General features: G+C 67.4%; 51 protein-coding genes and 2 pseudogenes (1 of these 53 only partly in view). 33 read left to right on the top strand and 20 right to left on the bottom strand.

What is annotated here, in order from left to right; genetic code table 11:
* The 5 genes in view from hisS to F572_RS0109685 are tightly spaced (at most 49 nt apart) and all read left to right on the top strand, a layout consistent with a single transcriptional unit that may run on beyond the window.
* Nucleotides 1-976, top strand: partial view of a histidine--tRNA ligase gene (gene hisS / locus F572_RS0109705; protein WP_017942420.1) — the 3' portion only. It extends 305 nt beyond the left edge of the window; the window shows 976 of its 1,281 coding nt (coding positions 306-1,281); the start codon falls outside the window, past its left edge; it ends in the stop codon at nt 974-976.
* A gap of 37 nt (nt 977-1,013) precedes the next feature.
* Nucleotides 1,014-1,628, top strand: a complete 615-nt coding sequence (locus F572_RS0109700) for a tetratricopeptide repeat protein (protein WP_017942421.1) — start codon at nt 1,014-1,016, stop codon at nt 1,626-1,628.
* 45 nt (nt 1,629-1,673) lie between these two features.
* Nucleotides 1,674-2,834, top strand: a complete 1,161-nt coding sequence (bamB, locus tag F572_RS0109695) for an outer membrane protein assembly factor BamB (RefSeq protein WP_017942422.1) — start codon at nt 1,674-1,676, stop codon at nt 2,832-2,834.
* 49 nt (nt 2,835-2,883) lie between these two features.
* Nucleotides 2,884-4,344, top strand: coding sequence for a ribosome biogenesis GTPase Der (gene der, locus F572_RS0109690; protein ID WP_017942423.1), 1,461 nt, complete (start codon nt 2,884-2,886; stop codon nt 4,342-4,344).
* A 4-nt stretch (nt 4,345-4,348) separates the two neighbouring features.
* On the top strand, nt 4,349-5,524 hold the full coding sequence (locus tag F572_RS0109685) for an aminotransferase class I/II-fold pyridoxal phosphate-dependent enzyme (RefSeq protein WP_017942424.1): 1,176 nt from the start codon (nt 4,349-4,351) through the stop codon (nt 5,522-5,524).
* A 4-nt stretch (nt 5,525-5,528) separates the two neighbouring features.
* Here F572_RS0109685 and F572_RS0109680 read toward each other — a convergent pair whose 3' ends face one another.
* A complete protein-coding gene (locus F572_RS0109680) occupies nt 5,529-6,902 on the bottom strand; it encodes a sodium-dependent transporter (RefSeq protein WP_017942425.1) in 1,374 nt (457 codons plus the stop codon).
* Nucleotides 6,903-6,912: 10 nt separating this feature from the next.
* The gene (locus F572_RS0109675) at nt 6,913-8,550 is read right to left on the bottom strand and encodes an alpha-D-glucose phosphate-specific phosphoglucomutase (RefSeq protein WP_018158450.1); all 1,638 of its coding nucleotides are present in this window, start codon (nt 8,548-8,550) and stop codon (nt 6,913-6,915) included.
* Between the two features lie 128 nt (nt 8,551-8,678).
* Here F572_RS0109675 and F572_RS0109670 point away from each other — a divergent pair, with 128 nt between their 5' ends.
* The gene (locus F572_RS0109670) at nt 8,679-9,161 is read left to right on the top strand and encodes a DUF1249 domain-containing protein (protein ID WP_026143083.1); all 483 of its coding nucleotides are present in this window, start codon (nt 8,679-8,681) and stop codon (nt 9,159-9,161) included.
* A 305-nt stretch (nt 9,162-9,466) separates the two neighbouring features.
* Here the strand turns inward: F572_RS0109670 and F572_RS0109665 are convergent, their stop codons facing one another.
* A complete protein-coding gene (locus tag F572_RS0109665; protein ID WP_017941226.1) occupies nt 9,467-11,608 on the bottom strand; it encodes an EAL domain-containing protein in 2,142 nt (713 codons plus the stop codon).
* A gap of 63 nt (nt 11,609-11,671) precedes the next feature.
* Entirely contained in the window at nt 11,672-13,756 is a 2,085-nt protein-coding gene (locus tag F572_RS0109660; protein ID WP_017941227.1) for an HDOD domain-containing protein, read from the bottom strand.
* A 213-nt stretch (nt 13,757-13,969) separates the two neighbouring features.
* Between F572_RS0109660 and F572_RS0109655 the strand changes: the two genes are divergently transcribed.
* Nucleotides 13,970-15,454, top strand: a complete 1,485-nt coding sequence (locus F572_RS0109655; RefSeq protein ID WP_017941228.1) for a MinD/ParA family protein — start codon at nt 13,970-13,972, stop codon at nt 15,452-15,454.
* 8 nt (nt 15,455-15,462) lie between these two features.
* Here F572_RS0109655 and F572_RS15340 read toward each other — a convergent pair.
* Nucleotides 15,463-15,582 (bottom strand): annotated as a pseudogene (locus tag F572_RS15340) (PLDc N-terminal domain-containing protein); the annotation flags it as partial.
* 498 nt (nt 15,583-16,080) lie between these two features.
* On the opposite strand from F572_RS15340, the gene F572_RS0109640 reads away from it, so the two are divergent.
* Nucleotides 16,081-16,530: a YaiI/YqxD family protein gene (locus F572_RS0109640; protein WP_017941231.1), complete on the top strand. Its 450-nt coding sequence runs from the start codon at nt 16,081-16,083 to the stop codon at nt 16,528-16,530.
* A gap of 93 nt (nt 16,531-16,623) precedes the next feature.
* Here F572_RS0109640 and F572_RS15690 read toward each other — a convergent pair whose 3' ends face one another.
* From F572_RS15690 to F572_RS0109620, 4 genes are all read right to left on the bottom strand, one after another.
* Nucleotides 16,624-16,827, bottom strand: coding sequence for a hypothetical protein (locus F572_RS15690; protein WP_155983865.1), 204 nt, complete (start codon nt 16,825-16,827; stop codon nt 16,624-16,626).
* 197 nt (nt 16,828-17,024) lie between these two features.
* The gene (locus tag F572_RS16030) at nt 17,025-17,423 is read right to left on the bottom strand and encodes a prepilin-type N-terminal cleavage/methylation domain-containing protein (protein ID WP_017941233.1); all 399 of its coding nucleotides are present in this window, start codon (nt 17,421-17,423) and stop codon (nt 17,025-17,027) included.
* A 132-nt stretch (nt 17,424-17,555) separates the two neighbouring features.
* A complete protein-coding gene (locus F572_RS0109625; protein ID WP_017941234.1) occupies nt 17,556-18,791 on the bottom strand; it encodes a type II secretion system F family protein in 1,236 nt (411 codons plus the stop codon).
* Nucleotides 18,792-18,800: 9 nt separating this feature from the next.
* Entirely contained in the window at nt 18,801-20,972 is a 2,172-nt protein-coding gene (locus tag F572_RS0109620; protein WP_017941235.1) for a GspE/PulE family protein, read from the bottom strand.
* 252 nt (nt 20,973-21,224) lie between these two features.
* On the opposite strand from F572_RS0109620, the gene F572_RS0109615 reads away from it, so the two are divergent.
* The 4 genes from F572_RS0109615 to F572_RS0109600 are packed head-to-tail and all read left to right on the top strand — an operon-like array spanning nt 21,225 to nt 23,357.
* The gene (locus F572_RS0109615) at nt 21,225-21,686 is read left to right on the top strand and encodes a prepilin-type N-terminal cleavage/methylation domain-containing protein (protein ID WP_017941236.1); all 462 of its coding nucleotides are present in this window, start codon (nt 21,225-21,227) and stop codon (nt 21,684-21,686) included.
* Nucleotides 21,687-22,151: a prepilin-type N-terminal cleavage/methylation domain-containing protein gene (locus F572_RS0109610; RefSeq protein ID WP_017941237.1), complete on the top strand. Its 465-nt coding sequence runs from the start codon at nt 21,687-21,689 to the stop codon at nt 22,149-22,151.
* Entirely contained in the window at nt 22,148-22,570 is a 423-nt protein-coding gene (locus tag F572_RS0109605) for a prepilin-type N-terminal cleavage/methylation domain-containing protein (RefSeq protein ID WP_017941238.1), read from the top strand. Before F572_RS0109610 ends, F572_RS0109605 begins: the two co-directional genes overlap by 4 nt.
* Entirely contained in the window at nt 22,530-23,357 is an 828-nt protein-coding gene (locus tag F572_RS0109600; RefSeq protein ID WP_231291098.1) for a hypothetical protein, read from the top strand. The genes F572_RS0109605 and F572_RS0109600 overlap by 41 nt, the downstream gene beginning before the upstream one ends.
* Before the next feature lie 209 nt (nt 23,358-23,566).
* Here F572_RS0109600 and F572_RS15685 read toward each other — a convergent pair whose 3' ends face one another.
* From F572_RS15685 to pilM, 7 genes are read right to left on the bottom strand one after another with little or no spacing between them, the layout of a single operon-like run.
* A complete protein-coding gene (locus tag F572_RS15685) occupies nt 23,567-24,742 on the bottom strand; it encodes a lipopolysaccharide assembly protein LapB (RefSeq protein WP_231291099.1) in 1,176 nt (391 codons plus the stop codon).
* Nucleotides 24,739-25,653: an ExeA family protein gene (locus tag F572_RS0109585; protein WP_017941242.1), complete on the bottom strand. Its 915-nt coding sequence runs from the start codon at nt 25,651-25,653 to the stop codon at nt 24,739-24,741. The genes F572_RS15685 and F572_RS0109585 overlap by 4 nt, the downstream gene beginning before the upstream one ends.
* A gap of 15 nt (nt 25,654-25,668) precedes the next feature.
* The gene (locus tag F572_RS0109580) at nt 25,669-27,381 is read right to left on the bottom strand and encodes a secretin N-terminal domain-containing protein (protein ID WP_017941243.1); all 1,713 of its coding nucleotides are present in this window, start codon (nt 27,379-27,381) and stop codon (nt 25,669-25,671) included.
* On the bottom strand, nt 27,381-27,722 hold the full coding sequence (locus F572_RS0109575) for a hypothetical protein (RefSeq protein WP_017941244.1): 342 nt from the start codon (nt 27,720-27,722) through the stop codon (nt 27,381-27,383). Before F572_RS0109575 ends, F572_RS0109580 begins: the two co-directional genes overlap by 1 nt.
* Nucleotides 27,719-28,363: a type II secretion system protein GspM gene (gene gspM, locus F572_RS0109570; protein ID WP_017941245.1), complete on the bottom strand. Its 645-nt coding sequence runs from the start codon at nt 28,361-28,363 to the stop codon at nt 27,719-27,721. The genes F572_RS0109575 and gspM overlap by 4 nt, the downstream gene beginning before the upstream one ends.
* A complete protein-coding gene (locus F572_RS0109565; protein ID WP_017941246.1) occupies nt 28,360-28,959 on the bottom strand; it encodes a hypothetical protein in 600 nt (199 codons plus the stop codon). Before F572_RS0109565 ends, gspM begins: the two co-directional genes overlap by 4 nt.
* Entirely contained in the window at nt 28,960-29,829 is an 870-nt protein-coding gene (gene pilM / locus F572_RS0109560; protein WP_017941247.1) for a type IV pilus biogenesis protein PilM, read from the bottom strand.
* 323 nt (nt 29,830-30,152) lie between these two features.
* On the opposite strand from pilM, the gene F572_RS0109555 reads away from it, so the two are divergent.
* From F572_RS0109555 to F572_RS0109545, 3 genes are all read left to right on the top strand, one after another.
* Nucleotides 30,153-30,512: a hypothetical protein gene (locus F572_RS0109555; protein ID WP_017941248.1), complete on the top strand. Its 360-nt coding sequence runs from the start codon at nt 30,153-30,155 to the stop codon at nt 30,510-30,512.
* 42 nt (nt 30,513-30,554) lie between these two features.
* Nucleotides 30,555-30,881, top strand: a complete 327-nt coding sequence (locus tag F572_RS0109550; RefSeq protein WP_017941249.1) for a non-heme iron oxygenase ferredoxin subunit — start codon at nt 30,555-30,557, stop codon at nt 30,879-30,881.
* Nucleotides 30,882-31,078: 197 nt separating this feature from the next.
* Complete coding sequence (locus F572_RS0109545; protein WP_026142939.1) at nt 31,079-33,085, top strand: DUF1631 family protein; 2,007 nt, start codon at nt 31,079-31,081, stop codon at nt 33,083-33,085.
* A 390-nt stretch (nt 33,086-33,475) separates the two neighbouring features.
* On the opposite strand, the gene cysZ is transcribed toward F572_RS0109545, so the two are convergent.
* The 4 genes from cysZ to queF form a co-directional block, all read right to left on the bottom strand.
* Complete coding sequence (gene cysZ, locus F572_RS0109540) at nt 33,476-34,237, bottom strand: sulfate transporter CysZ (protein ID WP_017941251.1); 762 nt, start codon at nt 34,235-34,237, stop codon at nt 33,476-33,478.
* An 8-nt stretch (nt 34,238-34,245) separates the two neighbouring features.
* On the bottom strand, nt 34,246-34,455 hold the full coding sequence (locus F572_RS0109535; RefSeq protein ID WP_017941252.1) for a DUF3185 family protein: 210 nt from the start codon (nt 34,453-34,455) through the stop codon (nt 34,246-34,248).
* Nucleotides 34,456-34,706: 251 nt separating this feature from the next.
* A complete protein-coding gene (locus F572_RS0109530; protein WP_017941253.1) occupies nt 34,707-36,002 on the bottom strand; it encodes an FGGY-family carbohydrate kinase in 1,296 nt (431 codons plus the stop codon).
* 15 nt (nt 36,003-36,017) lie between these two features.
* Nucleotides 36,018-36,440, bottom strand: a complete 423-nt coding sequence (gene queF, locus F572_RS0109525) for a preQ(1) synthase (protein ID WP_017941254.1) — start codon at nt 36,438-36,440, stop codon at nt 36,018-36,020.
* Nucleotides 36,441-36,672: 232 nt separating this feature from the next.
* Here queF and smc point away from each other — a divergent pair, with 232 nt between their 5' ends.
* The 18 genes and pseudogenes from smc (at nt 36,673) to F572_RS0109435 (ending at nt 56,676) form a co-directional block, all read left to right on the top strand.
* A complete protein-coding gene (gene smc / locus F572_RS0109520; protein ID WP_017941255.1) occupies nt 36,673-40,167 on the top strand; it encodes a chromosome segregation protein SMC in 3,495 nt (1,164 codons plus the stop codon).
* Between the two features lie 437 nt (nt 40,168-40,604).
* Nucleotides 40,605-41,822, top strand: a complete 1,218-nt coding sequence (gene zipA, locus F572_RS0109515; RefSeq protein ID WP_018158449.1) for a cell division protein ZipA — start codon at nt 40,605-40,607, stop codon at nt 41,820-41,822.
* A complete protein-coding gene (gene ligA / locus F572_RS0109510; protein ID WP_017941257.1) occupies nt 41,819-43,909 on the top strand; it encodes an NAD-dependent DNA ligase LigA in 2,091 nt (696 codons plus the stop codon). The genes zipA and ligA overlap by 4 nt, the downstream gene beginning before the upstream one ends.
* Before the next feature lie 323 nt (nt 43,910-44,232).
* On the top strand, nt 44,233-44,688 hold the full coding sequence (locus F572_RS0109505; protein WP_026142940.1) for a transposase: 456 nt from the start codon (nt 44,233-44,235) through the stop codon (nt 44,686-44,688).
* A gap of 230 nt (nt 44,689-44,918) precedes the next feature.
* Nucleotides 44,919-45,305 carry a nucleotidyltransferase domain-containing protein gene (locus F572_RS0109500; protein ID WP_017941259.1) on the top strand — a complete coding sequence of 129 codons (387 nt, stop codon included), beginning with the start codon at nt 44,919-44,921 and terminating at the stop codon, nt 45,303-45,305.
* Entirely contained in the window at nt 45,295-45,705 is a 411-nt protein-coding gene (locus F572_RS0109495) for a DUF86 domain-containing protein (protein WP_017941260.1), read from the top strand. Before F572_RS0109500 ends, F572_RS0109495 begins: the two co-directional genes overlap by 11 nt.
* 240 nt (nt 45,706-45,945) lie before the next feature.
* The gene (locus F572_RS0109490; protein WP_026142941.1) at nt 45,946-47,847 is read left to right on the top strand and encodes a nucleoside-diphosphate sugar epimerase/dehydratase; all 1,902 of its coding nucleotides are present in this window, start codon (nt 45,946-45,948) and stop codon (nt 47,845-47,847) included.
* 241 nt (nt 47,848-48,088) lie between these two features.
* Entirely contained in the window at nt 48,089-49,255 is a 1,167-nt protein-coding gene (locus F572_RS0109485) for a nucleotide sugar dehydrogenase (protein ID WP_017941263.1), read from the top strand.
* Nucleotides 49,256-49,717: 462 nt separating this feature from the next.
* Nucleotides 49,718-50,596 carry a Wzz/FepE/Etk N-terminal domain-containing protein gene (locus tag F572_RS0109480; protein ID WP_017941264.1) on the top strand — a complete coding sequence of 293 codons (879 nt, stop codon included), beginning with the start codon at nt 49,718-49,720 and terminating at the stop codon, nt 50,594-50,596.
* A gap of 324 nt (nt 50,597-50,920) precedes the next feature.
* A pseudogene (locus F572_RS15795) lies at nt 50,921-51,073 on the top strand (MarR family EPS-associated transcriptional regulator); the annotation flags it as partial.
* Nucleotides 51,074-51,626: 553 nt separating this feature from the next.
* Nucleotides 51,627-52,076, top strand: a complete 450-nt coding sequence (locus F572_RS0109470) for a transposase (RefSeq protein WP_017941266.1) — start codon at nt 51,627-51,629, stop codon at nt 52,074-52,076.
* 186 nt (nt 52,077-52,262) lie between these two features.
* Nucleotides 52,263-52,517, top strand: coding sequence for a DUF4258 domain-containing protein (locus F572_RS0109465; protein WP_081602001.1), 255 nt, complete (start codon nt 52,263-52,265; stop codon nt 52,515-52,517).
* 2 nt (nt 52,518-52,519) lie between these two features.
* Nucleotides 52,520-52,711 (top strand): DUF2283 domain-containing protein, encoded by a 192-nt coding sequence (locus F572_RS0109460; protein WP_017941268.1) that lies wholly within the window; start codon nt 52,520-52,522, stop codon nt 52,709-52,711.
* 365 nt (nt 52,712-53,076) lie between these two features.
* Nucleotides 53,077-54,792 carry a bifunctional sulfate adenylyltransferase/adenylylsulfate kinase gene (locus F572_RS0109455; RefSeq protein WP_017941269.1) on the top strand — a complete coding sequence of 572 codons (1,716 nt, stop codon included), beginning with the start codon at nt 53,077-53,079 and terminating at the stop codon, nt 54,790-54,792.
* Nucleotides 54,793-55,020: 228 nt separating this feature from the next.
* Nucleotides 55,021-55,245: a DUF6290 family protein gene (locus tag F572_RS0109450; protein WP_017941270.1), complete on the top strand. Its 225-nt coding sequence runs from the start codon at nt 55,021-55,023 to the stop codon at nt 55,243-55,245.
* Entirely contained in the window at nt 55,229-55,507 is a 279-nt protein-coding gene (locus F572_RS0109445) for a type II toxin-antitoxin system RelE/ParE family toxin (RefSeq protein WP_017941271.1), read from the top strand. Before F572_RS0109450 ends, F572_RS0109445 begins: the two co-directional genes overlap by 17 nt.
* Nucleotides 55,508-55,847: 340 nt before the next feature.
* A complete protein-coding gene (locus tag F572_RS0109440; protein WP_017941272.1) occupies nt 55,848-56,090 on the top strand; it encodes a type II toxin-antitoxin system ParD family antitoxin in 243 nt (80 codons plus the stop codon).
* Nucleotides 56,091-56,385: 295 nt separating this feature from the next.
* A complete protein-coding gene (locus F572_RS0109435) occupies nt 56,386-56,676 on the top strand; it encodes a type II toxin-antitoxin system RelE/ParE family toxin (protein ID WP_017941273.1) in 291 nt (96 codons plus the stop codon).
* Nucleotides 56,677-56,859: the final 183 nt, after the last annotated feature.

Here is a 56,859-nt window from a genome sequence, read left to right as displayed (position 1 = left end):
GCGTCTGTGGTACCTGGGGCCGATGTTCCGCCATGAGCGCCCGCAGAAGGGTCGCTACCGGCAGTTTCATCAGGTCGGAGTGGAAGTGTTCGGGCTTCCGGGCCCGGACGTGGATGCCGAGATGCTCGCGATGACGGCCCGCCTGTGGCGCATGCTAGGGCTTGCGAACGTGCGCCTGGAACTGAATACGCTGGGCACCCCCGAAAGCCGTCAGCGCTATCGCGACCACCTGATTGCCTATTTCGAGCAGCACCGCGACGCCCTGGACGAGGAGGCGCAGCGCCGACTGTACGACAACCCGATGCGCATCCTCGACAGCAAGCATCCGGAGACCCGAGAGGTCGTTGCGAACGCGCCCAGCCTGATGGATGACCTGGACGACGCCTCGCGCGCCCACTTCGATGGCCTGTGCGCGCATCTCGACGCGCTGGGCATCCCCTACGAGCACAACCCGCGACTGGTGCGCGGGCTCGATTACTATACGCATACCGTGTTCGAGTGGATCACCGACGACCTGGGTGCCCAGGGCACGGTCTGTGCCGGCGGCCGTTACGACGGCCTGGTGGAACAGCTCGGTGGCCGCGGGACCCCGGCGATCGGCATGGCCATGGGGCTGGAGCGCCTGGTGGCATTGCTGGAGGCGCGCGAGGAGGCCCCGGCGGCCCCGGGGCCCGACGCCTACCTGATCATCGGCGGCGACGAGCTGGTGGGGCCGGCACTCCAGCTGGCCGAAGAACTGCGCGGCGCGCTGCCCGGGCTGCGCCTGGTTCAGCACTGTGGCGGGGGCAGCTTCAAGTCGCAGATGAAGCGCGCCGATCGGCTCGGGGCCCACTACGCCCTGGTCCTCGGAAGCGACGAACATGCCGCGGGCACGGTGACGGTGAAGCCGTTAAGATCGCAGGGCGGCGAACAGGTGGCTGTGGCGCGTGGCTCCCTGGCCGATCATCTCCGTACAGCGCTGGCGCAGCGTTCGTAACCGCGCCGGCGCGGATCAAGCAAGGACAAGGAACAGCATGAGTGATCTCACCGACGAAGAAAAAGCCGAACGCATCAAACAGTGGTGGGCGGACAACGGCATGGCGATCGTGGCGGGCCTGGTCCTCGGGGTCGCCGGCCTGTTCGGCTGGAACTGGTGGAGCGATCGGGAGGAAACCCGCGCCCAGGCGGCCTCCGAGATGTACCAGGCCCTGCAGGTGGCGGGCCAGACCGGCCAGACCGAGCGGGCGCTGGAACTGGCTGATGCGGTGATCGAACAGGGCCGGGGCACACCGTATCGCGCCCTCGCCTGGGTCTATCGCGCGGACGTGGCCATTTCCCAGGGTGACGCCGAGTCGGCAATCAGTGCCCTGGAGGCGGCGCGCGATGCCGCCCCCGATCGTGGTTACCGCGAGGTCGTGACCCTGCGTCTCGCGCGCCAGATGATCCTGGCCGAGCGGTTCGACGATGCCGAGGTGACGCTCGCGGATATCCGCAGTGACGCCTTTACCGGCCTGAAGCGCGAGCTGGAGGGGGATCTGGCTCGTGCCCGGGGCGATCGCGAGGGGGCGCTCGAACACTACGAGGCCGCACTGGATGCCGGGCACAGCCCCGAATACCTGCGCCTGAAATACGAAGAACTTTCCGTCTAGAGGATGCGTCGCCCGATGTCTGTGCCTTCCCTTGCGAGTCCGGCCGTGCGCCTGCTGATCGCCAGCGCGCTCATCCTGTCCCTGAGCGCCTGCGGTCTGTGGCAGCGCGATACCACCGAGCCCCCCGCTGAGCTTCCGGACTTCGAGGCGGAGGGTCAGCCCGAGCGCCTGTGGTCGCGCTCCGTGGGCAGCGGCGGCGAGCGTTTCCTGTGGCAGGTCTATCCCGGGATCACCGACGACCTGGTGGTGATGACCGACGCCTCGGGCCGTGTCTCCGGGCTCAGCCCCGACGGCGGCAGCCAGCGCTGGCAGGTGCGTCTCGATGATGCCCGTGTCTCCGCGGGCGTCGGTGTCGGCGAAGACCTCGCGGTGGTCGGTACGCTGGATGGCTATGCCATCGGCGTGGATCTGGAAGGGGGCGGCGAACGCTGGCGCGCCGCGCTCTCCAGCGAGGTGCTGGCGGTCTCGGATGTTGCCGGCGGACTGGTGGTCGTGCGGACCAACGACGGGCGCATCCACGCGCTGGACGCCGCCTCCGGCGCGACCCAGTGGACCGCGCTGCGTACGACCCCCTCGCTGAGTCTGCGCGGCGCCCAGCGCCCGCAGATCACTGCCGGGCGGGTGCTCGCCGGGTTCGACAACGGTCGCCTGCTCATGCTGGGGCTCAACCGCGGGAACGTGCTGTGGGAGACCACCCTTGGGGTGCCCAGTGGCCGTACCGAGGTCGAGCGCATGGTGGATGTGGACGGCCACATCCCGCTGTATCGCGGGGCGGCGATCGCCGCGACCTATCAGGGGCGTCTGGCCGCACTCGACCTGAATTCCGGGGAGATCTTCTGGGCGCGCGATTTCTCGTCCTACCAGGGCGCGGACGTGGATACCGATTCCGACGTGCTGGTCGTCACCGATGCCGAGAGTCACGTCTGGGGCCTGCAGCCGCGCAGCGGCGGCGACCTGTGGCAGATGGACGGCCTGCGCCTGCGTGGCGTGACCGCGCCAGTGGTGGTCGGGCCGCACGCGATCGTCGGCGACTACGAGGGCTACCTCCACTGGATCGACCTCGAGGACGGACGCATCGTGGCGCGCCTGCGCGCCAGCTCCGGATCCGTGGTGACACGTCCGACCCTGGTCAACGGGACGCTCTATGTCGTGACCGACAACGGCCAGCTGAGCGCGGTTAACCCCTCGATCCGGGGCGACGAGTGAACCACGTGATGCCGGTCCGCCGGGCGCAAGGCAAAGGGCTGGGCCACCGATGATCCCGGTTATCGCCCTGGTCGGGCGGCCGAACGTCGGCAAGTCCACCCTGTTCAATCAGCTCACGCGCTCGCGCGATGCCCTGGTGGCCGACGTCGCCGGGCTGACGCGTGATCGCCAGTACGGGATCGGCAAGGTCGGCGACTTTCCCTACCTGGTGGTGGACACCGGCGGGCTCTCCGGCGAGGGCGCGGAGATGGATCGCGCGATGGCCGAACAGACCCGGCGCGCGGTGGCCGAGGCCGATCACGTGCTGTTCATGGTGGATGCCCGGGACGGCCTGACGCCGCAGGATCAGGCGATTGCCGATCAGCTGCGCGAGGCCGGCGTGAAGGCTCGCGTGGTGGTGAATAAGACCGACGGCCTGGATGCCGACTCCGTCAGTGCCGAGTTCTACGCCCTGGGCCTCGGGACGATCACGTCCATCGCGGCTGCCCACGGCCGCGGCGTCCAGGGGCTGATGCAGAGCGTACGCCGGGACGTGGCGGCGGCCCGCCGGGCGGCGACGGCTGCCGCAGACGAGGAGCACGGTGAAGAGGCGTCCAGCGACGGCCTCGACGAGGCCTCGCAACAGGCCGCCCTGGATGACTGGCCGGGGATTCGCGTGGCCATCGTCGGGCGGCCCAACGTGGGCAAGTCGACCCTGGTCAACCGCATCCTGGGCGACGAGCGCGTGGTGGCCACCGACATCGCCGGCACCACCCGCGACAGCATCTTCGTGCCCTTCGAGCGCGACGGTCAGGACTACACCCTGATCGATACCGCCGGTGTGCGCCGCCGCGCGCGGGTGCACGAGGTCATCGAGAAATTCAGTGTCATCAAGACCCTGCAGGCTATCGAGGCCGCCCACGTGGTGATCCTGGTGGTCGATGCCCAGTCCGGGCTGTCGGATCAGGATTCGCACCTGCTGGGCATGGTGATCGAGGCCGGCCGGGCGCTGGTGCTGGCCGTGAACAAGTGGGACGGCATGGAGGACCACGCGCGCGAACGCATCCGCGACGAACTGGACCGGCGCCTGGGCTTTGTCGACTTCGCCCGCATGCGCCTGATCTCGGCGCTGCACGGCACCAACGTCGGGCACCTGCTGGATGACGTGCGCGAGGCCTACGCGAGTGCCTTGCGCAAGGTGTCCACGCCGGAGCTCACCCGACTGCTGGAGGCCGCGGTGGCCGAGCACGCCCCGCCGATGGTCAGCGGCCGCCGCATCAAGCTGCGCTACGCCCACCAGGGCGGTCAGAACCCGCCGGTCATCGTGGTCCACGGCAACCAGACCGATTCCCTGCCGGGAAGCTACAAGCGCTACCTGGAGAACTTCTTCCGCAAGCATCTGGAGCTGGTCGGCACGCCGTTGCGGCTGGAATTCCGCTCCGGACGCAACCCCTTCGCCGGGCGCCGCAACAAGCTGACCCCGCGCCAGCAGCAAAAGCGCAAGCGCCTGATGCGGCACGTACGCCGCTGATCGGATGACCCCGGGGGATCCTCTCAACCCGGACCTGTCGGCGTTCGCGCAGGTGGTCGAGCCGTTCCGTGTGATGGACATCCTGGCGCGAGCCCTGGCGGCGGAGCGCGACGGCCGTGACATCATCCACCTCGAGGTCGGGGAGCCCGATTTCCCGACGCCGCCTCCGGTGATCGCGGCCGGCCGCGCGGCCCTGGCCGCCGGGGATACCCGCTACACCCCCGCGCACGGGACCCGCGCCCTGCGCGAGGCACTGGCTGCCGACTACCGCTGGCGTCATGACGCCGAAATCGATCCGGAGCGCATCGTGATTACTGCCGGCGCCTCGGCCGCGATCCTGCTGGCGCTCGCGGCCGGTGTGAACCCGGGCGAGGAGGTCCTGCTGCCGGACCCGGGCTATGCCTGCAACCGGCAGTTCGTCGCCGCCCGTGGCGCCATCCCGGTGGGCCTGCCGGTGCAGGCGGAACACGGCTTTCAGCCGACCGCCGAGTCCGTCGCCGCGGTCTGGGGTGCCAACACCCGCGCGGTGCTGCTGGGTTCCCCGGCGAACCCGACCGGTACCTGCCTGTCGCGCGAACGCCTGGCCGCGATCGTCGAGGTGGTGCGCGAGCGCGGCGGACTGGTCATCATGGACGAGATCTACGCCCAGATCGTGTTTGACGGCTCCGAGCCCAGTGCCGCCGCCGGGTTCCCGGATGTGGTGGTCATCAACTCGTTCTCCAAGTACTTCGCGATGACCGGCTGGCGCCTGGGCTGGATGGTCGTGCCCGAGTCCTGGGTGGATCCGGTGCGGCGCCTTGCACAGAACCTGTTCGTGGCCCCGGCCACGATGGCCCAGACGGCGGCCCTGGAGGCGTTCACACCCGAGACCGAGGCCTTGCTGCAGACGCAGGTGCGCGAACTGCAGCGGCGCCGGGACGTGCTCCTGGAGGCGCTGCCGGGGCTCGGGCTCAAGGTCCAGGCGCGTCCCGAGGGGGCGTTCTACATCTATGCCGACTGTACGGCCCACGGCCCGGATTCCGAGGCGCTTTGCGCACGGATTCTCGACCAGGCCGGCGTGGCCCTGACGCCGGGTACTGATTTCAGTCCCAGCCGGGGACGGGAGTACCTGCGCATCGCCTATACCCAGTCCGAGGCCCGGCTGTGCGAGGCGGTAGAGCGCCTGCGGGCGGCCCTGTAAACGCCTACAACACCCCGGCTAGGTTCAGCAGCAGCAGGCCCAGGCCGATCGGCGCGACATAGCGCAACACGAAGCGCCAGATCGCGAAGGCAACGGGCGGCAGGCCGATCTCCTCGCGACTCACGCGATCCTTTACCACCCAGCCGGCAAACACCGCGATCAGCAGCCCGCCCACCGGCAACAGCAGATTGATCGCGATGTGTTCGATGGCGTGGTACAGCGTCGGTAGATCGCGGCCGAGCACGGTGATGTCCAGGCGCGCCCAGGCCGCACCGCTGAACGAGAACACGCTGGCCAGGCTGAGAAGCCAGACTGCGCCACCACAGGCCAGGGCGGCGCGGATGCGCGAGGCGTGCAGGCGTTCGTGAAACAGGTGCACGAAGGCGCGGGCGTTGGTGATCATGGTGCTGAATGCGGCCAGGCTCAGGGTCGCGAAGAACAGCGTGGTCAGCACGACCCCTGCCGGCACCGCGGCCAGCGCCAGCGGCACGGTCTGGAACATCAGGCCGGGGCCCTCGGCCGGGTCCAGCCCGAAGCCGAACACAATTGGAAAGATCGCCATCCCTGCAATCAGCGCGACGGCGGTATCCGCCAGCGCCACCCCGATGGCGGTACGGGCGATGGAGGTCTCCCGGGGCAGGTAGGCACCAAACATCATCAGTACGCCGGCGGCCAGGGTCATGGTGAAAAACGCGTGCCCGACCGCGATCAGCATGCCGTGCGCGGTCAGGGCGGAGAAGTCCGGGCGCAGCAGGAAGTCCAGTGCCTGGCGCGGTTCCCCGATCCACCAGGCGCTCGCCAGGACAGTCAGCAGCAGGCCCAGCAGCACCGGCATCAGCACGTGCAGGCCGCGTTCCAGGCCCTGGCGCAGCCCCAGGGCGACGATGGCGAAGGCCAGGGTGACCGCGAGGGTGCTCCAGGCGAGCATCTCGGCAGGGGAGGCGGTCATTGCAGCGAAGACCCCTGCGACCTGGCCACCGTCCGCGCCGGCAAAGGCCCCGGTGGCCGCTTTGTGGACGTAGGAGAAGGCCCAGCCGGTGATCACCACGTAGAAGCTCATGATCATGAAGGCGGCCAACAGGCCCAGCCAGCCGACCAGCTGCCAGATGTCGTGGGCGCCGCTTTCGCGGGCCACCTCCCGGGCAGCGTAGCCAGGGGAACGGCGGCCGCGGCGCCCGATCATGACCTCGGCCATCATGATCGGGATACCGATCAGGATGATGCAGCCGAGATAGACCAGCAGAAACGCACCGCCGCCGTTCTGGCCGAGGATGTAGGGGAACTTCCAGACGTTGCCCAGGCCCACCGCCGAGGCCGTCGCCGCCAGGAAGAACGCATAGCCGTGGCTCCAGCGCTGCGCGGTGGCGGTGATGTCCATCCGGCCCGCCTCAGGTGATGACGTCGGGCTTCTCGCGGCGGGTCAGGCCGGGGATGTCGCCCAGGCGGGTGGCGGCATCGATCAGCGGTCGCAGCAATTCCTGCGGGTCGGCATCCAGGTGTTCGGGATGGGTTTCGTGCTGCTCGATATACAGGCGTAACGTGGCGCCCTCGGTGCCGGTGCCGGACAGGCGGAAGACGATGCGGGCACCGCTCTCGAACAGCACGCGCAGGCCCTGGTGCTCGGTCAGGCTGTTGTCCACCGGGTCGCGGTAGGCGAAGTCGTCCGCGCGGGCCACGCGCATGCCGGCCAGGGATTGTCCCGGCAGCACCGAGAGCTGTTCGCGGATGCGCGCCATCACCTGCTCGGCGCGGTCGCTTTCCACGGCCTCGTAGTCGTGCCGGGTGTAGTAGTGGCGTCCGTACTGGCGCCAGTGGTCGCGCACGATCTCCTCCACCGACTGACGCCGCGCGGCCAGCAGGTTCAGCCAGAAGAGCACGGCCCACAGCCCGTCCTTCTCACGCACGTGGTCGGAGCTGGTGCCGAAGCTCTCCTCGCCGCACAGGCGGATGCGCCCGTCGTCCAGGAGGTTGCCGAAGAATTTCCAGCCGGTCGGGGTCTCGAAGCAGGGGAGGCCCAGCTTTTCGGCGACCACGTCGACCGCCTGGCTGGTGGGCATGCTGCGGGCCACGCCCTTCAGGCCGTCGGCGAACGCCGGGATGTGATGCGCGTTGGCCGCCATGATCGCGAGGCTGTCCGAGGGCGTGACGAAGAACTGCCGGCCGAGGATCATGTTGCGGTCGCCGTCACCGTCCGAGGCGGCGCCGAAGTCCGGGGCGTCGCGGCCGAACAGGGCCTCGCTCAGCTCGCGGGCGTGCGACAGGTTCGGGTCCGGATGCCGGCCGCCGAAGTCGGCCAGGGGCTCCGCGCGCAGGATGGTCTCGGCCGGGGCCCCCAGGCGATGGACCAGGATCTCCTCGGCGTACGGACCGGTGACCGCGTGCATCGCATCGAAGCGCATGCGGAAGTGATCGGAGCGCAGCAGTTCGCCGATGCGTTCGAAGTCGAACAGCGTGGCCATGTAGTCGGCATAGGTCCCGACGGGGTCGACGACCTCGATCGCCATCTCCCCGAGCTGGCCCGTGTGCAGGTGGTCGATGTCCACATGCTCCGCGCCGTTGGCGATGCGGTAGTGGCTGATGCGCGTGCTCTGCTCGAAGATCGCGTCGGTCACGCCGGGCGGCGCGGGGCCCCCATTCGCGGTGTTGAGTTTGACCCCGAAGTCGCCCTCCGGTCCCCCCGGATTGTGCGAGGCCGACAGGATCAGGGCGCCCCTGGCGCCACGCGAGCGAATCAGGTACGAGGCGGCCGGGGTCGACAGCAGGCCCCCGTGACCCACGGCCACCTTCTTTACGCCATTGGCGAGCGCCATGCGCAGGATGACCTGGATCGCCTCGCGGTTGTGGAAGCGCCCGTCGCCCCCTACCAGCAACTCGCCGTCCTTCAGCTCGGGACAGGCATCGAAGATGCTCTGGATATAGTTCTCCAGGTAGTGCGGCTGGCGGAATTGCCGGACGCGCTTGCGCAGGCCGGAGGTGCCGGGTTCCTGGTCGGAAAAGGGCCGGGTCGTGACGACGCTGATATCCATGAGGTCGCGCATCCTTGTTGGTCCATTCGAAGGTACCAAAAAGCCCGGAGGGTGTCCCGCACCGGATGAAACGGGGCTGAATGTGCAGCTTCGCGGAAATGCCCATGGCTCCTGTTAGACTGCCCGGCATGTTGCTGGAGCGTCAGACCCCGTCCCATCTGGAACCTAGGCCCGAGAGCTTCGCGGCGCTGATGGAGATGTACGAGGAGAACTACCTCGCGTTGCGCCGTTTGTGCCCCGATCTGGAGCGGCAGCCGCCGCGATCCGTCTCGCGGGTCGACGGTGCCCTGGACCTGCACCTGGAGGTGCTGGAGCGCACCCGCTACACCACGACGCTGCATCTGACCTACCGCTTCGATCACCACGGCGAGCACCGTGAACAGCCGGACATGCGCGTGCGCCTGTTCCACGACGCGCGTCAGGCCGAGGTGCTGGAGCTGCACTGCCGCACCATTGGCGTCAGCGCCGAGCCGGAGATCCTGATCGGGCATCCGGGCCTGGTCTGTCGTTGGCGCCACAATCGCTTCCTGTACAAGTGGCTGCGCTACTGCCTGCGCCAGGGGCACCGCTTCCTGGCGGATGCGGAGTCGCAGGTGGTCGCACTCGACTAAGGAAACACTGATCAATGTACACACTCGCGTTGGTACCCCAGGTTTTCCGAGACAAGGCGCGGCCCCTTGCCGGTAGTGGTTCTACCGGCAAGGGGTGCAACGCAGGATCGGGGAACCAGGGGTACCAACCCCACGAGCTATTGAAAGCAGGGGCTCGTCCGCTTTTGCGCGCGCACGGCGTTGCGGCTCCCTTGTGCAGAATGACTGCACGGCGGTCACCGCGCCTTGTTCGCACGCAAAAGCGACTCGAGCGCGAGAGCGTACATTGATCAGTGTTTCCCGGCTTCCCCGGGCTTCGGCGCGGCTTACTGGCAGGCGGCCGAATGGGGTGCGAGCGCCTCGTTTTCCAGCAGGCGGTGCAGCGGAGCAGGCTGACCGAACAGGAAGCCCTGCATCGTCGGGCACTCCAGCTTGCGCAGGTAATTGCGGTGGGCGTCGGTCTCCACGCCCTCGGCGACAATGTTCATGTTCAGGCCACGGGCCATGGAGATGATCGCGTTGACGATGCACGCCTCGTCCTCGCGGCAGATCGTCTGGGTAAAGCTGCGATCGATCTTGAGGGTATGGATGGGCAGCTTTTGCAGATAGCTGAGTGAAGAGTAGCCGGTACCGAAGTCATCCACCGCGATCTGGACACCGGCGGCCCCCAGCCGATTCAGTTTGTGCACCGTGTCCGGGGTGTCACTCATCAGCAGGTTCTCGGTGATCTCCACCTCCAGCAGATCGGGCGGAAAACCCGCCTCGCCGAGAATGCCGAGGAAGTCCTCGACGAAGTCGTCGCGCTCCACCAGTACGGGGGAGAGGTTGACCGCCAGGCGCAGTTCCGGATAGCCCTCGTGCATGTGGTGCTGGACTTCGCGGATGGCGGTGCGCAGGGTCAGACGGTCGAGATCCACGATCAGGCGGGTGTCCTCCGCGACCGGGATGAACTCGGCCGGCCCCAGTAGCCCCAGTTGCGGGTGGTCCCAGCGGATCAGCGCCTCGACGCCCACCATGTGGCCGGTTTCGGTATCCACCTGGGGCTGGTAGAGGACGTGGAACTCGTCGCGCTCCAGGGCGCGGCGCATGTCCTGTTCCAGTTGCAGCCGCCGCGGGGGGTGACCCCCCATATCCGGGCTGTAGACCCGCACCCCGGTCTTGCCGGTGCTCTTTTCCCGGTACATGGCGATGTCGGCGTTCTTGATCAGGGCCTCGAGGTTGTCGCCGGCATCCGGATAGATCGCGATGCCGATGCTGGCCCCGACGAACAGCTCGTGGTCGCCGATCTCGAACGGGGCCTCCAGGCTTTCGAGGATCTTGTCGGCGACCTGGATGGCGGCATCGCTGGTGGCCAGTCCCGGGATCAGCAGGGTGAACTCGTCACCGCCGAAGCGGGACAGCGTATCTCCCTTGCGGATACAGGACTGCAGGCGTTGTGCGACACCCTGAAGGAGGCGGTCGCCGACCGTGTGTCCGAGGGAGTCGTTGATCACCTTGAAGCGGTTGAGGTCGATGAACAGCACCGCAAGCTGGCTGTCGGCGCGGTGGGCGTGGGAGATCGCGACATCCACGCGATCGCGGAACAGGGCACGGTTGGGCAGGCGGGTGAGCAGGTCGTGATAGGCCTGGAAGTTGATAAAGGCCTCGGACTCCTTGCGCTCCGTGATGTCGCGGGCGGTCCCGTAGGTCAGCGGTTCATGACCACCATCGGCATTCTCGTCGTCGGCTCCGGTGGGCCAGACCGCGACCTCGAAGAAATGCCGGGTGTGTGACAGGCGGGCCGGCTTCAGCGCGAGCTCCACGGAGCGGATATGGGGCTGACGGCTGGTTGCCTGCTCGAAAAAGTACTCGGCCTTGTCGCGGTCCTCGGGCTCGACCAGATCGAGGATGGATGTTTCCAGCAGGTCCTGGCGCGAATAGCCGAGCAGTTCGTGCACGCGGGAGTTCACGAAGCGGAAGCGATGCGCGGCATCCAGCACGAACACGATGTCCGGCGAATTGTTCACGATTACGCGGTGCAGGCGTTCGGATTTCTCCAGGCGGGCGCGCATCGCCCGGTTGGCATCCTCCAGGGCCTTGTGCTGCAGTGCGTTGCGCACGGTTGCCAGCAACTCGGCCGGTTCATAGGGTTTTTTCAGGTAGTCGTGTGCGCCCTCGCGCAGGGCGCCGGCGACGTCCTCCACCGTGCTGTTGCCGCTGACGACCACGGTCAGGGTCTCGAGCCCTGCGGCCTGCATGAAACGCAGGACGTCGAGGCCATCGAGCTCCGGCATGGCGAGATCGAGCAGCAGCAGGTCGTAGCGCTTTTCACGCAGGGCCTCGATGGCGGCCCCGCCGCCCGCCGCGGTCCGTACCGGATAGCCTTCCAGGCTCAGCAGGCCGCGCAGGCTCTCGAGCAGGCCGGGATCGTCATCGGCGACGAGGATGCGGACGGACTGCGGGTCAATCGGCGCGTCGCGTTCGGTCATCAGAGCCTCGGGGTTAGGGATGGGTCATGGCCGCGTCGTCCCTGATGCGTTCGCCGAGCCCGGTTAAACCAGGGGCAGGGCGATCTCGAAGCGCGTCCCGGCGCTCCCGCTGGTGAAGGTGAGTGTCGCACCGATCTCTTCGGTGAGACGCTTGACGATACTGAGCCCGAGACCGGAATGACCCGGGCCCTTGGTGGATTCCACCGGGCTAAAGGCGGCGGCCTGGACCGCCGGGGGCAGGCCGGGGCCCTTGTCGGCGACCGACAAAGGGACCACGCGGCGGCCATTGACCGTGGTCGGCGCCCGGGTGGCGATGGTGATCTCGCCGCCTTCGGCCTGGGCCTCCGCGGCGTTCTTCAGCAGATTGGTCAGGATCTGGCGCACGTGATCCGCCGGCACGGAGAGCGGCGGGTCGGACGGGCTTAGATCCAGGTGTAGCTGGATCCCCCGGGTGCGGCACAGAGAGCCGTCGACGATGTCCGCGACCTGACGCACCAGGGCGTTCAGGGAAGTCGGGCCGGCATCGTCGACCGGGGCGGCGTCCGGGTCGCGCAGGCGGAGCAGGATGCGGCCCACCCGGTCGATCTCGTCCTTGATCAGGCCCAGCTCGTGGCGCGCCTCGTGTTCCTCGCCCAGTTTGTGATGGAGCACGCCCAGGTAGTTCTGGATGATGCTGAGCGGATTGCCCGCCTCGTGCACGGTCTCGCGGATCCGTTGTGCAGTCTCCGCATCGCCGGGGGAGGCGGTGGGGGTGGGCTGGCTCAGGGCGCGGGCGATCTCGCGGGTCAGGGAGCGGATAAAGTCACTGCGGGCCTCCAGCTCCTCAGCCTGGCGATGCGTCAGCCCCAGGATCAGCACGCCGGTGGGCTGGTGGCCATCGGTCAGCATGGGAAAGCTCCACAGTCGTTCGGCCTCGCACAGGCGGAACAATTGCTGGTCGATGACCGGGAGGCCGGTGGCGTTTTCCTCCTCGTGACGCAGGATCTCGCGGTCCAGCAGGGTGTCGGTCACCAGGCTGCGGCCGGGCAGCAACGGCAGGGTGAAATCGGGGGTCTCGTCGTCCTCCACCCAGGCCGAGACCGATTCCTGGTCCTCGTCCACCAGGAACAGCAGGCTCTGGCTGATCCCCAGCGTCAGAAACAGGGTCCGGCGGGCGGCCATGCAGCGTTCCTGCAGGCTGGCCGCGCGGGCCAGTTCGCCGTTGACCCGCTCCAGTTCGGTGAGATCGCGGACCCGCGCCCCAAGGGCGCGTTCGGCGGTGCGGTCGGAGGATTCCGGCTCGGGCTCCGTCGCGGAAGGCTCCAGGTCGATCTCCAGAGAACCGGCAATCCGCTGGACGTCCTCGGCCACCCGGCCACGAAGTTCGCGTGCCAGCCCTTCGTTCAGCCCGAACAGGGTGTCGGCGGCCGCCAGTGCGGCCTCGTTGCACCGGGCTTCGGCGGTGGCGGAGAGGGTGGGTGGCAGGCAGCCCAGGGCATGGGCGAGGTTCACCAGCTTTACGAGGTGGTGGGCATCGCGCACGCGTTCGGCGGGTTCCATGTGGTAGCGCACGGCATCGGCGACAAACCGGCCGAGGCCCCAGGTCTCGAGGCACTCCCCGCCCAGTTCGCCATAGTGCTGGCCGTACGTATCGCGCTCCGCGATGACCAGGTGCGCGTCGTCTTCCGCCGACTGCAGGATGGGCCAGTAGTGTCCCTCGTCCTCCACCAGGCGCATCAGGCGGCCGATGTCGATCAGCAGCCCGGCCAGGTAGGCCTCCTCCGGGCGCGGGTAGCGGGTCAGGGTCGAGAGTGCCTGAGCGAGGTTGGCCGTAGTCAGGGCGCGGCGCCAGACCACCCGCAGATAGCCGCGGTGTCGCGGGCCGAACTCGCCGAACAGCTGCTGGATCGCAGCGGTCAGGGCCAGGCTGCGCACCGTGTCCAGCCCCAGGCTGAACAGGGCGCGGTCGATGGTGCGGCAGGGGGAACCGCGATAGTAGAACGGGGAGTTGGCGGCCTGCAGCAGGCGGCCGGACATCCCGGCATCCTGCAGGATGGCGCGGGCCAGGGATTGAAAATCGGCCTCGTCGGTCTGGGTCGCGTCGAGTACGGGAATCAGCGCCTGGGGCAGGCTGGGTAGTGCCTCCGTTGCCGTGTTGACGCTTGCCATGCTGCTCCCCGGTGACGCTGCAGGAGACCTGCCGCCCCTGTTGCCCGATGCGCGTACCTGACGCAGGGGCCGTGTGCTCCCCTGTTCGCAGGCCGCTACTAATGCCCGACTATACTGTGCAGTCTTTCCCCGTGCCACCGAATGGGGTAGACGCGCCGTAAGTTCGCCGTCATTCTTTTGCTGATGCCGATGAGCGCGATGCAGGAAGCCACAATGCCCGATCGGAATGGCCCGGCGGATCCCCGGTCCGCGGCTGTTGCACGGCCGCGGGTTCTGGCGGTGGCCAGCGGCAAGGGCGGAGTGGGCAAATCCAGTATCGCCGTGAACCTCGGCATCACCCTTGCGCGGCGGGGCCGTCGCGTCTTGATCCTCGACGGCGATACCGGTCTGGCCAACGTCAACATCCTGCTGGGGCTGCGTCCGGAGCGGGGCCTGCCCGAGGTGCTGGCGGGTGAGTGCGACATCGAGGATATCCTCCTGGAAGGGCCGCACGGGGTGCAGATCATCCCGGGTGCCAGTGGGATTCGCGAGTATGCCGAGCTCGGCGATGCGCACCAGAGGCGCCTGGTCACGGAGCTGGGGCGTATCGAGCAGGACTTCGACGACCTGCTGCTGGATACGGCCGCCGGGATCGGCGACACGACGCTCGATTTTCTTGCCGCCAGTCATCAGGTCCTGCTGGTATTGACCCCCGAGCCGACCTCCCTGACCGATGCCTTCTCGTTGCTGAAACTGGCGCTGCGCCAGCAGCCACTGGATGTGCGGGTCGTCGTCAACATGGTCACGGATGTGGCCGAGGCGCGCAGCGTGTTCCAGCGGTTCGGTAACGCGGTGGAGAAATACCTGCACACGCGCGTCGATTTCCTCGGCTTTGTCCAGCGCGACGAGAGTCTGCGCACCGCGGTCACGCTGCAGCACCCGGTCGCCCTGTTCGCCGAGGGCGACCCCTCCGCGCGGCCCTTTCAGCGCCTGGCCAACGCCTTGGACGACGACCCGCCCCGAGGGTCCGATTCGGCGTTCAGCCGCTTCTGGCGGGGCCGATTCGCGATGTCGTCCGGTCCAGAAGCCGCTGTCGAGATGGAACCCGGCGCTGGCTCCGCGCCCGACATGCACGCAAACGCCGAACGGGATACCGCCGCTGAGCCGGGGGATGAGCCGGAGGATGGCGCGGCCGGTGATTCCGCGCCGGTCGAGGCTCCGCCGACGACGGACGATCCCGTGCTGGCCCTGAATCAGTTGCGCATGGCCTTCGAGACCGCTCTGGAAGTCGCGGATCCGGAAGGGCTGGCCAGTGTCCTGAGCGCCCTGCACGAGCAGTACCGCGTGCGGACCGGGCAATCGGCCATCGAGGCCATCGAGGGGCACGAGCCGCCGGCCGACGCACCGTCAGACCCGCAGGCGGTACCCGAGGCCCCGGATGATGTCGCACTGCGTGAAGTATTGGACGCCGACGCTCCGACGCACCCGCCGTCGCGCGTGGGGCGGGGTGCCGATCTGGTTGCGCCGAAATCCACCCAGCCTCCGGACTTCGGCTGGCGTAGCGCCGGCGCGGGACCGGGTGCGGGGGGCGCGCCAAGGGCACGTCGCGCCCCCGGCTTTGATCACAAACGCTTCGGGTCGCAGGATGCGCTGCTCGCGCGGCTGCGCGAACTGGATGGCCAGGACGTCGATCTGGCGGAATTCCTGCGCCGGCTCTGAAGCGGGACCTATTTGGGTCCCAGCAACAGCCAGGCGATCAGTCCCAGCAGCGGCAGGAACAGCAGGATCAGGATCCACAGCACCTTAACGAGGGGGCTTGCGGGGCTTTGCGCGGTGCGCACGATGGCTTAGGGAAACACTGATCAATGCACACACTCGCGTTGGCACCCCAGGTTTTCCGAGGCAAGGCGCGGCGTGCAGCGGGTAGTGGTTCTACCCGCAAGCGGCGCAACGTAGGATCGGGGAACGTGGGGTGCCAACCCCGAAGGGGCTCGGCCGCTTTTGCGCGCGGCGTTGCGGTTCCCTTGTGCAGAATGACTGCACGGCAGTCACCACGCCTTGTTCGCACGCAAAAGCGACTCGAGCGCGAGTGTGTGCATTGATCAGTGTTTCCCTAAATCACGATCAGCAGCCAGATCAGACCCAGAATGCCGGTGACTTCGATTCCCATGCGCAACTCCTTGCGGGGCTTGTCCCTGACGGGGTGCAAGCATATTGGTGGATGTCTTCCCAGCCGATAGCATGTGTTCCCCCTTGGCGCCAATCCGGAGCGCCCCGGAATGTGCCCGGCGCCGCAAACGACTACCCTGCACCCGGCTACTGGATACCTCTCGGGAAGGAGACACATGAAGATCTGGGTCGACGCGGACGCGTGTCCCGCAGTCATCAAGGAGATCCTGTTTCGCGCCGCGAAACGGACGGGTACGCCCATGACCCTGGTGGCGAATCAGCCGATGCGTACCCCGCCGTCGAAGCTCATCGACTCGATCCAGGTGGGCGCCGGCTTCGACGTGGCCGACAACGAGATCGTCCGGCGTCTCGCCGCCGGGGATCTGGTGATCACCGCCGACATCCCGCTGGCCGCGGAGGTGATCGAGAAGGGTGGTCAGGCGCTGAACCCGCGCGGGGAGCTCTACACCCGCGACAACATCCGCGAACGCCTCAGCATGCGTGATTTCATGGACACCCTGCGCTCCAGCGGGGTCGAGACCGGCGGCCCCGCGGCGCTGGGTCCGCGCGACCGGCAGGCCTTCGGTAATGCCCTGGACCGATGGCTCGCGCAGAACGCGAAGTAGCCTGCGCCCGGCGGACTGCCACGTACATCGAGGCACGTCGACCCGGAGGATGATTGGCGATCCGCTGCGGGTGCCCGGATCAGGGCGGATGGCTCAAATCCGCAGCTGGCGGATCAGTTGCAGGGTTTCGGTGGTCAGTCGCAGGAGTTCCGCGTCGGCCAGGCTGCACGTCCTGGAGCGGTCGATCCGGTACTCCGAGCGGCGGGAGACGTCACTGGACTTGGAGGAGGCCCCGGCATGCGGCAGGGAAACCTGCAACAGGTCCGCAGCCTCAGGGAAGTGGCGGTTCGTTCGCACAGGCAATCCACCATCGCGTCGGGGTGATTGGATGACTCATCCCGGTTAACGGCAAAGGTCGGGAAACCTTGAAATGTGGGGATGCCCGGCAGGCAAACGGCAAGGTGCCCCCTTGATGACCTCAACGCGAAGAAGCCGGCTTTAGCCGGCTTCTTCAGGGGCATATAGCCCGATAGCGAACAGATGTGCGTAGAACGCTAGTTGCTGGTGCCAGTCAGCTGGAACGTCGTGGTTTCGCCAGTATTGTCGGCGGTCAGGGTGCAAGCCTCGGTTTCCCCATCAGCAATCGTGGTAGCGGTGATGGAGTACCGAGTAGTGTCAAAGTTGTCGACAAGATTGGGCGCATCGCTGCAGTCACCCACTGCAATGCATTCAGTCTTGTTCAGGCGGCAGGCCGCGACGTTAATGGTGTTGGCTGAGGTAAGGTTAGACGCTTGGCTTTCCAGCGCGGCTTCTTCGGCATCGCTGGAGAAATCGATGAAGCGCGGGGCGGCGACGGCGGCGAGGACGCCGATGATGATCAGGACGATGACCAGTTCGATCAGCGTAAAGCCGCGGCTGCGGCGGGCCTGCAGGAAGTCGGTCTTGGGCTGCATGTTGGATTCTCCCCTTGGTGGTCAGGAACTGCTTGTTGTATGTGACTCAATTCACTGTTTGCGCGAGTCTAGCATGAGCCAAGCTGCGCGCGTCCAGCCGAGGCCTGCAGGTGTCGCCTGGCGTTTTGCGGCTCACAGGGCCGCAGCGCCGAGATCCCACATGGGGAGGAACACGCCCAGGGCGAGGATCAGCACCATGGCCCCGATGATGCCGATCAGGATCGGCTCGATGGAGCTGGATAGCGTCTTCAGTTCGTAGTCCACCTCCTGCTCGTAGAAGCGGGCGACTTCTTCCATCATGTCGTCGACCTGTCCGGTCTCTTCGCCCACCGCGATCATCTGCAGCACCAGCGGTGTGAACATGCCGGTCCCGGCGGCGGCGCCGATCAGGGATTCGCCGCGTTCCAGATTGGCGCGCATCTCGTCCACGCGGTTTTCCACCCAGGCGTTGTCCACCGCGCGGCCAATGGCCTCCAGCCCGTCGAGCACCGGGATGCCGGAGCGCGAGGCCATGGTCATGGCGCGGGAGAACCGGGCGAGCAGGGCGCGTTCGATGATGGAGCCGACAATCGGGAGCCGGAGTTTGGCTTGATCCCACCACAGGCGCCCGGGCCGCGTGCGGATCCAGCGCAGGAATCCGAGCGCGATCGCGACCGTGATCCCGAGCATCCACGGCCAGTACGCAACGGTAAAATCAGAGGTGCCCATCAGGATGCGCGTGGGCAGGGGCAGCTCGGCGCCAAAGCGCTCGAACATGCCGGCAAAGGCGGGGATGACGACCACGTTGATGATGACGAAGGCCGCCGCGATCGCAACCAGCACGAAGATCGGGTAGCGCACGGCCTGCTTGATCTGCTGGCGTGTCTCGCGCTCGCGTTCGAGGTAGAACGCCAGTTGCTGAAAGGTTTCTTCCAGGCGCCCCGTGCTCTCGCCCATGCGCACCATGTTGACCAGCAGGGGCGGGAAGATCTTCGGTTCCTCGCGCATCGCGGCCCACAACTCGCGCCCCGCCTCCAGGGCATCGGCCATGCGGCCGACGGCGTCCGAGAGCCGGGCGTTGTGCGTGGTCTCGGCGACACCGCGCAGGCCCCGCACAATGGGGACACCGGCGCGGGTCAGGCTGTGCATCTGGCGGACGAACAGCTCCAGGTCGTCCAGGCGTGGACGGCCCGTGGCCTTGCGTTTGCGGGCGCGCGTGCCTCCCGCGCCGGAGGAGGTGGTCGATGAATCACTGGCCGGGCGGATCTCCAGCGGGGTGGCACCGTCGCCCATCAGGCGGCGGGCGACCCCGGCCGGCGAGTCCGCCTCCAGTTGCCCCTGCTGGATGCTGCCGGCGGAGGAACGCGCGCGATAGTGGAACAGGGCCATGGTGGGCGCCTACCGCCCCCCGTCCGGGGGCAGGAGCTCGAGGTCACCGTCCTCTGGCGGGGTTGAGTCTTGCGCGGAGGGCGGGGTGGAGGGGGACGAGGGTTCCGGATCCGCACTGCCGTCGAGGGCGTCGTCCGGGAAAGCCGGAAGGTCGGAGAAGTCCGGTTCCAGCGGGGCGGCCGGCGGGTCTTCCTCGTCCTCCAGACGCGCGGACTCGCCGGCGATCCGGAGGACCTCCTCCAGGGGGATCAGGCCCTGACGGGCATAATCGAGGGCCACCTGACCGAGAGTGCGAAAGCCGGGGGACCGATGGGCGGCCTCGCTGAACCCCTGATGGTCATTGATCCGCAGCGCGGCGGCCATGTCGCCATCCAGCTCCAGCAGTTCGTAGATGCCGATGCGACCGGAGACGCCGGTGTTGTTGCAGCGGTTGCAGCCGGTTCCGTGGCGCCAGTTGGCCGTGGAGTCGGGGTCGTCGTCGATGGCGGCGAGCGCGGCCAGCTCGCGAGGGTCGGGGGTGGCCGGCTCGGCGCAGTCGGGGCAGACGCGGCGGGCCAGGCGCTGCGCCAGCACGCCCACGATCGAGGGCGCCAGCAGGTAGCCTTCCACGCCCATGTCGAGCAGCCGGATGGGCGTGGAGACGGCGTCGTTCGTGTGCAGGGTCGACAAGACCAGGTGGCCGGTCAGCGCGGCGCGTACGCCGATCTCGGCGGTCTCGCGGTCGCGCATCTCGCCGACCAGGACGACGTCCGGGTCCTGGCGCAGGGCGGTGCGCAGTACCCGCGGGAAATCCAGACCGATGCGGCTGTTCACCTGCACCTGGCAGACCCGCTGAATGCGGTATTCCACCGGGTCTTCCACGGTGATGATCTTCTTGCCGGAATCGTTGATGGCGCGCAGGGCGGAATAGAGCGTGGTCGTCTTGCCCGAGCCGGTCGGCCCGGTGACGAGGATGACCCCGTGCGGATGCCGCAGCAGGCGGTCGAACGGCTCGCGCACATGCGGTGGCATGCCCAGCTTGTCCAGATCGAGGATGCCGGTGCTCTGGTCGAGCAGGCGCATGACGACCGATTCGCCGGACTGCAGCGGCAGGGTGGACACGCGGACGTCGATCGAACGGTCGCGCACCCGGATATTAAAGCGCCCGTCCTGCGGGAGACGCCGCTCGGAGATGTTCAGGCCCGCCATGATCTTCAGCCGCGACACCAGCGCGTTGGCGATCTGGCGTTCCTTGAACTCCTGTTCGTGCAGGACGCCATCGATGCGCTGGCGCACGCGCAGCACGTTCTCGTCGGGCTCGATGTGGATATCCGAGGCACCGGTCTGGATGGCGTCCTCGAACAGGGTCTGCAGCAGGCGCACCACCGGCGCATCGACCTTCATCTCGGCCTCGACCAGCTGGTCGAGGTCGTAGTCGCTGCGCGAGATCTCCTCCGACAGCTCCTCGGCCACCCGCGAGATCGCCTCGGTGTGGCGGTACACGCGATCCAGGGTGGCCAGCAGGTCTTCTTCGGCGACGACCGCGATCTGCGGGCGCTGGCCGAGACTGCGGGCAATCTCGTCCTGCGCGAAGATGTCGGTGGGATCGGCCATCGCGACGAGGATGCCGTCGCGCCCCTCGGACAGGGGCAGGGCCCGGAAACGCCGTGCCAGCGTCTCGGGTAGCTGCTTGGCCACGTTGGGATCGAACTGGTAGCGGCGCAGATCCACCTGCGGGATCTGCAGTTGGTCGGCCAGCACGTCGAGAATCTGTGCCTGACTCACCAGCCCCATGTCGATCAGGACCTGTCCCAGCTTGCGCGAGCTGCCCTTCTGGCGCTTGAGGGCCTCTTCAAGTTCGGTCTCGGTGATGTGGCCGTAGTCAATCAGCAGGTCGCCGATACGGATGCGCCGGACCTGTTCCTGCAAGGCCGTGGCGATGTCTTCCTGGGTGCAAAGCCCCAGATCGGTCAGCACGCGGCCCAGCTTGCGCCCCGAGCTTTCCTGCTCCGCCAGCGCCTGTTGCAGCTGGTCGTCCGTGATGATGCCGGTCTCGACCAGGGTTTCCCCCAACGAACGGCTTCGGCGTGCCGCCGTGGGCGCACGGTTGCCTGCGTTCTTCTCCTCGGCCGGGGCGGGTGTCTGTTCACCAGCGGGACGGTCCTGATCCTGATCGGTTTCCGGCTTGCGGAAAAAGCGCATGCGACTTCCTCGTATAGCCGGTCGTCCTGGCATGACGGCGGCGAATCCGTGACAGGTTGCCCAAACCCGCTCGCAGGGACAACCCAGTCCCGCGGGCTGGAACGGTCGTTGGCGGGCTCCACGCGTGGAGGCTGGGCATCGGGGCCAATCGCTCACGGTTGGATTCCCGGGATTCGGCCTGCCGTGCGCCAGAAGCGTCGGCGTGGTGCGGGACTGTTATATTCGGGGTGTTTCGTTTGTATGGGAGTTTCTATGCCGCTCCGTCAGCCGCCCACCCCGGTCGCCGGATTCACGCTGTTCGAGCTGGTGCTCGTGCTGCTGATCCTGGGCGTGCTGGCGGTAGTCGCCGTTCCGCGGCTTCCGGCGGGCCTGCTGGGCTCCGCGCCGGATCTGCAGGCAGCGCAGGACCAGCTGGCGGGCGATCTGCGGCAGGGGCGCACAGGGGCCATGGTTTGCGGCCACAACAAGTCCGTGGAGGTCGAGATTACAAATGGATGGACCGTCGACGGTGCCCGCAACTGCCTTTCCACCCCTCTCGAGGGACCGCGGAACCTCAGTGGGGTGACGGTTTCCGGTGAGGGCTTTTTCTTTCGCTATCCGTTCGGCCACCTGGAGCCTGAAAATGACGTGCGCCTGACCCTCGCCGGCGGCGGAGAATCCCGGGAGGTGTGCGTTCGGGGGCTCACCGGCGCGGTGGAACGAGGGGGCTGCTGAATGGATGTCCACCGTCTGCGCAACCCCGGGCTTTCTGCCGATCGCGTCCGTGGTCTGACCCTGATCGAGCTTGTCGTCGCCCTGGTGATTATCGCCGTGGCCATGGTCGGGCTCGCCGGGACCTTCGCCCTGTTGACCGGCCTGGTGGCTACCGAGGACGCGGAGACCTTCGCGCGCGAGGGGCGTGGCTGTGGCGAGGCCCTGCTGGCCGTGCATGAGGGTCCCGGGTTGGAGCTCGAGACGCAATGCGGAGTCGGCGATGACCCGCGCGACTGGGTCGAGGATGGTAATGCCGCCGACGTGCTCGCCGGGGCCTGTAGCGATGGCGTTGACCTGGAGGTTTCCTGCCGGTTAATGCCGGCGGCCGCGGTCGCGGAGGACAATCCTATAAGCCAGGTCGAGATCCGCCGTTCCGGTGGCGGGATGCCGGTGTTCATCCTGCAGTTCCCGCGCGAGGCCGAATGATGCGGCGCCGGGGATTCACACTGCTCGAACTGGTGCTGGTGCTGATCATCCTCGGGGTGATCGGCGTGGCCGCTGCGCGTTTCCTTGGCGGGGCGGTGGAGACGATCTTCGTTACGCGCGAGCTGACCGATACGCAGATGGAGGCCGGAGCGGCCATTGACCGCATGGCGCGCGACATTCGCGTTGCGCAGAACGTGGATAGCTGCGCGGCCGGGTCGCTGTCACTCAATGATGGCGACCTCGACTACGCGGTTACCGGGGGGCGGCTGCAACTGAACGGTGTGCTGCTGGCGGGAACCCGCGAGGACGCGGTGACCTCGTTCGAATGTAAAGAGACCGATGTCGCCCGTCTCTACGCGCTGGAACTGGAGACCGAGAGTGGATACGGGGTATCAACTTATGCTTACCACCGACGCTGAAACCACACGGATGGTACCTCGCGGTCAGCGCGGCAGCCTGTTGCTGGTGGCCCTGTTGCTTGTGGTGCTGGTGGCCGCGATCGCCGTTGGAGCGGCGTCGCTGGTGGGTTCGGGTGCGGCCACCAGCACCGACCGTGTGCTGGGGGAAAAGGCCCTGTTCGCGGCCCAGAGCGGTATCCTGCGCATGGGGCGGAACGGGACACTTGCATGCAACGGCGACAGCCATGCGGTGGGTGACGGCGCCGGGTTTCATTGCACCCCCCCACCCGTCGCGGCATGCGGCAACCACGATGCCTTCTCGCTGGTGCGTGGTTGGAGTGGTGCCGATAGTGAGGATGATGCGCCTGCGGTTCATCACATCTGCGCCAACCTGGATGCCATCGGGGGAGCGGGACCGCCGCCCGAATGTGACGAGCCCGATTCGGACTGGACCTGCGCCTTTGATGACGATGATATCGCACCCGGCGGCGGGCCGGGCTCCGACTTCGACAACCTCTACGTGGCGGAAGACGTGACCATTCAGGGAGGGGGCAACCGAACCGTGGAAGGGGATGCTTGCTTTGCGGACGGGGCTGAAGTCAACGGCGCGCTGACCTTCCAGGGCAACGTGTACTGGGAGACCGAGGAGAACACCAGCGGGGCCTCCAGCGACTATGAAGCCTGCGTGTATGTTGCGGCCGAACTCGATGCAGATCTGAGTGGGGATACCACAGGTTGTGATCAAACCATCGATGCCTGGTGCCCACATGGTGGCGACGGCAGCTCTGGTTGGGGCTACTCCGAGTGAGTTTCCCCGGCCGGGTGTGGAGAGCCAAATGGCCGGTGTGCGGTGACCGGGGCCGCCCCAACCTGTAGGGGGTAGGGCTGTTCCTTTCTGGCTACGTCGATCACCACCTGGCGCCGCCTGCACTCGCGCAGGATCACATCGCTCTGCCGCTGGCATGCGGTGTGACGGATGCGGCCGCGGTGTCCAATGACGACACATTCCAGACGCGACTAGCGGCGGTGGCCCGCGAGCGTTTCCCAGCGGGCTTCGGCGTGGCGGCGGGAGGCAGGGCCCAGATCGCCGGCGTCCAGGGACCGGCGGTAGGCGTTCCGGGCCTGGGCGGGCTCGCCAACATGCTCGAGGGAGTGGGCCAGGCCCAGCCAGTGGCGGCCTTCGCCCGACTGGGTGGCCAGAGCTCGATAGTGGCGCGCGGCCTCGCCGTGGTCCCCGATGCGCTGCTGGGCCTGGGCCAGTAAGGCTCGCGCGCGGGCGTCCAGTTGGTCCGGCGCCAGCCGGGAGAGAGTGTCGCGCGCGGCCTGCGGGTCACCACTTTCCAGGTGGGCCAGCGCCAGGGTGATGGCATAGGGCAGATCTTCTTGATGGGTCGCAGGACCCTCGCCAAGGACGTGAGCGGCGGCCGCCGGGCGGTCCAGCCGGCGCAGCGCCCGGGCAATTCCGAGACGGGCCTCTGCATGGCCCGGTTCCGCCTGCAGGTGTTCCTCGAACGCACCGATGGAGGCTCGCCATTGTCCGGACGCCTGCAGGCGGTGGCCGCGCTCGATCGGCGTCTCGCTCCGGGCTTCTGGGCTCGCAACTTCAACTCCCGGTTCGGGCGCGACGGGCTCCTCATCCGGGGCTGGATCATCCGGTTGTTTGGGCGCCTCTGGCGGGGCCCCGGACTCGCGCGTGTCCTCCGTCACGGCGCCGGCTGTCTGCGCTGGTTCTTCGCGGGGCGACTCCGGTTCCCTTTCGGCATTCGCCTGGGGGGGCTCCGTAGCCTTCTCGGGGATATCGGGTGCGCTTTCGGTCCGTTCGGCGAGGGCATCCCCTTCAGCCTGCGATCCAGAGGGAGCGCTCTCGGCGGAGGATGCCGCGACCCCGGTTTCCGCGGGAAGAGGCATGATCGCCGGCGGTGCCTTTGATGCGGCCTCTTCCGCGACAAGGGGCTGTGGCGTTGCGTGCGCTGTGGCCGCCTCCGGGGGTGGGGCGGAGGCGGGCCCCAGCCAATGCTGGAAGGCGAACGCCACGAGCACGGCGACCGCGACGCCCGCGCCAGCGGGAGCGAGGAAAAGGATCCAGCGGGGCCGGGACCGGGCAGGCGTGCCCGCGGTCACGGTGTTCGCGGGATCGGGTCGCCGGCCGGTGCGTTCTTCGAGACGGCGCAGGGTGTCGTTCAGCAGGCTCATGCGAGCAGCCCCGAGTACCACAGCCCCGCGCCAGCGGCCGAACCGGCGATGGCGGCGGCCAGCCAGGGCAGGGCACGGGCGTCCCTGCGTGCCTCTTCGGTATCGCGCGCGGCACGGGCGACGTGGGCCCGGCGCGCCTGGCCGTCACCGCGGCCGAAGGCGTCGAGAAGGGCCTTGTGGGCGAGGATGTTGAGCAGACGAGGCACGCCGCCGCTGTGCCGAGCCAGCCGCCGTGCGGCGGTTTCAGTAAACAGGTCGCCGGCATGGCGCCCGGCCACGATCTGGCGAAACCGCAGGTAGTCGACCACCTCGTGGACAGCCAGCGGACGCAGGGTGCAGGCGTGCGTGATCCGCGAGCGGATCTGGCGCAGGTGGTGGGCGGCCAGGCGCTCATCGAGTTCCGGCTGCCCCAGCAGGACCAGTTGCAGCAGGCGTTCGGAGGCACTTTCCAGATTAGTCAGCAGGCGCACGGTTTCGACGGTCTCGTCCGGCATGGTCTGGGCTTCGTCGAGCAGGAGCACGACACGTGCCCCGGCCGCGGCGCGCTCCAGCAGCCGGTCCTGGATCCTGGACATCAGGTGGTCGGCGCCGGGTGAGCCCTCGGGGGTCTCGATGGCCAGCTCGCGGGCGATGGCGCTCAGGAGTTCGTTGGGCGGCAGCCGCGGGTTGGGGATGTAGGCCGTTTCAAAGGGCGCTTCGAGGCGGTTGAGGAGTTCGCGGCAGACGAGGGTCTTGCCCAGCCCGACCTGACCGGTGATCTTCAGAAAGGCGTCGCCCGAGTCCAGCCCCAGGCAGGCCGTGTTGAGTGCCTCGCGCATGCTTTCGCCCAGGTAGAGAAACCGGGTCGCCGGCGTCAGCCTGAACGGCGGTTCCTCGAGCCCGAAGTGCTCCAGATAGAGGTGGGCCGACATCGCTCGCGGTTCCGGCTACATCTCCAGGGTGCGGCGTTCGGGTTCCGGGTCGTCCTGCTGCCAGCCGCGCAGGCGCTGGCGGGTGCGGTCGATCTCGGCTTCCCAGGCCCGGCCATCGCTGTCGACCACCAGCGGGCGCAGCAGGATGACCAGCTCGCTCTTGCGCTGCTGGATGCTGCTGGATTGAAACAGGCGACCGAGTAACGGCACATCCCCGAGCAGGGGCGTGCTGGATGCGAGTTCTTCGGTCGTATCCTGCATCAACCCCCCGATCACGACGACCTGACCACTACGGGCCCGCACGACGCTGTCGGACTCGCGGATGGCCGAGGCGGCCAGCGGGAACGAGTATTCGTTCCCGTCGAACCGGAAGCTGGTGACGCGCTCGTTGATTTCGCTCACGCTCGGGCGTACGTGCAGGATCACCTCGCCGCCCTCGCTGATCTGCGGGGTCACATCCAGGGCCACGCCGTCGAAGATCGGTGTGAACGTCGGATCGGGCAGCAGCCGGTCGCGCGCCTGGTCGCCAATGCCCGACTCGGTGCGCAGCTGGAAATCGGTGATGTACGTGCGGTCGTTGCCGACCTTGATGACCGCCTTCTGGTTGTTCACGGTCGAGACGCGCGGACTGGAGAGCACCGTCAGGTCGCCCTGGGTCTCCAGCAGTTCCAGGAACGTGGCAAAGCTGTTGCGGGCGTAGGTGGCGGTGAAAACTCCACCCAGCGCCTCGAACTGGCTGCCGTCCACGATCCCGGGGGGCTGCTGACGCAGGCTCCCGCTGTCTCCCGCGGACGGGGTCCGCTGCGAATCCCGCTCCAGGCGACCGGGACTGGACTGACCGATAATCAGGTCGCTGCCGGCGATCTGGGCCAGGTAGGACCAGTTGATCCCGGCCTCGAATCCGCTGCCGAGGGTAACCTCCAGGACCTTGGCCTCGAGGATGACCTGACGCTGCGCGGAATCCTGCACGGCCTGCAGGAACCCCGCGGCGTCATGCAGTTCATCCGGCATGGCGCGCACCGCGACCACGCCGGTGTTCGGATTCACGATGACGCGCCGCCCGTTATTGGCCTCGTCCTCGCCGCCGAGGACCAGCATCTCCAGCGACTGGCGCAAATCACCCCAGAAGGCGGATTCCGAACGCGTGCTGATGCGTGTGCCCGAGGTTTCCTGGCCGTCGTTGTCGTTGCCTCCACCGGCGAGTTGTCCGCCGCTGACCTGAAGGCCTGTGCGACCCTCGCGTTCCACGTTGAGGTAGTCGACAAAGAAGGTCCGGGTCTGCAGACCGGCCGGTCCCACCCGGAAGGTGTCAGCGCGGCGGTTGATCTGGTAGCCGTGGGTGTCCTCGACGATCTCGAGGATTTCGGGGATCGTCACGTTGGACAGGTTGAGGCTGACGGAGCCTTCGACATCCGGGTGCACGACGACACTGTAGGGCGAGTCCTCGACCAGGGTGTTGAAGAATTGCCGTGCCTGGGCGGCGTCCACGCGCAGGTCGAAAACCGGCTCGTCCCGCATGGGCCTCTCGGGTTCCGCCATCATCTCGCGCGCGACCTCGTCGGGCAGCTCGGGCGGCCGTGGCTCGGTTTCGGTCGGGAGGGGATCTTCCAGGGCCTCCAGGGCGCGGTCGCGCGCCTGGGAGCTTGGCTCGCCGGGTGTCGTGGCGCAGCCACCCAGCGCAAGCAGTGCGGCCAGAAGGGGAGGAAGGGGCGAGAGCCGAAGCTGCATTACGGGTGTCTCCTGATCTGCATGTCCGGACGCGAGCCGAGCGGCAGGGTCCAGGTTCGATCGTCCTGTTCGAGAGTGACGCCCCCGGCATCGATGTCCTGCACGTGCGCCCCGTTCAGGCGGTCGCCGACGCGTACCGTCTGGTCGCCGACGACGGCAAGGGCGGCGGACCCGTGCAAGCGTATCACCGAGACGCGGGCGGCTTCGCCCGGGGCTTCACCGGCGGCGGCCCCGGTCGCGGTCGCACGGGGCGGTTTTGTGGGGTCCTGCAGGGGCTCGGCGGCCGCGGCCGGTGCCGCCAGCACGCCAAGAAATGCCACGAGGCAAAGCGCTCGGATCATTCGTGCACCTCCAGGCCGCCCAGGTCCAGGGCATCGAGGGTCAGCTGAACGCGAGCGACCGGGTGTTCTTCTACCGCGAGCTCGAGTGTGCCCCATAGCCAGGTGACGGGGATCGCCTCCAGATGCTGGAGGTAGGCCAGTGTGTCGAGGAACGGGCCGGTCCATTCCAGTTCGATGCGGTGGCTCTCCAGTCGTGCCGGGCTGTCCGGTCCGGAGGCGAGGATTTCCGGGCTGCGGCGCACGAGGCGCTGTAACTGCAGGCCGTCGCGATTGGCCAGCAGCTGTCGCAACAGGGAGGCGGTTTCCTGCGGCGACAGCAGCTCGCGGGAGGTCAGGCGCAGCTCGGATTCGTGCCGGGCGACTTGTTCGCGGGCATCGGCCAGCCGCGCTTCCAGGGACGTGAGCGGATCCGTGGCCGTGGCAAACTGATGAATCTGGTCCTGCAACGCTTGGGTCTGTTCGCGTTGTTGCTGGATCTCGTCCTGCAGGCGTTCCTGTTCCTGCTCGACGGGTGTCACGGCGAATTGCAGGACCAGCAGAAAGGGCGTAATCAGCGCCACGGCGTACAGGAGTCGGCGTTCGCGCAGGGAGATCTGGCGCAGCCGAGCCTCCAGCGTTTGCATTTGGCCGCGCAGGGTCATGGCTGTTCCTCCGCGTTGCCGAACCGGTACTGGAAGACGATATGGCCATTGTCCGTCTGCGCTTCGAGCGCCGGCGCTTCACCCGCCATCCCGAAGCCGTCCCGCTGTAGCGAGCCGATATAATTCGGGAGTGCATCGGGCGTGAGCGAGCGCCCGGTGAGTTCCAGGACGGGTGTGCGCCCGTCGACCTGCATGGCCGTGATCCAGACGGACTCATGATGGGTGCGGGCCAGTGCCAGCAGGGGTTCCGTCATCGAGACCTGGCGCGCCCGGCTCAACCGGGTGTCGAGCAGCTCCCGTGCGGCCTCCAGTGTTGCGGCGCGGGCTTCGGCCTGTTCCACGCGGCGTTCCGCCCGTGCCACTTCCGGGGCGTCCCAGAGGCCCTGGAGCTGCTGGAGTTGCGAGGCCGTGCGGCTATGCTGGGTCTCGGCCGCGGTCAGGGCCTGCCGCGACTGCTCGCGATCGTGCGCGGCAGCCAGCCAGAACGCGAACCCGGCCAGGAACGAAGCCCCGACCGCCAGGGCCAGACGACCCCAGATGGGCACTTCCCGCCGAATATCCAGTTCCGGGCGGTAGAGATCGATGTGCTGCGCCATTCAGCTCCCCTCCAGGGTCGCGCCCAGCGCGAAGGCACAGCCGCGGCCACCCGGGCCGGCTTCCGACTGGAAGGTGGAGAGGGAAACCCACTGTGCCTCCATGCGCAGATTACTGCCCAGGTGCTGGACGGCGGCCGACTCGACCGGCTCGTCCCCCATCACCGCCAGCTGGCGGATGGGCGGGTGGGCGAAATGTCCGTCGAAGTAGTCCAGGGCACGCTGGATCTCCAGCAGGACACTGTCGAACGCGGTGCCGCTCTCGTCATTGAGCTGAACCTCGACGTGGCGGGTCACGAACAGGCGTTCGCCTCGCACCAGGACCACGGTCGCGCCGTCGGCCTGGGCGTAAAGCAGGGCCACCCCGCCTTTGGCCTGCGGCAGTCGGGCCGCGAGATTGCGCAGGCATAACTCCGGTATGCCCACTTGGTCGACCCGCAGCCCGGCCCGGCGTGCCATATGGATGGCATCGCGTACGGCGGCTTGCGGGGCGACGACGGCATAAACTAGACGCTTGCCGTCATGGCGATGGGTATCGCCCATCGGGCAGTAGTCGACCACGGCATCGCTGACATCGAAGTCCACCAGCTCCGCGACCTGCCAGCGGATGGCCTCGCACAGCTCCGCTTCCGGGACGTCGGGGGCCTCGGTGGGGAGCAGTCGGAAATCCCGGCGGTCGAGCACCAGGCGGGCAGGGCTGCGCCGAAGTCGGTGTTGCCGCACCAGGGGGGCGAGCTGTTCGGGATCGACATCGCATTCGCAGCCCGTCCAGCCTTGTCCCTGACCGCGCGCCAGGGACAGAACGCCGTCGTACCGGGCGATTCCGATCATCCCGGTAGTGCGCGTGCGCGAGCGTCCGAACGGCATCTGCATATTTGCTGAACTCCGGGGCAAGGCGCAGAAGCCGCAGCGCGGCTGCCGATCCTGATGCACCGGATGTTGTCTCCCTGGTCGGTCGCGGGCGCACTTTGCGCCGCGAGTGTGATCCCCGTCACCGGGCGCAGTGTAGTGAATCCGGGGGCACGAGGGATAGTGGGCGCGGCGGCTGCCTGTGATCGGTGGCCAGGCCTGTATTCGGCCGTGGGGGGGGCAGGATTCGCGCAGGCCGGCGGAACCAGCCTCGGTGCAGGGTGAAATGGAAGGGCAAGCGAAGGCTGTGGGTACAATTGCGGGTTTATCGGGAAATGAATCGGAGAATGGATGTGCGTGATGGCTTGAAAGCCCTTTTCTTGATCCCGTTGCTGGGCGTGCTGTCGGCCTGTGGGGGCGAGCGGGTTTCGCCGGTGACGCTGGAGCAGCTGGCGGTGTCGGCGCCCGCGTTCAATGGCGAGCTGGTGGAAACCGAGGGGGTCGTGAACCGTTTCGACGATCCCGAGCACTACTGGCTGGAGGATGACGCCATCAACCGCGTGGCGGTTACGCCGGGCTCGGCGGTGCGCGATCATCTGGGCGAGAACCTGCGCGTGGTGGGGCGCTTCTCCTATCACCCGGAAGAAGGGCGGCGGATCGAGATCGACCCTGCCGCGACAGCGGCTTTGGGCGCGTCCGTCCGCTGAGCGCAAGCCTTTTTTGAACCCTGATATGCCTTGGGAAGTGCAATGACGGAATGGATTGACGTGGCCCCGGTGGGGTCCATCGAGGATGGTGATCACCGTCTGGTGGAGACGGCCGATACCGAGGTGGCCATCTTTAACCTGGGAGGCGAGTACTTCGCGGTCGAAAACCTCTGTACCCACGAGGATGTGCCGATCGCCGACGGCGAGATCGATGCCGATGACTGCATTACCTGTCCGATGCACGACGCCCAGTTCTGCCTGCGCACGGGCGAGGTGATGGAGCCACCGGCGGAAGAACCCCTCACGCGCTTTCCGGTGCGCGTCGAGGGCGAGAGGGTCCAGGTCGGCGCGCAGCCGCTGGAGGACTGAGGCGGCGCGGTCTGTCCAGAAGCTGTCCCGGATGCTCCGCTTTTGCCACGGTTGTACACTGGGGCCTGACTCACGTTGGGCTCACGTGGGCGATTGCGCGGCAAGACGAGGGCGGCTCGGCGATGGCAGACAGGGAGCATACAGACAGGGAAGGCGTGGGTGCAGACCCGGCCGCCGTCTGGTCGGGGCTGTCCGGCTTGTCGGAGGCGCAGCGCCAGCAGTTGGCCCGCGGCATCGTGCCGCGGGTGGCGGATCATCTCGACCAGTGCCTGGAATCCATCGCCCGGGACTGGACCGCGGGCGGCAAGGATGCCGACAGCACGGAGTGGGCGAATCAGCTCCAGGGCTATCAGTTCGTCCTGCGTCGCCAGTTCGAGGAGGCCCTGGAGCGGGATTTTCTCGCCACGACCTATCCCCCGAAATACGATTTTTCCGGTTCGAGCTATGCGGGTGACAACTCCGGTCTGCAGATCCTGGACGATTACCAGTCCACCCGCCGCTCCCTGCGCCACAAGCTCGAAGGACTGATCCGCGAGCACAACCGCTATTCCTGGTACGTCTTCCTGCAGGCCGCGCGCGAGGATGCCCGTTTCGAGCACCCTGGCTGGGCGCCCTGGTCCCCGCTGAACTGGTACGAGCGGCTGATCGAGTCCGCCGAGACCCAGTTCGGTCGCACGGACATGACACTGGACCTGATGCGCGCCTATGTCCGCTGCCTCGGCCAGACGGGCGCGCCCACCCTGGCCTTCGTGATCGAGACCGTGGAGTCCTGCGGGCTGGTTCGCGAGCCGGTATCCGAGGCCCCGGATGGTGATCTCGCGCGTGCGGCGCCGCGCGCCAGTTGGGGGGCGGCCAGGGCTGAAGACCAGGACGATTCGGTCAAGGATCCGCCTTTGGAGGCCGACGGGGTGTCCGCGACCGTCGCCAGCGGGGAGGGTATGGGGGATCGGGCACCGATGCCCGGCGCGGACGCCGATCCGGAGGCCTGGCGGCAATGGGCGGCCACCTCGGGCTGGCTGCCCCCGAGTGGTGGTACGGGTGGCGGAACGGGTGGCGGTGCCGGCGGGGGTGCCACTCCGGGTCCGGGAGCCGGCGATGGTGCCGCCGGTACGACAGAACCGGCGCTGGAAGCCGTCATCGAGGGGGTGCTGGCCGGCGTATTCGCCGAGGTTTCGCGCCAGCTCGAGTGTAATGCCGAGTTCCGGGCAATCATGCTGAGGCTGCAACCGCTGCTCGCGCGCGTGGTTAGCCGCGACCTGGAATTCTTCCACGATCCGGAGCACCCGTTGCGCGAGTGGGTGGGCAGCCTGGTCAACACCGGCGTGCGCATCAGTCCCGAGAACGGTGCCGAGGATTCCGCGGTGGTGACCCGTTACCTCGACGCGATCCGCCAGAGCGTCGAGCGCCTTGAGAACGAGGTCGATGAGCTCGATCGCCTGGGGGCGCAGGCGCTGCGCGAGGACTGGGGTGCGGCCGTTGCGGCGGAACATGAACACTGGCAGGCGCAGGCGGACGAGCTCGCGGCGCCGATGTGCGAGAAGGAACGCGCGGCCCGAGCCCGGCGCACCCTGACCGTCTGCGTGCTGGAGACCGGTGCCGAGTTGCCGGAGCGCGCGGCCGAGCAGATTGCCGAGGCCTGGGAGGACCTCCTCGCCGTGGACGAGGCGGCCGTGCAGGTCCTGGATGCCGAGGTGCAGGAAGTGGTCCGGGCGATCTGCAATCGCGCCACGCCGCAGGAGGTCAATCCGCTGGTGCAGAAGATCGTTGCGACGGCTCGCGAGCATGGCGCCGACGATGCGCGGATCAAGGCAGTGGTCCAGCACCTCGGGCAGGCACACCTGCTCCGCATCCGCGCCTCTGCCAACGAGCCGCGTTTCGATCCGCAGGCCCGCATTCAGGCGCGGCGCGCGGTACGTCTGGAAGATGATGACCCCGATCTACTGACCGACCTCGATGATCCCTGGGTGTTCGATGCCAGCCGCATCCGCACGGGCGAATGGTTCGAGATGGTCGACAAGGCCAGCGGGCAGCTTCACCGCATGGGTCTCGTCTGGCGTGGCGAGGCCACGCGTGGGTACCTGTTCCTGTCGCTGGATCTGGCAGCGAGCCGCCGTCATTCCCTCCAGGGGGTGGCACAGGAACTGCGCGAGGGCCGCATGCGCCCGCTCCCCGACGACAACCCGCTGGACGCGCTACTGGCCTGATCCGGCAGTATCCGGCGCTGGCGAGGTCAAGGACCTTGGTCACCACGAAGCGCACGAAGGTACGAAGAAGGTCAAGGGCGATTCACAGGAAGGCTTGAAGGTTGGAAGGGGGTTGATGGGCTGGAGGGCCGGGGGCGCTGCAGGGTTTCGGTGCGCCGGCCTGCCTGCAGGAAAAAGGTTGACAATGAATACGGGCCAGCGTGCCGCTGGCGATTCGACGCCTGACACCCTCTCATCTTCGCGCCGCCTTGCCATGGAAGGCCTGAATCCGAGCTCGATGATTCCGGAAGAATCGACGTGGCCATCGTGATCCCTTCCAGCCTCCTTCCATGCTTCCTGTAACCGGCTTTTGAATTCCTCTGTGTCCTCCCCTCTGTGGTGAAACATGTTTCAGGCGGTGCCCCGGGGTTCGGGACGGGTTGAATCCTGGGGCAGGCGCACGCGGAGGTGGGTCGCGCCGATGACGGCGGCCGGGACCAGCAGCAGGTTCACCACTGGCACCATGGCCAGCAGCGTGGTGCCGGCCCCGAAGCCGAGCGTCTCCAGGCGGTGGGTGCGCAAGGTTCGGCGCACGTCGGCGAAGTCGAGGCCGTCGTTGGCCAGCGGGGCCTCCATGAACTCCACGGCCAGCACCCAGCTGCCGAAGACGAACCAGGCCAGGCCGGCCAGCAGGTTCAATCCGGGGATCACGGTAATCAGCAACACGGGAATGAACAGCAGGGCGTAGTAGCCCGTCTTGCGCAGGGCGGTCACGCTGGCGTGGCCCATCTCCCCGAGGAACGAACGGGCTGGCTGGCGGGGTTCGTGGCCGAGCCCGCACGCGGTTCGGTAGGCCAGCGGCCCCGAAAACGGGCTGGCGATAATGGCCGCGAGGGCGACCGCGGACACCCCGAAGGCCACGAGCAGCGCCAGGGCGAACAGGGGCCACAGCAGCCAGGCCAGCCAGTCCCATCCGCTGGGCAGCCACGCGGCCAGCAGCGCCTCGAAGCCGAACCCCGCCGCCATCGCCAGGCCGATCACGACCACGATGTTGATGATCAGGGGCCCGATCACCAGGCCGCGCAGGCCCGGTTCGAAGACTCGCGAAAGGCCTCGGAACGGCGCGAGGAATGCGAACAGCGGCGTGAGCCGAAGCGCACCGGCTGCTGGCACGGCTGTCCTCAGCGGCGCACCCCGAAGATCGCCAGCACCAGCCCGACGACGGCCATAATGCCGCCCGCGATCAGATACCAGCGCGTCTCTTCCGTATAGCGCCCCATGAACTCCCGATGCAGTTCCTCACCCAGGCTTTCGGTCGCGTTGTAGCCCATCACCAGCAGGATGATCCCGCCCACCAGCAGTGCAATGCCGAGAACTCGCGTCCAGTGCATGTCATGCCCCTTTGTTGCGGTGTTGTCTCCCGAATGTAGCACCGATCACCGTTTCAGGCCCCGCAGCCGGGCATGCGGTAGGAGCCGCCTTGGCGGCGAAGCCCCTGCCCGCGTCGGGTTCTGGAAAACCGGAGATCCGTGCTACAGGACTCGGTTCGCCGAACCCCTTCCATTCGGGGCTGCCTCCGGCTTTGGCGGGGGCTTCGCCGCCAAGGCGGCTCCTACAGGGGGCTTGTCGGCGGAGGCAAAGGTCAGTCCGCGGGGCCCGGGTCCAGGCCCACGCCGATGCGGGCGAGCCGGGCGGCGCCGCGGGCGGCGTCGTCGTCCTCGGCCTGGGTGACCGGTAGCGCCAGGACCCGGCTGCGGATGCGGGTCCAGACCGGGTTCCGGGCGCCGCCGCCGAGGGATACCACGCGTTCAATGCGTGGGGCACCCAGTTCGGCCAGGCGCTGATAGCCGTCGCGTTCGATGCGGGCAACCCCCTCGAACAGGCCCTGCAGAAACCGGGCATCGTCGTCGGGGCGAGGGGTAAGTCGGGGTTCCAGCTCGGGGTCGTTGACCGGGAAGCGCTCGCCGGGCCGGGGCAGGGGCAGGTAGTCCAGCCCGCTGTCGCTCTCCGGGTCGATCGCGTCGCTGAGGCGTTCCAGGGCCGCGTCGTCGAAGTGCTGGCGCAGCACGGCGCCGCCGCTGTTGGAGGCCCCGCCCACCAGCCAGCGCCCCAGCAGCCGGTGGCTGTAGATGCCGAGTTCCGGGGCATAGACCGGTTTCGGCGCGAGCTGCTTGAGCACCAGCGTCGAGCCCAGGCTGGTCACGCCCGTGGTGTCGTCGGTCACGCCGGAGGCGAGGAAACCGGCAATGCTGTCGGTGGTGCCGGCGACCACCCGGCAGGCCGGATTCAGGTGAAGGCTTTCCGCCATTTGCGGGTCCAGCGGGCCCAGCACGGTCCCGGCCGGGACCACCTCCGGCAGCAGGGCGGCGTCGGTCCCGAGCGTTTCCTGCAGCCAGTTCGGCCAGCCGCCCCACAGCGCGTCGTAGCCGAGCTTCAGGGCGTTGTTCTCGTCCATGTGATCGAAGCGGCCGCGCAGCCGCCCGGCAACCCAGTCCGCCTGGTGCAGGACGCGGCGCACGCCGGAGAGCCCCTCGTGGCGCCGCAGCCACAACAGCTTGGCGGCCGACGAGCTGGGGCTGTGCACGGCGGAGTCCGCCGGGGCGACCCCGGCCAGGACCGGCAGCATGTCGGTGGCGCGGGCATCGTTGTACATGAGCACCGGGTGGGTCGGGCGCCCGTCGGCATCCAGCCGTAGCAGGGTGGCCGAGGTGCCATCCACCGCAATGGCGGCGGGTTCGCCGTCGAGCTGCGTGGCGGCCTCGCGCAGCAGCTCGCGCACGAGGGACCACCAAAGTGCCGGGTTCTGTTCCGCCCGCTGTTCGTCGCCGCCCACCGAGGCCGGCAGCGCCCGCTGCGCGGCGTGGATGCGCACGCCTTCGGGGTCCAGCAGCACCAGGCGGATGCCGGAGGTGCCGAGATCAATGCCGATGGCGTGCATCGTGTTTCCCTGGGCTCAGCCGTTCATGTCCAGCGGGCTGCGCGTCGGCGCCGGCAGGTGCACCGGCTCCGGGGGCGTCCAGCCGGGCTTGCGATGTTCCGCGACCACCGTGGTATAGACCCCGCCGCGTACGTTGAAGTACGAGGTCAGGCGCATGTAGCGCGGATCGGTCGCGGCCACCAGATCGGCCAGGATGCGGTTGGTCACCGCCTCGTGAAAGGCGCCTTCGTCGCGGTAGGACCACATGTAGTTCTTCAGCGACTTCAGCTCCACGCACTTGTTGTCGGCAACATACTGGATATGAATCTCGGCAAAGTCCGGCTGCCCGGTGGCCGGGCACAGGCAGGTGAATTCCGGGACGCGGATGTAGATCGCGAAATCGTTCTCCGGCGCCGGGTTGTCGAAGGTCTCCAGGGTCTTGCTCGGCTGGCTGGGCATCTACGTCTCTCGTTGTCGAATGAATGGTCCCGCGCGTGACTGCGCCCCCGTAGGAGCCTGCTCGCAGGCGAAGCCCCTGCCCACGCCAGATTTTGCCAGGGGCTTCGCCTGCAAGCAGGCTCCCACAGGGGATCAAGGCAGGGGCGAACAGGTTTTCGGGCTGTGGTCACGGTACGGGTCTAACCGTGTACCATTCTACCCCCGAGTACCCTGACTGCGGATAGCGCCGAACGTGCGACTCGCCCGAATCAAGCTGGCCGGCTTCAAGTCGTTCGTGGACCCGACCACCCTTGTCCTGCCCGGCAACCGGGTGGGCGTGGTCGGGCCCAACGGCTGTGGCAAGTCCAACACCATCGACGCGGTGCGCTGGGTCATGGGCGAGTCCTCGGCCAAGCACCTGCGCGGCGACTCCAGCGAGGACGTGATCTTCAACGGCTCCTCCAGCCGCAAGCCGGTCGGGCAGGCCTCCATCGAGCTCGTCTTCGACAACTCCGACGGCCGCCTGGGCGGCGAGTACAGCGGCTATGGCGAGATCGCGGTCAAGCGCGCGCTCACCCGCGATGGTCAGTCGAAGTACTTCCTCAATGGTCAGCGCGCGCGCAAGCGCGACGTGGTCGACCTGTTCCTCGGCACCGGTCTGGGCCCGCGCAGCTACGCCATCATCGAGCAGGGCATGATCGCGCGCCTGATCGAGGCGCGCCCCGAGGAGCTGCGCGTCTACCTGGAGGAGGCCGCAGGGATCTCCAAGTACAAGGAGCGCCGGCGCGAGACCGAGAACCGCGTGCGCCACACCCGCGAGAACCTCGAGCGCCTGGACGACGTGCGCGACGAGGTGGCCAAGCAGGCCGAACGCCTCAACCGTCAGGCCGCCACTGCCGAGCGCTACCAGGCCCTGGCCGCCGAGCGCCGGCGCAAGCGCGCCGAGGCGATCCTGCTGCGCCTGCAGGCCCAGGAACGGGAGATGGAGGCCAGCCGCACCCGCCTGAACGACGCCGAAACCGAACTGGCGGCCGCCCAGGCCGAGGCGCAAAAGGCGCAGACCAGCACCGAGCAGGCCCGCCAGGAGCGGGTCGAGCTGGAGGCCGCTACGACCCAGGCGCAGAGCGCCTACTACGATCGCGCCGCCGAGGTCTCGCGCCTGGAGCAGTCCATCCGCCACGCCGAGGACGAACTGGCGCGCGAACAGGCCGAGCTGCGCCAGCTGGACAGCCGCATTGAGGCCGCGGCCGGCGAGCATCAGGCGGTCGAGACCCGCATCGCACAGGCCGAGCAGGAGAGCGTGCAACGCCAGGAGGCGGCCACGACCGCCGAGGCGGAGCGCGAACGCCTGGAGGCCGCCGCCGAGGGCGCCGAGACCGAGTACCAGACCGCGCGCGAGGCGCTCACCGAATGGGAGCGCTCGCTGGCCGAGCCCCGCCAGAACGCCCAGCTGGCTCGCTCGCGCATGGACAACGCCGAGCACCTGCTCAAGCGCGTCGCCCAGCGCCAGGAACGCCTTGAGGCCGAGCGCGCGGCCCTGCCCCAGACCCACCCGGGCACCGAGGCGGATCGCCTGGATTCCGAACTGACCGGCCTGCGCGAGCGGCTGCAGGCCCTGCAAGTCGAACGCGACCAGCAGCAAGGCGCGCTGGCTGAACTGGAGCAGGCCCAGCGCGAGGAGCAGGACACCCTGCACGCCACCGAACGCGAGGCGCGCGAGGTGGCCGGGCGCCTGGCGGGTCTCGAACACTTCGCCGGCGAGGACGACCCGCAGGAGACCCGCGCCCGGCGCGACGCCTGGGCGCGCGAACACGGGCTGGACCTGTCGCGCCCGCTGGTGCAGCAGCTGGAGGTCGCCGAGGGCTGGGATACCGCGGTGGAGATGGTGCTGGGCGCCTGGCTGGAGGCCGCCGTTACGGAGCGGCCGGAGGCGCCGCCGGACCTGCCCGACGCGATGCTGCGTCTGGTCGGCACGGACGTGCCGCAGGCGCCGCAGGCCCCGGCCGGCCGCCTGGCCGCCCGTGTCCAGGGATCGCCGGTGGTCACAGCCTGGCTGGCGGCGGTGCACTGCGCGGAGGACCTTGATGCCGCGCGGGCACAGGTGGCCATGCTCGGCCCCGGCGAGAGCGTGATCACGCCCGACGGCACCTGGCTGGGGCCGGGCTGGGTCGCCCATCGCACCCTGGAGGGAGGGGCCAGTGGCGCGGTGGCCCGGGTGCGCCTGGCGCGCGAGCTGCAGGAACACGAGGAGGAACTGGCCACGCAGGTAAACCGCCTGCAGGCCGCGCTGGAAGAGCGCAACGAGACCATCGCGGCTACCCGTGCGCACCGAGAGGCGCTGGACGGGCAGATCCGCGAGCAGCAGGCACAGATCGACGACCGCGAGCGCCGCGTGCAGCGTCTGCGCGACCAGGCGCGGCAGCTGGAACAGCAGCAGGAACGCATCGACCGCGAGGCCGGCGAGCTCGACGAGGAGGCCGCGCGGGCCCGCGAACAGTTCGCCACGGCCGAGGCCGAGCGTAACGAGGCGCTGGCGCGCATCGAGACCCTGGAGGCCGACCGCGCTGCCCTGGAAGCCCGGGTCGAGGCTGCCCGCAGTGCGCAATCCGAGGCTCGCGACGCGGTGCGCGCGGCGCGCGACGCAGCGAACCAGGCGCGCATGGCCGAGCAGGAGGCGCGCCACCGCCTGGAGCGCGAACAGAACGAGCGGGGACGCCTCGAACGCCAGCGCGAAGAGGATGCCCAGCGCCGCGAACGCCTGGCACAGGGGCTGGGCGAACGCCAGGGCCCGCTGGAGCAGTGGCGGGCGGACTTGCAGAGCGCGGCGGAGCAGCGCCAGAAGGCCGAGGCACGATTAACCCAGGCACGCGCCGACCTGGAGGCCTGCGATGCGCGGCTGCGCGAGCTGGCCGGTACCAGCACCGAGCTCGGCAACCGCGTGGAGGCGCAGCGCTCCACTTGTGAGGAACTGCGCCTGGACCTGCGCGAGCGCTCGGTACAGATCGAACAGCTGAAGACCCAGTTCCAGGAATCCGGCTTCGCGGCCGAGGCACTGGCACCCGAGCTACCGGAGGATGCCACCGGCCCGGCCTGGGAACAGGCGATCGGTGAACTGGATCGCAAGATCGAGAAGCTGGGGCCGATCAACCTGGCGGCGATCGACGAGGCGCGTAGTCTGGAGGAGCGTTCGCGCTATCTGGAGGAACAGCACGCCGACCTGGTCGAGGCGCTGGAGACCCTGGAGGCGGCGATGCACCGCATCGACCGCGAGACCCGGGCGCTGTTCAAGCAGACCTTCGATCAGGTCAACGCCGGGCTGGGCCACAAGTTCCAGCGCCTGTTTGGCGGTGGCGAGGCGCGCCTGGAGATGACCGGCGACGACCTGCTGGATACCGGTGTCACCATCATGGCGCGCCCGCCCGGCAAGCGTCTCTCGACCATCCACCTGATGTCCGGGGGCGAGAAGGCGCTCACGGCCTCGGCACTGGTGTTCGCGATCTTCGAGCTGAACCCGGCGCCGTTCTGCATGCTGGACGAGGTGGACGCGCCGCTGGACGAAGCCAATGTGGGTCGCTTCTGCGACCTGCTGCGCGAGATGTCGGAGCAGATCCAGTTCATCTTCATCACGCACAACAAGGCGACCATGGCCATGGCCGAGCAGCTCATTGGCGTTACCATGCACGAACCAGGGGTCTCGCGCCTGGTGAGCGTGGATATCGACGAGGCCGTGGAGCTGGCGGAGGCCTGAGCGAACCGCCCCGTCATTGCGAGGCCCTAGGGAAACACTGATTAATGTACACACTCGCGTTGGTACCCCAGGTTTTCCGAGACGAGGCGCGGTGCGCAGCCGGTAGCGGTTCTACCGGCCCGTTTTTGACTGAGTCGGGCTGCAACGCAGGATCGGGGAACCTGGGGCACCAACCCCACAATTTAATGAAAGAAGGGGCTCGGCCTCTTTTGCGCGCGCACGGCGTTGCGGTTCCCTTGTGCAGAATGACTGCACGGCGGTCACCGCGCCTTGTTCGCACGCAAAAGCGACTCGAGCGCGAGCGTGTACATTAATCAGCGTTTCCCTGGGGGCCGCGGCAATCTCCAGGGGATGGCACAACGGGTTCCATCGGAACCCCGGCGCCCGGCAAAACCACGGCACAAAACCGCAATTAAACGAGGTACCGCGTGGATTGGATGCGCATCAGTCTGGTCATACTGGGGATTGTCCTGATCGCGGGGATCTGGCTCGCCCATCGCCTGCGCACGCGTTCGGTTTCGCGCGACATGGAGGACGATGCCGCGGACTGGGGCGACGAGGCCGTGCACATCCGCGCCAGCGAGCAGCCGGGCGAGAAGCGCTGGTACGAGCCGGTGGACCCCAGTGCTTCCCCCGAGCCGGAGGCCGGCTGGGGCGACCCGCTGGATACCGGCCGCAGTGCCGGCACGGGCGGGGCGCGTGAACCCGGGTTCGACGAGCCGCGCATTCCCGCCGCGGCCCGCGAGGAACGCCACGAACCGCATCTGGGTGTGACCGCCAGCGACGACGAGCCGGATCTGGAGCCCGACTACGGTCGCCGGGGCGAACGCGCCCAGGACATCTACGGTGTCCTGGACAACGATGACGAGCCGACGCCGCCCCCGCCGCACGGCGCCTTCGAGCCGTCACCGGAGGATCGCCCGGTTCGGGCGCGGCGCCAGGGTTCGGCGAACGCTTCGGTGGACCGCGTGCGGGCGGTGCTTGGCGACGTGGGTGCCCGCCTGCGTGCCGGCCTGGACCGGGTGCGCCCGGAGCGGTTCAAGCCGCCGCGCGCCGACGACACCCTCGGCGAGCAACTGCACCCGGACCACGAGGTGGACCCGGATCTGGTCGAGAAGCCGGCCCCGGACATGGAGACGCTGGGCGAGTATGTCTCGGAGCCGCGTGTTGTTGGTCGCAATCCGAAGGCCGAGCGCCGCGCGAGGGACGAGAAGATCCTGCTGCTGCACGTGGTGGCCCCGCGCAACAAGCCCTTTACCGGCGTGGCCCTGGGCGCGGCGATGCAGCGCGCCGGCATGACCCCCGGCGAGATGGACATCTACCACTTCCATGAGCCGGAAACGGATAATCGTGTCCCGCTGTTCTCCGCGGCCAACATGGTTCCGCCGGGCACCCTGCGTGAGGAAGACCTGGCCGACATGATGACGCCCGGCGTCACGCTGTTTACCCAGGTGCACCGCGCCGCCGAGCCGCAGCGGGCCTTCGAGGCGCTGCTGGAGCACGCCCACGTGCTGGCGCGCGATCTCGGTGGCAGCATCCTCGATGCGCAGCAATCCACCGCGACCAACCAGACGCTGGCCTACATGCGCGAGGACCTGAACGACTGGCTGCGCCGCCACCGCCCGGACGTGCTGCGCCGGCGGAGCGCGCGATGAGCGCGTCGGGTTCGCCTGCCACGCAGGCAGGCTCGAAGGACGCTCCGAAGGCCCGCATCGACGCGCTGCGCCGGCAGATCGAGCATCACAACTACCGCTACTACGTCCTCGATGACCCCGAGGTATCGGACGCCGAGTTCGATGCCCTGATGCGCGAGCTCGAGCAGCTGGAGGCCGAGCACCCGGCGCTCGTCACCCCCGATTCGCCCACTCAGCGCGTCGGCGCCACCCCCGCCGAGGGCTTTGCCACGGTGCGCCACCGTCTGCCGATGCTCTCGCTGGCCAACGGGTTCGAGGCCGACGAGATCCGCGACTTCGACCGCCGCGTGCGCGAGCGCCTGGCGAAGCAGACCGGCGACCCGGCGCGCAGCGAGGCCGCCGTCACCTACATGGCCGAGCCCAAGCTGGACGGCCTCGCCATCAGCCTGATCTACGAGAACGGGCGACTGGTGCAGGCCGCCACCCGTGGCGATGGCGAGACCGGCGAGGACGTGACCGCCAACGTGCGCACCGTGCGGCCGATCCCGCTGCACCTTGGTGACCGCTTCACTGACGATGCCCCGCGGGTACTGGAGGTGCGCGGCGAGGTCTTCATGCGCCGCGCCGACTTCGAGCGGCTGAACGCCGGGCTTGAGGCGGACGGCCAGCGCGGGTTCATGAACCCGCGCAATGCCGCCGCCGGCAGCTTGCGCCAGCTGGACTCGAAGGTGACCGCGCGCCGCCCGCTCAGCTTCTTTGCCTACTCGGTGGGCTTTGTCGAGGGCGGGACCCTGCCGGAAACCCAGTCCGGCACGCTGGACTGGCTGCAAAGCCTTGGCTTCCCGGCCTGCCCGGAGCGCGAGGTGCTGGAGGGCGTGGACGCCTGCCTCGAGTACTACGAGCGCCTCGCCACGCGGCGGGCGGGGCTGGATTACGAGATCGACGGCATCGTGTACAAGGTGGATGCCCTGGCCGACCAGCAGGCGCTCGGCTTCGTCTCGCGTGCGCCGCGCTGGGCGATCGCCCACAAGTTCCCGGCCGAGGAGCGCACCACCACCCTGCGCAATGTCGAATTCCGTGTCGGCCGCACAGGCGCGCTGACACCGGTGGCGCGCCTGGAGCCGGTGCTGGTGGGCGGGGTGATGGTCAGCAACGCGACGCTGCACAACATGGACGAGATCGCGCGCAAGGATGTGCGCATCGGCGACCGCGTGATCGTGCGCCGCGCTGGCGATGTGATCCCCGAGGTGGTGGGCCGCGCTGGTGGCGAACGCCCCGCCGATACCCGCGCCATCGAGATGCCCGCAACCTGCCCGGAGTGCGACTCGCACATCGAGCGTCCGGAGGGCGAGGCGGTGGCCCGCTGTACCGGCGGGCTGGTCTGCCCCGCGCAGCGGCGCGAGGCGCTCAAGCACTTCGTCTCGCGCCGCGCGCTGGACATCGAGGGCTTCGGCGAGAAGATCATCGAACAGCTGGCCGACGGCGGCGTTGTGCAAAGCCCGGCGGACCTCTTCGCGCTGGACGCCGAACGCCTGGAGGCGCTGGAGCGGGTCGGCCCGAAGCTCGCCGCGAACCTGGTCCACGCCCTGCAACAGGCGCGCGAGACCACCCTGGCGCGTTTCATCTTCGCCCTCGGCATCCGCGAGGTGGGGGAGGTCACCGCCCGCAACCTGGCCGAGTACTACGGCGACCTGGACAGGCTGATGCAGGCCGACGCCGAGGCGCTGCAGGAGGTTCCCGATGTCGGACCCATCGTCGCCGAGCACATCGCCAACTTCTTCGCCGAGCCCCACAACCTCGAGGTCATCCACGCCCTGCGCGAGGCCGGCGTGCACTGGCCCGATCCGCCCCGGCGCGAGCCCACGGAGACGGGCGACGAAGCCCCGCTGGCGGGCCATACCTATGTCCTCACCGGCAGCTTCGACACCATGACCCGCGACGAGGCCAAGGCCGCCCTCGAGGCCCGCGGCGCCAAGATCACCAGCTCCGTCTCCAAAAAGACCACCGCCGTCATCGCCGGCGCCGACCCCGGCTCCAAGGTCACCAAAGCCGAATCCCTCGACATCCCCATCCTCGGCCCCGACGACCTCGCCCAACTCCTCGCCTGACAAGGCCGCTGTAGGAGCCGCCTCGGCGGCGAAGCCCCCGCCAGAGCCGGCCCCGGGCAGGGGCGTTCGCCTGCAAGCAGGCTCCTACCGGGGGTGTTCGCGCACAGCGGCTGCCGCTGTAGGAGCCGCCTCGGCGGCGAAGCCCCTGCCAGAGCCGGCCCCGTGCAAGGGCGTTCGCCTGCGAGCAGGCTCCTACGGGGTGGTGGTCGCGCACGGGGCTGCCCCTGTAGGAGCCGCCTTGGCGGCGAAGCTCCTGCCAGCCTCAGCCTTGCCACCAGCGTTTGATATTCTCGAACACGAAACGGAATACAGAAGGGGGCCCCATGCCACGGAAGGCACAAGGGCATCGCCTGCGAAGCGGCCGGTTCAGCGAGCCGGGGCGCATCTACCTCGTCACAACGGTCTGTGCGGGCCGGCGGCAATGGTTCGCAGATTTTGCGCGGGCCCGTTGCTGTGTGCAGTCGTTGCGAGAGGTTGAAGATGCCGTCACGACGTTATGTTTCGTGGTTATGCCGGACCACCTGCACTGGCTGTTGCAACTGAACCACGGCGAACTCCCGGTGGCGGTACAAAAGGTCAAGGCAAACACCACCCGCCGCATTGGCCGCCTCGAGGGTGCGCGACGCCACATCTGGCAGAAGGGCTACCACGACCGCGCCTTACGCCGAGAAGAAGACCTCCAGACGGTCGCCCGCTATGTGGTTGCAAACCCGCTAAGGGCGGGCCTCGTTTGCAACTTGGGTGATTATTCACACTGGGACGCCATCTGGCTGGAATGAGAGCGTGCTCCAGCTGTGGCAGGGGCTTCGCCGCCAAGGCGGCTCCTACGGTCAAACCAGGCCCATTACCCCCGTAGGAGCCTGCTCGCAGGCGAATGCCCCTGCCCGGGTCCGGCTCTGGCGATGGCTTCGCCGCCAAGGCGGCTCCTACGGGGGTGCTTGTGGGTTGGGGTTCCGGGTGGCCGGGTTTGCTACTCTGGCCAAGCGGACAAACACGGGTCGTGATTGGAATGCTTCAGCCGGAACAGATCAGCCGCATCATCGAGCTCGCCGAACGCTACGAATGGCGCCTGGTTATCCTGTTCGGCTCTACCGTTCGGGAAGGGCATGGAAGGGATGTCGATCTGGCCGTGGACCCACGGTCGACGCCGGACCTGATGACGCAGGGGCGCTGGCAACGAGAGCTGGAGGACGTGTTCGATCCAGCACCCGTGGACCTTCTTCTGCTCACGGATCGTACCTCGCCGACCACGCGGTTCGAGATCTTCCGCGATGGCCAGTGCCTGTTCGAGGCAGAGGCAGGCCGCTTTCATGCGGAGCAGGACCGCGCGTTCTTCCTGCACGCGGATTCCGTCCTGTTTCAGCGCCACCGGACGGAGGGCCCGGATGCCGCCTGAAACGCCCGAGGTGATGCAGCGCAAGCTGTCGATGCTGCGCCAGTTCCTCTCGGACCTGGAACTCTACGCGGCAATGGAGCCGCGCCAACAGCGGCGGGAGCATTACGCCATCGAGCGTCTGCTGCAACTCCTCTGTGAATCGTCAGCGGACATTGGTCTGCAGCTGTTGCGCAGCGATGGCTATCGGCTCGCCGCGACCTACCGCGATGTCTTTGAAGCCCTCCGCGATCGGCTCGATCTCGACGAGGCATTGGCGGAGCGATTGATGGATGCCTGCGCCATGCGCAACGTCCTTACGCACCTCTACGACACCATCGACCTGGAGCGGGTCATAGGCGCCGTCGCGCCTGCCATCGAGGTGTATGCTCAATTCGCCCAGTGGGCCGAACAACGGCTGTAGGTGCCCGGTGGGAGCTTGCTCGCAGGCGAATGCCCCTGCCCGCGCTGGAAGATCGCAATGCCCAGGGCCATCGCTCGGCGGCCGGCGAACGGGTGAATTTTCATCAGGGGTTGCTTATGCTGCGCAGCGCCGCGAGGGAGAGCGGCGAACACCCGGTATTCGCGCTTGCTGTAGTGTAATCAGGGTGGTTTTCGTAAACGCGGAAGTCGGGCCGGACATGCCGAAACGGTATTGCAGATCATGCTGAGACAGGGCATGGACAGGTTGTTGGCGCTGCCGCGCTCGAAGAAGCGCTGGCTGATGGTGCTGGCGGATGTGGTCATGCTGCCGCTGGCGCTGTGGTCCGGTTTCGCGATCCGCCTGGCGGAGCCGTTCCCGCCGATCATGCTGGAGACCTGGTGGCTGTTCCCGCTGGTGGTGCTGGTGGGCATCCCGCTGTTCGTGAAGCTGGGTCTGTACCGGGCGGTGGTGCGCTTCATGGGCTCGCGCACCATCTGGGCCGTGGGCTCCGGTGTGGTGATCCTGGCGCTGGTGCTGTGGGCTGCGGCAACCCTGGGGCAGGTGGAAGGCTTCCCGCGCTCGGTACCGGTCAACTTCGCGATCGTGGCCTTTATCTATGTTGGCGGCAGCCGGTTCCTTGTGCGCACCTGGTATCGCTCCATCATCGAGGCGTCCGCCGGCGCCGAACCGGTTGTCGTGTTCGGGGCCGGCGAGGCCGGTGTGCAGTTGCTGTCCGGGCTCAAGGCCGGAGGCCGCTTCCGTGTGGTCGCGTTCGTGGACGAGGACCGCAGCCTGCAAGGCAGCTCGATCGACGGGATTCCGGTTCACAAGCCGGCCCAACTCGCGCGTCTGGTCAATCGCTTCCGGGTCGGTCGGGTGCTGCTGGCCATCCCGTCCGCGACGCGCCAGGAGCGCCGCCGCATCCTCGAGCAACTGGAACCGCTTCCGGTGTACGTGCAGACCGTGCCGTCGATGGAGGCAGTGGTCTCCGGACACGCAAGCCTTGAACAGCTGGAGGACGTCGACATCGCCGATCTGCTGGGCCGGGATCCGGTTCCGCCGGACCCGGAGCTGCTCACCCGCAGCGTGCGCGGCCGGGTGGTGATGGTGACGGGGGCGGGCGGCTCTATCGGTTCGGAGCTTTGTCGGCGCATTATCCGCCTCGAGCCGGCCGCGCTGATCCTGTTCGAGCGCAACGAGTTCGCGCTCTACAGCATCGAGCGCGAGATGCAGGAGCTTGCGGCACAGCTGGAGCAGTACCCGGCGATCCACGCCGTCCTGGGTTCCGTGGCCAATGCGCGGCGGGTGGCCTCCGTGCTGGCGGAACATGGCGTGCAGACGCTTTATCACGCGGCCGCCTACAAGCACGTGCCGATTGTCGAGGCGAACCTGATCGAGGGCGTGCGCAACAACGTCTTCGGCACGGCCGTACTGGCGGAAGCGGCGCTCAAGGCGGGCGTGGATCGCTTCATCCTGATCTCCACCGACAAGGCCGTGCGCCCCACCAACGTGATGGGCGCCACCAAGCGCCTGGCCGAGATGGTCCTGCAGGACCGTGCCCGCCAGCAGCGCGGCACGATCTTCAGCATGGTGCGTTTCGGCAACGTGCTCGGATCCTCCGGCTCCGTGGTGCCGCTGTTCCACCAGCAAATCCGCGATGGCGGTCCGGTCACGGTGACCCACCCGGAGATTACGCGCTACTTCATGTCCATCCCCGAGGCCGCCGAACTGGTGATCCAGGCCGGCGCCATGGCCGAGGGCGGCGAGGTCTACGTCCTGGATATGGGCGAGCCTGTGAAGATTATCGACCTGGCGCGGCGCATGATCCGCCTGCACGGGCGACAGGTGAAGGAAGACGGCGCCCCCGAGGATGGCGTGGAGATCGTGTTCACCGGTCTGCGCCCGGGCGAGAAGCTCTACGAGGAACTGTTGATCGGCGACAACGTCGAGCCCACGCCCCATGAGCGCATCATGCGCGCGCGTGAGGACTGCGTGTCGCCGCAGGACCTCCACGCCGCCCTGAAACAGCTAGAGCGCGCCGAACGTGACATGGACACCGAAAGCGCCTGTCGGACCATCCGCGCGGTCGTGCACGAATACGCTCCTGCGGATCACCCCCCGCAAGAACGGTTCGCGGGGTAAGGGTGGCGTTAGCCTTTCGTGCCTCCGATCGCATCATTGTTCACGGAGCCCCAGTATCCTCGGGCGCTGCGTAAGCGCGCCGGGCAGGAAGGGCATGCCCCCGTAGGAGCCTGCTTGCAGGCGAAGCCCCCGCCAAAGTCCGGCGTGGGCAGGGGCTTCGCCTGCAAGCAGGCTCCTACGGGGATCCGTGGCGCGGCCGACGAACATGGATACACAGATCGAACCAGGAAGGAAAGAACGGATGAAAATCGCAGTCGCCGGAACCGGCTATGTCGGACTCTCCAACGCCGTGCTGCTGGCGCAGCACCACGAGGTGGTCGCGCTGGACGTGGTGCCGGAGAAGGTCGAGCAGATCAACCGCCGGCATTCCCCGATCATCGACGCCGAGATCCAGGACTTCCTCGAGAACCGCGAGCTGAACCTTCAGGCCACGCTGAACAAGCAGCAGGCGTACGAAGGGGCGGACTTCATCATCATCGCCACGCCCACGGATTACGACCCGCAGACCAACTACTTCAACACCTCCACGGTGGAGTCGGTCATCCGCGATGTGCTGGCCATCAACCCGCACGCCACGATGGTCATCAAGTCCACCGTGCCGGTCGGGTACACGCGCGAGATCAAGGCGCAGATGGAGACCGACAACATCCTGTTCTCGCCGGAGTTCCTGCGCGAGGGCCGGGCGCTGTACGACAACCTGCACCCCTCCCGGATCATCGTCGGCGAGCAGTCCGAGCGGGCCGAGACCTTCGCCGGCCTGCTGGCCGAGGGCGCGATGGATGACGACACCCCGATCCTGTTTACCAACTCCACCGAGGCCGAGGCGATCAAGCTGTTCGCCAACACCTACCTGGCGATGCGCGTGGCCTACTTCAACGAACTGGACAGCTACGCCGAGATCCACGGCCTCGACACCCGCCAGATTATCGACGGCGTGTGCCTGGACCCGCGCATCGGCAGCCACTACAACAACCCGTCCTTCGGCTACGGCGGCTACTGCTTGCCGAAGGACACCAAGCAGCTCCTGGCGAACTACGACGAGATCCCCAACAACATCATCGGCGCGATCGTAGACGCCAACCGTACGCGCAAGGATTTCGTGGCCGACGCGGTCATTCGGCGCAATCCGCAGGTGGTGGGCATCTATCGGCTGGTGATGAAGAGCGGCTCCGACAACTTCCGCGCCTCCGCCATCCAGGGTGTGATGAAGCGCATCAAGGCCAAGGGCATCGAGGTCGTCGTCTACGAACCCGAGCTGCCCGCCGACGAGTTCTACCGCTCCCGCGTCATCCGCGACCTCGACGAGTTCAAGCGCATCAGCGACGTCATCGTCGCCAACCGCATCACCGACGACATCCGGGACCAGACCGACAAGATCTACACCCGCGACCTCTTCAACAGCGACTAAGCCAACCAGCGCCGCTCTACCCCCTGTAGGAGCCCAGCCTCTGGGCGATTCGGTTTAACCAACGCCCCATCGCCGAGAGGGCTCGGCTCCTACAGATCCGGGGCCCCGTACGATGTAGGAGCCCAGCCTCTGGGCGATCGGACCTTTCCGGCTCCCCCGTCGCCGAGAGGCTCGGCTCCTGCAGATTGCAGACCCAAATGCGTCGCGGCCCTGCGATCGAGTCGATTATGGTTGAGCCGATGCGCAGACCATCGGCCTTGCAAAGCCTCCTCGTTTTCGATCCAATCGCCACGCGCCATCGTCGGCACAGGGGCGTGCCTTCGAGCCTGCTCCTCCGGGAAAGGCCGGGGCGCAATGCGCCAGCGAGGTCGGAGCGGCAAACGCGGGTTGCAGCTGTTTGCCAAAGCACCGACGCCTGGGTGCTGACACGCGCCAAATGAAACTGAACACAGGAAACGACTCATGAGCGACCCTGCCGGACCACAAACCCGCCCGTACGACGACGAAATCAGCTTGTACGAACTATGGGACGTGCTGATGCGTCGGTTGCCGGTATTGATGGGTGTCGCGGTGGTTACGGTGGTGCTGGGCGTGGTTTACGCCGTGATGCAGCCGGTGGAATACGAATACCGGTCGGGGGTGGGTCTTCCGGGGGTCTATTCGGAAGGAGCTCTTCAGGAGCACTCCGATGGCGTCATGGATGTCGTAGCACGGGATGTGGTGATCTCGAGGCTCGAAGACGTTCTGATCCCGCAGGAACGCGATGCGTTCTCGGCGGGGGAGTGGCGCGCGCTCCATGTTCGTGTGAGTGAGTATGGATCGGATTACGGCCTGATCCTGACGTCCACCAGCACGCGCGAGGCGGCGGGCGATGTGTCGGAACTCCACGAGGGGGTCATCAGGGCTTTGTCCGAGTGGCTCGAGCCGCGTTTTGAACAAATGCTGGCCAGCAGCCTGAGACCTTTTGAAAACCGTATTGAGCTATTGGATCAGCAAATCGAGTCGCTACAGGGCGATCTCGATATGCTCAACGAGCATCTCGGCGAGCGGGACGACGTCGCCGGCCTGATTGTGGCCCAGCGGATAAGCGATACACGGCGCGAGCTTGCCGAGTTGCGCACTCGCCGTGTCGATGCAAGGTCCGATGCGGAAACCATTGCAACCATGAGCCGGGGGATGGAAGGAACTTTCCTCGCGAAAGAGTCCGATAGCCCGGTCGGTCCTGGTCGCTCGCTCATTGTCGCCTTGTCCGTGGTCCTCGGGGGCATGCTCGGACTGTTCGCGGCATTCTTCTGGGAGTTTGTCAGCAACGCCCGCAATCGCCGCTCCGAGGGAAGCTGACAACACGTCCGATGCGACTCCCCATTCGGGGCTCTTGTCGTGAAGGAACTCCCGCATGTTTTGCCCGTTTGCGCAGGCACGCGGCCCCCGACGGGCCGGCGAGTCTCGTTGCTGGCTAGCGGTCGGCTGTGGTCTAATCTCAAGCGCGTTCATCCTGTGAACGAAAGATGCAGCCAAAGCTCCAGCCGAGGCGGACCCGCGAAAATCCGGGTGCACCGTCCCGGCGGTAGCGTGCCCAGGCGCGCCCCCCGGTTATAAAGATAACCCATGGATTAAGAAGACCTTCATCTAGCAGTGCTCCGCCTGTTGGAGCGCGATTCGGACATGAGTCATCGCCAGCTCGCGCGTGCGCCCGGCCTGTCGGTGGGCGAGGCCCATTACGCCATCCGCGCCGAACACAAAGCCCTGATGACCGAGATCGAACAACTCCGCGCCGAGCTCCAGGGCACCGAACCAGCGGACGAACCACCAACCCCGCAGGAGCCCAGCCCTCTCGGCGATCGGGCCTGTCCGGCGCCCCAATCGCCGAGAGGGCTCGGCTCCTACAGGTCCGGAGCCACCGCGCGGTGTAGGAGCCCAGCCCCCTGGGCGATCGGGCCTATCCAACGCCCCAATCGCCGAGAGGGCTCGGCTCCTACAGGTCGGGGCCACCATGTGGTGTAGGAGCCCAGCCCCCTGGGCGAACGGGCCTAACCAACACCCCAATCGCCGAGAGGCTCGGCTCCTACGGGTCCAGGGGCACCAAGCGGTGCAGGAGCCCAGCCCCCTGGGCGATCGGGCCTAACCAACACCCCAATCGCCGAAAGGCTCGGCTCCTACGGGTCCAGGGGCACCAAGTGGTGTAGGAGCCCAGCCCCTGGGCGATCGGGCATGTCCAGCGCCCCAATCGCCGAGAGGGCTCGGCTCCTACAGGTCCGGGGCCACCGCTCGGTGCAGGAGCCCAGCCCCCTGGGCGATCGGGCCTGTCCAACGCCCCAATCGGCGAGAGGGCTCGGCTCCTACAGGAAAATCTCAGAGGAAGAGGAAAGCCATGGACGGCCACCCTCGCGGACATGCCCTGCGCAAGGGACGCTATTCCTGTCCTGGACAGATTTATCTGGTCACCACAGTGACCGTTGAGCGGGAGCCCGTGTTCGGGGATTTGTGGGCCGCTCGATCGGTGGTGCGTGCTCTGATGTCCGAAGCGCAGCAGCAAACCGCAAAGACGCTGGCATACGTGATCATGCCTGATCACCTGCACTGGCTCCTGGAGTTGGGAGAGCCGGACTCATTATCCCGGGTAATGCGGCGGGTCAAGGCGGTCAGCGCGCATCGCGTGGGCCGTCCAATATGGCAAAAGGGTTTTCACGACCGAGCCCTTCGCCGCGAGGAGGACCTCGCCGGCGCCGCCCGGTACATCGTTGCCAACCCCCTGCGCGCTGGCCTGGTCCGCCATGTCGGCGATTACCCACATTGGGACGCCGTCTGGCTGTCCCCATAACCGTAGGAGCCCAGCCTCTGGGCGATCGGGCCTGTCCGGCGCCGCAATCGCCGAGGGGGCTCGGCTCCTACAGGGTCCGGAGCCACGGGGGGTGTAGGAGCCCATCCCCCTGTGCGATCGGGTGCTGACAATGCCCCCAAACGCTCAGAGATCTGACCACCCGAATTCGGATAAAAGGGCAAAGGAATGCACTCCCAACGATTCGACCGACCGATACACGTTACGCGCCATGCGCGAGAACGGATGGCGCAGCGCGAAATCTCGGAAAGCGAGCTGGTGCAGTTGCTGGAGAATGGTGAGCTACGCTACAAGGATGACAGTCGTTTGTGGGCCGCGAAGCACTTCGAAGGCCGTTGCGACAACCTGATTTGTGCCGCTTTGGTGCTCGAAGAGCAATTGGTAGTCAAAACCGTCATGCACCACTTTGACTGGGGAGAGTGACGATGCGCACGACCTATGACGAAACCGACGACATTCTCGTCCTGCATCTGTCGGACAAGCCGATTACACGCGAGTGTTCACAGGACTGGAACACCCATGTGAGCTATGCCGAAGACGGAACGATTGTGGAAGTCGTCATTCTCGAAGCATCCAAGCAGGGCGCCTGGCCACTCCTGCGATCGGAAGCAGCCTGAGCTCACCGGAACGCTTCAGCGGCATGCCAATAGATAGTCGCCAGGGGCTCGGTTCGTATTTCCGAGCCCCACGCGATGTAGGAGCCCAGCCCCCTGGGCGATTGGCCTAACCAACGCTCCAATCGCCGAGAGGGCTCGGCTCCTACAGGTCTCGGGGCCACAGCGGCTGTAGGAGCCCAGCCCCTGGGCGATCGGGCCTGCCCAACGCCCCAATCGCCGAGAGGGCTCGGCTCCTACAGGTCGGCGCCACCACGTCATGTAGGAGCCCAGCCCCCTGGGCGATCAGGCCTGACCAGTACCCCCGATCGGGTGGCTTCGCACCCGGAATACCGGGCACGCACGCAACAACTGGACTCCACACCCTCATGGATTTGATTGAACCGTACGGCGGCACGCTGTGTGATCGCTATCTCGACGAGGCGGCCGCCGGGGAATTGAAGGCCCAGGCGCGGGACTTCCTCCCCTGGGATCTGACGCCGCGCCAGGCGTGCGATGTCGAGCTGCTGCTGAACGGGGGCTTCTCGCCGTTGACCGGCTTCATGGGCCCCGCGGATTACGAGAGCGTGGTGGAGACCATGCGCCTGGCGGACGGCACGCTCTGGCCGATGCCGATCACCCTGGGCGTGAGCCAGGCCTTTGCCGAGCAGGTGGAGGAGGGCAGCCGCATCGCCCTGCGCGACGCGGAGGGCATGCTCGTCGCGGTAATGGACGTGGAGTATCGCTGGACCCCCGATCACACGCGCGAGGCAGAACAGGTGTTTGGCACCACCGATACCGCGCACCCGGGTGTCAACGAGCTGCTGCATCGCACGGGCCCCGTCTATCTGGGCGGCACACTGCACGGTCTGGAGCCTCCGGTCCACCACGATTTCCGCAACTATCGTTACAGCCCCACGGAGCTGCGCGAGTACTTCCAGAAGCTCGGCTGGAACCGCGTGGTCGCCTTCCAGACCCGCAACCCCATGCACCGCGCCCAGGTGGAGCTCACCCGCCGGGCCGTGCGCGAGACCGAGGCCAACCTGCTGATTCAGCCCGCGGTGGGCGTAACCGCACCGGGGGATGTGGACCACTTCGTGCGCGTGCGCTGCTACGAGCACGTGCTGCGCCAGGCCCCGGAGCAGACCACCCAGCTCAGCCTCCTGCCCTTGGCCATGCGCATGGCCGGCCCGCGCGAGGCGCTGTGGCACGCCATCATCCGGCGCAACTATGGCTGCACACACCTGATCGTTGGTCAGGACCACGCCAGCCCCGACCCGGGCCCCGACGGCCAGACCTTCTATGGCGCCTTCGAGGCACAGGAACTGATCCGGCGCCACGCCGACGAGATCGGCATCGAGATGGTCCCGTTTCAGGCGACGACCTATGTGCAGGACCGCGCCGATTTCGTGCCGGCCAACGAGGTACGCGAAGGCGAACATACCCTCAACCTCGACAACCCCGAGTTCTGCCGCCGGCTGCGCGAAGGCCTGGAGATCCCCGAGTGGTTCTCCTACCCGGAGGTGGTCCAGGAGCTGCGGCGCACCTTCCCGCCGCGCCACCGGCAGGGTTTTACCGTGTTCTTCACCGGGCTCTCCGGTTCCGGCAAGTCCACCATGGCCAACGCCCTGCGGGTGAAGCTGATGGAACTGGGCGGCCGCGCCGTCACGCTGCTGGACGGCGACATCGTGCGCAAGGAGCTCTCCAGCGAGCTCGGCTTCTCCCGGGAACACCGCGACATCAACGTCCAGCGTATCGGCTACGTGGCCAGCGAGATCACTAAGAACGGCGGTTGCGCCATCTGCGCCCCCATCGCCCCGTACACCGACATGCGCCGCCGCGTGCGCGAACGCATCGAGCAGCACGGCGGCTTCCTGGAGATCCACGTCGCCACCCCGCTGGAGACCTGCGAAGCGCGCGACCGCAAGGGCCTCTACGCCAAGGCCCGCGCCGGCCTCATCAAGGAATTCACCGGCATCAATGACCCGTACGAGGAACCCGAGCACCCCGAGCTGCGCATCGATACTCGCGACATGGCCCCGGACGAAGCCGCCCACCGCATCCTGCTCAAGCTCGAAGCCATGGGCTTCATCCGCAACCCGTAAAGGGTCCCAGCCTCCGGGCGACGGGGCCTAACCAACGCCCCATCGCCGAGAGGCTCGGCTCCGACAGGTTCGGAGCCACCGTACGTGAACGGACCGCCCGGACACCACGGTGTAGTAACCGGGATGCCGAAGCGCAGGAAAGGCGCGGAGCCTCGGAGGAAAGGGCCGCTGGGCTTGGCAATCCACCGCAGTGCTATACTTGTATAGCAAACCTCCGGAGGACACCCCATGCTGGCTTTGCGCCTACCTGAAGATGTGGAAGAGCGGCTCAATGCGCTGGCCAAGGCGACCGGCCGAAGCAAGAGCTACTATGCGCGCGAGGCGATCGTGCAGCATCTGGAAGACCTTGAAGACATCTACCTGGCCGAACAGCGCCTGATCGACCACCGCAAGGGAAGCGGCGAGACAGTCTCCATGGATGAAATGAGACGCCGACTTGAGCTGGACGATTGAGTTCGATAAACGCGTGGAAAAGGATCTCCGCGCGCTAGACAAGCAGGCCGCCAGGCGGATTCTGGAGTACCTGAACGAGCGGATCGCGTCCCTTGACGACCCACGCAGGCTGGGTAAATCGCTTTCGGGCGAACTGGGCGAGTACTGGCGCTACCGCATCGGCCCGTACCGTGTCATTGCATCGATTGAGGATGATCGGCTCCGGGTGCTGGTCGTCCGCGTGGCCCACCGCAACACGGTCTATCGCCAGGGGAAGGTTTAAAGAACGAACAATTGCGGGCCTCGCCCTATTGTAGGAGCCCAGCCCTCTGGCCGACCGGGCCTGTCCAACACCCCAATCGCCGAGAGGCTCGGTTCCTACAGATCCGGAGCCACCAGACGGTGTAGGAGCCCAGCCCCCTGGGCGATCGGGCCTGTCCGGCGCCCCAATCGCCGAGAGGGCTCGGCTCCTACAGGTCCGGGGCCACCGGAGGTTAACGGTCCTTCCGGCCGCAGCGAAGGGAAGGGCCGGGATCCGGGGGTGCGGTCGCACAATGGGTTCGGGACGGCTATCATTGTCTTTATGGCAAAGATTGCCAAGAAAGTTGGAGGTTTTTGAGGCTATGGCGACCATGAACGTATCGCTTCCCGACCCGATGAAGAACTGGGTCGAAAAGCAGGCCGAATCCGGTCGGTACAGCAATGCCAGCGATTACGTGCGCGATCTGATCCGTCACGACCAGGAGCGTGCCGAGAAGGTCGAGCGCATGCAGACGTTCGTCAAGGAAGCGCTGGAGAGCGGTCCCGGCCAGCACAGTATGGAAGAGCTCCGCGAGCGGGCGGCGCGCCAATGCTCCGGTTCCTGACTCGCCAGGGAGACGCTGATTGAATCGCACGTTCGCGCTCGAGTCGCTTTTGCGTGCGAACAAGGCGCGGCGACTGCCGTGCAGCATTCTGCACAAGGGAGCCGCAACGCCGTGCGCGCACAAAAGCGGCCGAGCCCTTGCTTTCAATAGCGTGTAGGGGTTGGCACCCCAGGTTCCCCGATCCTGCGTTGCGCCGCTTGCGGGTAGAACCACTACCCGCTGCACGACGCGCCTGGTCTCGGAAAACCTGGGTTATCAACGCGAGCGCGCGATTCAATCAGCGTCTCCCTCGGTAATGCCCTTTTACCTGAGTGAAAAGGCGGAGGAGGATGTCATCTCCATCTTCGTCCAGGGCGCAGCAGAGTTTGGTCTTGACCAGGCAGGGCGGTATCACGCAGCGCTGGAGCGCCAGTTCCGGTTCCTGGCGGAGAACCCGCTGGTGGCCCGCGAACGCGCCGAAATCGCTCCGCCTGTACGTGTCCACCCCTTTCAGGCGCATATCGTCGTCTACATCCTGGACCCGGTTGGCGACGTCTATATTCTCCGGGTGCGCCACGCACGCGAAGATTGGCTTCCCAACCCTTGACCTGATTAGCGACGAGAGTCAGCCAGGCTCACTGGGTGAGCCACCCCCGGGCGTACGCTGAGGCTACACAGCGAGCGGAGGGTGCCACCATGGCGCAGAATCGGATTCAGTTTCAGCCGGGGATGTCGTTGCCGGCATTCATCGCCCAGTACGGCACCGAGGCCCAGTGCGAGGCGGCGCTGG

It is taken from the genome of Thioalkalivibrio sp. ALE14, from assembly GCF_000376845.1.
GTDB lineage: Bacteria > Pseudomonadota > Gammaproteobacteria > Ectothiorhodospirales > Ectothiorhodospiraceae > Thioalkalivibrio.
The sequence above is the reverse complement of the archived record's forward strand: the minus strand, read 5'-3'. Positions and strand labels throughout refer to the sequence as shown.

Bases quoted from the DNA above. Each gene is read 5' to 3' on its own strand.
- F572_RS0109700 (WP_017942421.1), top strand. From the start codon at position 1,014: ATGAGTGATCTCACCGACGAAGAAAAAGCCGAACGCATCAAACAGTGG.
- der (WP_017942423.1), top strand. From the start codon at position 2,884: ATGATCCCGGTTATCGCCCTGGTCGGGCGGCCGAACGTCGGCAAGTCC.
- F572_RS0109685 (WP_017942424.1), top strand. From the start codon at position 4,349: ATGACCCCGGGGGATCCTCTCAACCCGGACCTGTCGGCGTTCGCGCAG.
- F572_RS0109680 (WP_017942425.1), bottom strand. From the start codon at position 6,902: ATGGACATCACCGCCACCGCGCAGCGCTGGAGCCACGGCTATGCGTTC.
- F572_RS0109675 (WP_018158450.1), bottom strand. From the start codon at position 8,550: ATGGATATCAGCGTCGTCACGACCCGGCCCTTTTCCGACCAGGAACCC.
- F572_RS0109670 (WP_026143083.1), top strand. From the start codon at position 8,679: ATGTTGCTGGAGCGTCAGACCCCGTCCCATCTGGAACCTAGGCCCGAG.
- F572_RS0109665 (WP_017941226.1), bottom strand. From the start codon at position 11,608: ATGACCGAACGCGACGCGCCGATTGACCCGCAGTCCGTCCGCATCCTC.
- F572_RS0109660 (WP_017941227.1), bottom strand. From the start codon at position 13,756: ATGGCAAGCGTCAACACGGCAACGGAGGCACTACCCAGCCTGCCCCAG.
- F572_RS0109655 (WP_017941228.1), top strand. From the start codon at position 13,970: ATGCCCGATCGGAATGGCCCGGCGGATCCCCGGTCCGCGGCTGTTGCA.
- F572_RS0109640 (WP_017941231.1), top strand. From the start codon at position 16,081: ATGAAGATCTGGGTCGACGCGGACGCGTGTCCCGCAGTCATCAAGGAG.
- F572_RS16030 (WP_017941233.1), bottom strand. From the start codon at position 17,423: ATGCAGCCCAAGACCGACTTCCTGCAGGCCCGCCGCAGCCGCGGCTTT.
- F572_RS0109625 (WP_017941234.1), bottom strand. From the start codon at position 18,791: ATGGCCCTGTTCCACTATCGCGCGCGTTCCTCCGCCGGCAGCATCCAG.
- F572_RS0109620 (WP_017941235.1), bottom strand. From the start codon at position 20,972: ATGCGCTTTTTCCGCAAGCCGGAAACCGATCAGGATCAGGACCGTCCC.
- F572_RS0109615 (WP_017941236.1), top strand. From the start codon at position 21,225: ATGCCGCTCCGTCAGCCGCCCACCCCGGTCGCCGGATTCACGCTGTTC.
- F572_RS0109610 (WP_017941237.1), top strand. From the start codon at position 21,687: ATGGATGTCCACCGTCTGCGCAACCCCGGGCTTTCTGCCGATCGCGTC.
- F572_RS0109605 (WP_017941238.1), top strand. From the start codon at position 22,148: ATGATGCGGCGCCGGGGATTCACACTGCTCGAACTGGTGCTGGTGCTG.
- F572_RS15685 (WP_231291099.1), bottom strand. From the start codon at position 24,742: ATGAGCCTGCTGAACGACACCCTGCGCCGTCTCGAAGAACGCACCGGC.
- F572_RS0109585 (WP_017941242.1), bottom strand. From the start codon at position 25,653: ATGTCGGCCCACCTCTATCTGGAGCACTTCGGGCTCGAGGAACCGCCG.
- F572_RS0109580 (WP_017941243.1), bottom strand. From the start codon at position 27,381: ATGCAGCTTCGGCTCTCGCCCCTTCCTCCCCTTCTGGCCGCACTGCTT.
- F572_RS0109575 (WP_017941244.1), bottom strand. From the start codon at position 27,722: ATGATCCGAGCGCTTTGCCTCGTGGCATTTCTTGGCGTGCTGGCGGCA.
- gspM (WP_017941245.1), bottom strand. From the start codon at position 28,363: ATGACCCTGCGCGGCCAAATGCAAACGCTGGAGGCTCGGCTGCGCCAG.
- F572_RS0109565 (WP_017941246.1), bottom strand. From the start codon at position 28,959: ATGGCGCAGCACATCGATCTCTACCGCCCGGAACTGGATATTCGGCGG.
- pilM (WP_017941247.1), bottom strand. From the start codon at position 29,829: ATGCAGATGCCGTTCGGACGCTCGCGCACGCGCACTACCGGGATGATC.
- F572_RS0109555 (WP_017941248.1), top strand. From the start codon at position 30,153: ATGGATGTGCGTGATGGCTTGAAAGCCCTTTTCTTGATCCCGTTGCTG.
- F572_RS0109550 (WP_017941249.1), top strand. From the start codon at position 30,555: ATGACGGAATGGATTGACGTGGCCCCGGTGGGGTCCATCGAGGATGGT.
- F572_RS0109535 (WP_017941252.1), bottom strand. From the start codon at position 34,455: ATGCACTGGACGCGAGTTCTCGGCATTGCACTGCTGGTGGGCGGGATC.
- F572_RS0109530 (WP_017941253.1), bottom strand. From the start codon at position 36,002: ATGCACGCCATCGGCATTGATCTCGGCACCTCCGGCATCCGCCTGGTG.
- queF (WP_017941254.1), bottom strand. From the start codon at position 36,440: ATGCCCAGCCAGCCGAGCAAGACCCTGGAGACCTTCGACAACCCGGCG.
- zipA (WP_018158449.1), top strand. From the start codon at position 40,605: ATGCGCATCAGTCTGGTCATACTGGGGATTGTCCTGATCGCGGGGATC.
- ligA (WP_017941257.1), top strand. From the start codon at position 41,819: ATGAGCGCGTCGGGTTCGCCTGCCACGCAGGCAGGCTCGAAGGACGCT.
- F572_RS0109505 (WP_026142940.1), top strand. From the start codon at position 44,233: ATGCCACGGAAGGCACAAGGGCATCGCCTGCGAAGCGGCCGGTTCAGC.
- F572_RS0109500 (WP_017941259.1), top strand. From the start codon at position 44,919: ATGCTTCAGCCGGAACAGATCAGCCGCATCATCGAGCTCGCCGAACGC.
- F572_RS0109495 (WP_017941260.1), top strand. From the start codon at position 45,295: ATGCCGCCTGAAACGCCCGAGGTGATGCAGCGCAAGCTGTCGATGCTG.
- F572_RS0109490 (WP_026142941.1), top strand. From the start codon at position 45,946: ATGCTGAGACAGGGCATGGACAGGTTGTTGGCGCTGCCGCGCTCGAAG.
- F572_RS0109485 (WP_017941263.1), top strand. From the start codon at position 48,089: ATGAAAATCGCAGTCGCCGGAACCGGCTATGTCGGACTCTCCAACGCC.
- F572_RS0109480 (WP_017941264.1), top strand. From the start codon at position 49,718: ATGAGCGACCCTGCCGGACCACAAACCCGCCCGTACGACGACGAAATC.
- F572_RS0109470 (WP_017941266.1), top strand. From the start codon at position 51,627: ATGGACGGCCACCCTCGCGGACATGCCCTGCGCAAGGGACGCTATTCC.
- F572_RS0109465 (WP_081602001.1), top strand. From the start codon at position 52,263: ATGCACTCCCAACGATTCGACCGACCGATACACGTTACGCGCCATGCG.
- F572_RS0109460 (WP_017941268.1), top strand. From the start codon at position 52,520: ATGCGCACGACCTATGACGAAACCGACGACATTCTCGTCCTGCATCTG.
- F572_RS0109455 (WP_017941269.1), top strand. From the start codon at position 53,077: ATGGATTTGATTGAACCGTACGGCGGCACGCTGTGTGATCGCTATCTC.
- F572_RS0109450 (WP_017941270.1), top strand. From the start codon at position 55,021: ATGCTGGCTTTGCGCCTACCTGAAGATGTGGAAGAGCGGCTCAATGCG.
- F572_RS0109440 (WP_017941272.1), top strand. From the start codon at position 55,848: ATGGCGACCATGAACGTATCGCTTCCCGACCCGATGAAGAACTGGGTC.
- F572_RS0109435 (WP_017941273.1), top strand. From the start codon at position 56,386: ATGCCCTTTTACCTGAGTGAAAAGGCGGAGGAGGATGTCATCTCCATC.